The 57,121-nt window shown below is 54.8% G+C and carries 52 protein-coding genes and 2 pseudogenes (1 of these 54 cut by a window edge); 29 read left to right on the plus strand and 25 right to left on the minus strand.

The features are described from left to right. On the plus strand, positions 1-184 hold a 184-nt coding region (locus tag Q3970_RS01775; RefSeq protein WP_303098898.1), incomplete at its 5' end, for a hypothetical protein. An 18-nt stretch (positions 185-202) separates the two neighbouring features. Here the strand turns inward: Q3970_RS01775 and lpdA are convergent. The 10 genes from lpdA to sdhC all read right to left on the minus strand — a co-directional run bounded on the left by lpdA (position 203) and on the right by sdhC (position 11,253). After that, complete coding sequence (lpdA, locus tag Q3970_RS01780; protein ID WP_303098899.1) at positions 203-1,633, minus strand: dihydrolipoyl dehydrogenase; 1,431 nt, start codon at positions 1,631-1,633, stop codon at positions 203-205. A gap of 153 nt (positions 1,634-1,786) precedes the next feature. Continuing rightward, positions 1,787-2,056, minus strand: a complete 270-nt coding sequence (locus tag Q3970_RS01785) for a hypothetical protein (protein ID WP_303098900.1) — start codon at positions 2,054-2,056, stop codon at positions 1,787-1,789. 81 nt (positions 2,057-2,137) lie between these two features. Beyond that, positions 2,138-3,328 (minus strand): 2-oxoglutarate dehydrogenase complex dihydrolipoyllysine-residue succinyltransferase, encoded by a 1,191-nt coding sequence (odhB, locus tag Q3970_RS01790; RefSeq protein WP_303098901.1) that lies wholly within the window; start codon positions 3,326-3,328, stop codon positions 2,138-2,140. 66 nt (positions 3,329-3,394) lie between these two features. Further along, positions 3,395-6,229, minus strand: coding sequence for a 2-oxoglutarate dehydrogenase E1 component (locus tag Q3970_RS01795; RefSeq protein WP_303098902.1), 2,835 nt, complete (start codon positions 6,227-6,229; stop codon positions 3,395-3,397). A gap of 191 nt (positions 6,230-6,420) precedes the next feature. Then, positions 6,421-7,704, minus strand: a complete 1,284-nt coding sequence (gltA, locus tag Q3970_RS01800; RefSeq protein ID WP_303098903.1) for a citrate synthase — start codon at positions 7,702-7,704, stop codon at positions 6,421-6,423. 92 nt (positions 7,705-7,796) lie between these two features. Next, positions 7,797-8,045 (minus strand): succinate dehydrogenase assembly factor 2, encoded by a 249-nt coding sequence (locus tag Q3970_RS01805; RefSeq protein ID WP_303098904.1) that lies wholly within the window; start codon positions 8,043-8,045, stop codon positions 7,797-7,799. Position 8,046: 1 nt separating this feature from the next. Continuing rightward, the gene (locus Q3970_RS01810) at positions 8,047-8,751 is read right to left on the minus strand and encodes a succinate dehydrogenase iron-sulfur subunit (RefSeq protein WP_085364737.1); all 705 of its coding nucleotides are present in this window, start codon (positions 8,749-8,751) and stop codon (positions 8,047-8,049) included. A 23-nt stretch (positions 8,752-8,774) separates the two neighbouring features. Continuing rightward, positions 8,775-10,538 (minus strand): succinate dehydrogenase flavoprotein subunit, encoded by a 1,764-nt coding sequence (sdhA, locus tag Q3970_RS01815; RefSeq protein ID WP_303098905.1) that lies wholly within the window; start codon positions 10,536-10,538, stop codon positions 8,775-8,777. Then, entirely contained in the window at positions 10,535-10,882 is a 348-nt protein-coding gene (sdhD, locus tag Q3970_RS01820; protein WP_303098906.1) for a succinate dehydrogenase, hydrophobic membrane anchor protein, read from the minus strand. Before sdhD ends, sdhA begins: the two co-directional genes overlap by 4 nt. Beyond that, positions 10,876-11,253 (minus strand): succinate dehydrogenase, cytochrome b556 subunit, encoded by a 378-nt coding sequence (gene sdhC / locus Q3970_RS01825; RefSeq protein WP_303099011.1) that lies wholly within the window; start codon positions 11,251-11,253, stop codon positions 10,876-10,878. Before sdhC ends, sdhD begins: the two co-directional genes overlap by 7 nt. A 557-nt stretch (positions 11,254-11,810) precedes the next feature. Here sdhC and Q3970_RS01830 point away from each other — a divergent pair. Beyond that, positions 11,811-12,791 (plus strand): malate dehydrogenase, encoded by a 981-nt coding sequence (locus Q3970_RS01830; protein ID WP_303098907.1) that lies wholly within the window; start codon positions 11,811-11,813, stop codon positions 12,789-12,791. A 254-nt stretch (positions 12,792-13,045) separates the two neighbouring features. Here the strand turns inward: Q3970_RS01830 and Q3970_RS01835 are convergent, their stop codons facing one another. Beyond that, complete coding sequence (locus Q3970_RS01835) at positions 13,046-13,714, minus strand: cytochrome b/b6 domain-containing protein (protein ID WP_303098908.1); 669 nt, start codon at positions 13,712-13,714, stop codon at positions 13,046-13,048. A gap of 111 nt (positions 13,715-13,825) precedes the next feature. Between Q3970_RS01835 and Q3970_RS01840 the strand changes: the two genes are divergently transcribed. The 3 genes from Q3970_RS01840 (at position 13,826) to Q3970_RS01850 (ending at position 16,483) form a co-directional block, all read left to right on the plus strand. Continuing rightward, positions 13,826-14,731: an NAD(P)H-hydrate dehydratase gene (locus tag Q3970_RS01840; RefSeq protein ID WP_303098909.1), complete on the plus strand. Its 906-nt coding sequence runs from the start codon at positions 13,826-13,828 to the stop codon at positions 14,729-14,731. Positions 14,732-14,901: 170 nt separating this feature from the next. Next, a complete protein-coding gene (locus Q3970_RS01845) occupies positions 14,902-15,783 on the plus strand; it encodes a cupin-like domain-containing protein (protein WP_303098910.1) in 882 nt (293 codons plus the stop codon). A 169-nt stretch (positions 15,784-15,952) separates the two neighbouring features. Continuing rightward, the gene (locus Q3970_RS01850; RefSeq protein ID WP_303098911.1) at positions 15,953-16,483 is read left to right on the plus strand and encodes a C40 family peptidase; all 531 of its coding nucleotides are present in this window, start codon (positions 15,953-15,955) and stop codon (positions 16,481-16,483) included. Positions 16,484-16,561: 78 nt separating this feature from the next. On the opposite strand, the gene Q3970_RS01855 is transcribed toward Q3970_RS01850, so the two are convergent. Together Q3970_RS01855 and gtfA are read right to left on the minus strand one after the other, a co-directional pair. Beyond that, on the minus strand, positions 16,562-17,608 hold the full coding sequence (locus tag Q3970_RS01855; protein ID WP_303098912.1) for a sulfate ABC transporter substrate-binding protein: 1,047 nt from the start codon (positions 17,606-17,608) through the stop codon (positions 16,562-16,564). Positions 17,609-17,810: 202 nt separating this feature from the next. Then, the gene (gtfA, locus tag Q3970_RS01860) at positions 17,811-19,259 is read right to left on the minus strand and encodes a sucrose phosphorylase (protein ID WP_303098913.1); all 1,449 of its coding nucleotides are present in this window, start codon (positions 19,257-19,259) and stop codon (positions 17,811-17,813) included. Between the two features lie 407 nt (positions 19,260-19,666). On the opposite strand from gtfA, the gene Q3970_RS01865 reads away from it, so the two are divergent. From Q3970_RS01865 to Q3970_RS01885, 5 genes are all read left to right on the plus strand, one after another. Further along, on the plus strand, positions 19,667-21,046 hold the full coding sequence (locus Q3970_RS01865; protein ID WP_303098914.1) for an MATE family efflux transporter: 1,380 nt from the start codon (positions 19,667-19,669) through the stop codon (positions 21,044-21,046). After that, positions 21,046-22,104 (plus strand): UDP-N-acetylmuramate dehydrogenase, encoded by a 1,059-nt coding sequence (murB, locus tag Q3970_RS01870; RefSeq protein WP_303098915.1) that lies wholly within the window; start codon positions 21,046-21,048, stop codon positions 22,102-22,104. The genes Q3970_RS01865 and murB overlap by 1 nt, the downstream gene beginning before the upstream one ends. A gap of 90 nt (positions 22,105-22,194) precedes the next feature. Further along, complete coding sequence (locus Q3970_RS01875) at positions 22,195-22,875, plus strand: TetR/AcrR family transcriptional regulator (RefSeq protein ID WP_303098916.1); 681 nt, start codon at positions 22,195-22,197, stop codon at positions 22,873-22,875. Between the two features lie 280 nt (positions 22,876-23,155). After that, complete coding sequence (locus Q3970_RS01880) at positions 23,156-23,632, plus strand: pyridoxamine 5'-phosphate oxidase family protein (protein ID WP_303098917.1); 477 nt, start codon at positions 23,156-23,158, stop codon at positions 23,630-23,632. 168 nt (positions 23,633-23,800) lie between these two features. Beyond that, the gene (locus Q3970_RS01885; RefSeq protein WP_303098918.1) at positions 23,801-24,619 is read left to right on the plus strand and encodes a porin family protein; all 819 of its coding nucleotides are present in this window, start codon (positions 23,801-23,803) and stop codon (positions 24,617-24,619) included. An 80-nt stretch (positions 24,620-24,699) separates the two neighbouring features. Here Q3970_RS01885 and rnhA read toward each other — a convergent pair whose 3' ends face one another. Further along, positions 24,700-25,158, minus strand: a complete 459-nt coding sequence (rnhA, locus tag Q3970_RS01890; RefSeq protein WP_303098919.1) for a ribonuclease HI — start codon at positions 25,156-25,158, stop codon at positions 24,700-24,702. Between the two features lie 44 nt (positions 25,159-25,202). Between rnhA and Q3970_RS01895 the strand changes: the two are divergent. From Q3970_RS01895 to hemW, 4 genes and pseudogenes are all read left to right on the plus strand, one after another. Then, a pseudogene (locus Q3970_RS01895) lies at positions 25,203-25,348 on the plus strand (signal peptidase); the annotation flags it as partial. 67 nt (positions 25,349-25,415) lie between these two features. Further along, positions 25,416-25,655 (plus strand): NGO_0222 family membrane protein, encoded by a 240-nt coding sequence (locus Q3970_RS01900; RefSeq protein ID WP_303098920.1) that lies wholly within the window; start codon positions 25,416-25,418, stop codon positions 25,653-25,655. Next, the gene (gene rdgB / locus Q3970_RS01905; RefSeq protein WP_303098921.1) at positions 25,648-26,253 is read left to right on the plus strand and encodes an RdgB/HAM1 family non-canonical purine NTP pyrophosphatase; all 606 of its coding nucleotides are present in this window, start codon (positions 25,648-25,650) and stop codon (positions 26,251-26,253) included. The genes Q3970_RS01900 and rdgB overlap by 8 nt, the downstream gene beginning before the upstream one ends. Before the next feature lie 177 nt (positions 26,254-26,430). Next, positions 26,431-27,606, plus strand: a complete 1,176-nt coding sequence (gene hemW, locus Q3970_RS01910) for a radical SAM family heme chaperone HemW (RefSeq protein WP_303098922.1) — start codon at positions 26,431-26,433, stop codon at positions 27,604-27,606. Between the two features lie 174 nt (positions 27,607-27,780). Here the strand turns inward: hemW and Q3970_RS01915 are convergent, their stop codons facing one another. Continuing rightward, entirely contained in the window at positions 27,781-28,995 is a 1,215-nt protein-coding gene (locus Q3970_RS01915; protein ID WP_303098923.1) for a pyridoxal phosphate-dependent aminotransferase, read from the minus strand. A gap of 262 nt (positions 28,996-29,257) precedes the next feature. On the opposite strand from Q3970_RS01915, the gene hemB reads away from it, so the two are divergent. From hemB to Q3970_RS01930, 3 genes are all read left to right on the plus strand, one after another. Next, positions 29,258-30,262: a porphobilinogen synthase gene (gene hemB / locus Q3970_RS01920; protein WP_303098924.1), complete on the plus strand. Its 1,005-nt coding sequence runs from the start codon at positions 29,258-29,260 to the stop codon at positions 30,260-30,262. 276 nt (positions 30,263-30,538) lie between these two features. Continuing rightward, positions 30,539-31,273, plus strand: a complete 735-nt coding sequence (locus Q3970_RS01925; protein ID WP_303098925.1) for a glutathione peroxidase — start codon at positions 30,539-30,541, stop codon at positions 31,271-31,273. A 287-nt stretch (positions 31,274-31,560) separates the two neighbouring features. Further along, positions 31,561-33,015, plus strand: a complete 1,455-nt coding sequence (locus tag Q3970_RS01930; protein WP_303098926.1) for a dihydrolipoyl dehydrogenase — start codon at positions 31,561-31,563, stop codon at positions 33,013-33,015. Between the two features lie 238 nt (positions 33,016-33,253). Here Q3970_RS01930 and Q3970_RS01935 read toward each other — a convergent pair whose 3' ends face one another. Continuing rightward, positions 33,254-33,826 (minus strand): hypothetical protein, encoded by a 573-nt coding sequence (locus tag Q3970_RS01935; protein ID WP_303098927.1) that lies wholly within the window; start codon positions 33,824-33,826, stop codon positions 33,254-33,256. A gap of 317 nt (positions 33,827-34,143) precedes the next feature. Between Q3970_RS01935 and Q3970_RS01940 the strand changes: the two genes are divergently transcribed. From Q3970_RS01940 to Q3970_RS01975, 8 genes are all read left to right on the plus strand, one after another. After that, on the plus strand, positions 34,144-34,509 hold the full coding sequence (locus Q3970_RS01940; protein ID WP_303098928.1) for a hypothetical protein: 366 nt from the start codon (positions 34,144-34,146) through the stop codon (positions 34,507-34,509). Positions 34,510-34,635: 126 nt separating this feature from the next. Further along, positions 34,636-35,727 (plus strand): tRNA (uridine(54)-C5)-methyltransferase TrmA, encoded by a 1,092-nt coding sequence (gene trmA / locus Q3970_RS01945; RefSeq protein ID WP_303098929.1) that lies wholly within the window; start codon positions 34,636-34,638, stop codon positions 35,725-35,727. 64 nt (positions 35,728-35,791) lie between these two features. Further along, positions 35,792-36,538: a DNA repair protein RecO gene (recO, locus tag Q3970_RS01950; protein WP_303098930.1), complete on the plus strand. Its 747-nt coding sequence runs from the start codon at positions 35,792-35,794 to the stop codon at positions 36,536-36,538. A 65-nt stretch (positions 36,539-36,603) separates the two neighbouring features. Next, positions 36,604-37,335, plus strand: a complete 732-nt coding sequence (gene pdxJ, locus Q3970_RS01955; protein WP_303098931.1) for a pyridoxine 5'-phosphate synthase — start codon at positions 36,604-36,606, stop codon at positions 37,333-37,335. Positions 37,336-37,365: 30 nt separating this feature from the next. Then, positions 37,366-37,743 carry a holo-ACP synthase gene (gene acpS / locus Q3970_RS01960; RefSeq protein ID WP_303098932.1) on the plus strand — a complete coding sequence of 126 codons (378 nt, stop codon included), beginning with the start codon at positions 37,366-37,368 and terminating at the stop codon, positions 37,741-37,743. Positions 37,744-37,866: 123 nt separating this feature from the next. Next, complete coding sequence (gene ligA / locus Q3970_RS01965; protein ID WP_303098933.1) at positions 37,867-40,305, plus strand: NAD-dependent DNA ligase LigA; 2,439 nt, start codon at positions 37,867-37,869, stop codon at positions 40,303-40,305. 144 nt (positions 40,306-40,449) lie between these two features. Then, complete coding sequence (galU, locus tag Q3970_RS01970; RefSeq protein ID WP_303099012.1) at positions 40,450-41,322, plus strand: UTP--glucose-1-phosphate uridylyltransferase GalU; 873 nt, start codon at positions 40,450-40,452, stop codon at positions 41,320-41,322. Positions 41,323-41,451: 129 nt separating this feature from the next. Then, positions 41,452-43,434: a DNA topoisomerase IV subunit B gene (locus Q3970_RS01975; protein WP_303098934.1), complete on the plus strand. Its 1,983-nt coding sequence runs from the start codon at positions 41,452-41,454 to the stop codon at positions 43,432-43,434. Between the two features lie 100 nt (positions 43,435-43,534). Here the strand turns inward: Q3970_RS01975 and Q3970_RS01980 are convergent, their stop codons facing one another. Continuing rightward, positions 43,535-45,196 carry an electron transfer flavoprotein-ubiquinone oxidoreductase gene (locus Q3970_RS01980; protein ID WP_303098935.1) on the minus strand — a complete coding sequence of 554 codons (1,662 nt, stop codon included), beginning with the start codon at positions 45,194-45,196 and terminating at the stop codon, positions 43,535-43,537. A gap of 159 nt (positions 45,197-45,355) precedes the next feature. Further along, positions 45,356-46,159 carry a molybdopterin-binding protein gene (locus Q3970_RS01985; protein ID WP_303098936.1) on the minus strand — a complete coding sequence of 268 codons (804 nt, stop codon included), beginning with the start codon at positions 46,157-46,159 and terminating at the stop codon, positions 45,356-45,358. A gap of 148 nt (positions 46,160-46,307) precedes the next feature. Between Q3970_RS01985 and argG the strand changes: the two genes are divergently transcribed. Further along, a complete protein-coding gene (argG, locus tag Q3970_RS01990; RefSeq protein ID WP_303098937.1) occupies positions 46,308-47,657 on the plus strand; it encodes an argininosuccinate synthase in 1,350 nt (449 codons plus the stop codon). A 109-nt stretch (positions 47,658-47,766) separates the two neighbouring features. Here the strand turns inward: argG and Q3970_RS01995 are convergent, their stop codons facing one another. The 3 genes from Q3970_RS01995 to adk all read right to left on the minus strand — a co-directional run bounded on the left by Q3970_RS01995 (position 47,767) and on the right by adk (position 50,983). Continuing rightward, positions 47,767-49,413, minus strand: a complete 1,647-nt coding sequence (locus Q3970_RS01995) for a glycosyltransferase (RefSeq protein ID WP_303098938.1) — start codon at positions 49,411-49,413, stop codon at positions 47,767-47,769. Positions 49,414-49,446: 33 nt separating this feature from the next. Further along, entirely contained in the window at positions 49,447-50,187 is a 741-nt protein-coding gene (rnc, locus tag Q3970_RS02000; RefSeq protein WP_303098939.1) for a ribonuclease III, read from the minus strand. A gap of 148 nt (positions 50,188-50,335) precedes the next feature. Further along, on the minus strand, positions 50,336-50,983 hold the full coding sequence (gene adk / locus Q3970_RS02005; RefSeq protein ID WP_303098940.1) for an adenylate kinase: 648 nt from the start codon (positions 50,981-50,983) through the stop codon (positions 50,336-50,338). Between the two features lie 173 nt (positions 50,984-51,156). Here adk and recA point away from each other — a divergent pair, with 173 nt between their 5' ends. Then, a complete protein-coding gene (recA, locus tag Q3970_RS02010) occupies positions 51,157-52,221 on the plus strand; it encodes a recombinase RecA (RefSeq protein ID WP_303098941.1) in 1,065 nt (354 codons plus the stop codon). A 78-nt stretch (positions 52,222-52,299) separates the two neighbouring features. Here the strand turns inward: recA and Q3970_RS02015 are convergent. After that, positions 52,300-52,476 (minus strand): annotated as a pseudogene (locus Q3970_RS02015) (lipoprotein signal peptidase). 33 nt (positions 52,477-52,509) lie between these two features. Between Q3970_RS02015 and trpE the strand changes: the two are divergent. Further along, entirely contained in the window at positions 52,510-53,985 is a 1,476-nt protein-coding gene (gene trpE / locus Q3970_RS02020; RefSeq protein WP_303098942.1) for an anthranilate synthase component I, read from the plus strand. An 81-nt stretch (positions 53,986-54,066) separates the two neighbouring features. On the opposite strand, the gene Q3970_RS02025 is transcribed toward trpE, so the two are convergent. Then, the gene (locus tag Q3970_RS02025) at positions 54,067-54,876 is read right to left on the minus strand and encodes an RNA methyltransferase (RefSeq protein WP_303098943.1); all 810 of its coding nucleotides are present in this window, start codon (positions 54,874-54,876) and stop codon (positions 54,067-54,069) included. A gap of 172 nt (positions 54,877-55,048) precedes the next feature. Here Q3970_RS02025 and Q3970_RS02030 point away from each other — a divergent pair, with 172 nt between their 5' ends. Next, positions 55,049-55,837: an inositol monophosphatase family protein gene (locus tag Q3970_RS02030; protein WP_303098944.1), complete on the plus strand. Its 789-nt coding sequence runs from the start codon at positions 55,049-55,051 to the stop codon at positions 55,835-55,837. A gap of 503 nt (positions 55,838-56,340) precedes the next feature. On the opposite strand, the gene Q3970_RS02035 is transcribed toward Q3970_RS02030, so the two are convergent. Together Q3970_RS02035 and Q3970_RS02040 are read right to left on the minus strand one after the other, a co-directional pair. Further along, positions 56,341-56,811, minus strand: coding sequence for a copper chaperone PCu(A)C (locus Q3970_RS02035; RefSeq protein WP_303098945.1), 471 nt, complete (start codon positions 56,809-56,811; stop codon positions 56,341-56,343). Between the two features lie 107 nt (positions 56,812-56,918). Beyond that, positions 56,919-57,121: the 3' portion of a diacylglycerol kinase gene (locus tag Q3970_RS02040; RefSeq protein WP_303098946.1), read on the minus strand. The gene runs 202 nt beyond the window's last position; the window shows 203 of its 405 coding nt (coding positions 203-405); its start codon lies beyond the right edge, outside the window; the stop codon is at positions 56,919-56,921.

Genomic DNA, 57,121 nt, shown 5'->3' on the forward strand with positions numbered 1-57,121 from the left:
GGGGAATTTAGAGGAGTTTTGGGATTTTTGCAAAGGTCTCAGGCCGTCTGAAAAAACGGTTTCAATAAAATCAAAAACCAGCCTTTCAGACGGCATGCTTATTCAACTAAACGCCGTTGCATTGAATACCGAGCGAAACGGGAACAGTCCCTTTATTTTTGTAATGGCCGGCCACATAACCTAAAAACAGCCGACCGTTACATCAACCGTGTAAAGCTCGCTTATCCACTGCCAAAGAAGCTTCATGCAACACCTCCGACAAAGTCGGATGGGCATGAACGATGCGGGCAATGTCTTCGCTGCTGGCTTTAAACTCCAGGCCGGTTACCCCCTCGGCAACCAACTCACTGACCATCGGGCCGATCATGTGCACACCGAGAATGCGGTCGGTTTTGGCATCAGCCAACACTTTCACCGTGCCTTTGGCCTTGCCCAAACCTAAAGCACGGCCGTTGGCGGCAAAACCCGAAGTGCCTTTTTTATAGTCCACTCCCTCTGCTTTCAACTGCTCTTCGGTTTTACCGACCCACGCGATTTCAGGGTCGGTGTAGATAACGAACGGAATGGTGTTGAAATCCAAATGCGGCCTCTGACCGGCAATGCGCTCAGCCACGGCCACACCTTCGTCGCTGGCTTTGTGTGCCAGCATCGGGCCGCGCACCACGTCGCCGATTGCCCAAACATTGGGCAGGTTGGTGCGGCATTCATCGTCCACTTTAATGAAGCCGCGCTCGTCTTTTTCCAACCCTACCGCCTCGGCATTCAAGCCCTCGGTGTTCGGAATACGGCCGATAGAAACAATCAGTTTGTCGAACGTTTCTTCTTTGGCCTGACCGCCGGTTTCGTAAGCAACGGTTACGCCTTTTTTGCTGTTTTTGATTTCATTCAACTTCACGCCCAGCTCGATAACCAAGCCCTGCTCTTTAGTGAAAATTTTAAATGCTTCTTTAGCGATTTGCTGGTCGGCTGCAGCCAAGAACGTGGGCATGGCTTCAAGAATCGTTACTTCGGAGCCTACGCGCTTCCAAACAGAACCCATTTCCAAACCGATTACGCCGGAACCGATTACACCCAGTTTTTTTGGCACTTCGGTCAGGTTCAACGCACCTTCGTTATCCAGTACATTAACGTTGTCGATATCAATCAAGGGTAAAGAGCGCGGCACGGAACCGGTGGCGATAATCACGTTTTTGGCTTCCACCACGTTTTTTTCGCCCTTGTTATCGACCTCAACCTGCCATAAATCGCCGTTACGGCCCTTCAACGAACCTTTACCAAACAAACTTTCCACTTTGTTTTTTTGAAACAGAAACTTAATGCCGCCGGTAAGTTTGGTAACAATGGCATCTTTGCGCTCAATCATTTTGGCTGCATCAAATTTTACATTGCCGACGGTGATGCCGTGTTCGGCAAAATCATGTTGTGCGGCATGGTAATGCTCCGAAGACTGCAACAGGGCTTTGGAGGGGATGCAGCCCACATTCAGGCAGGTGCCGCCCAAAGCCGGCGCATCGCCTGCCTTGTTTACGCCCGCATCGATACAGGCGGTTTTAAAACCAAGTTGGGCGGCTCGGATTGCGGCGATATAACCTCCGGGACCTGCGCCGATAACGACTACGTCAAACTGGGACATAATTGAATCCTTTTCTCTTTCTCTGTGTTGCTCCGCCTGAAAATATAAGAACTTTTCAGACGGCCTGATTATTGAAGAAATTTCTGAAAACCAAAAACAATAGTGCAAATCAGTTAAAAAACCGGATGCTTCTCAAAAATTGCGGAATGTTTTTTAAATCTCTTTCTTCAAACTGCACGAATAAGGTCTGAAATCCTTGGCGAGCTGCTTATTCCATTTGGTATGCACGCGGATAACGGATCTCGGATGTATTTTGCACAAAGTATCACGTGCCAGCGGCACACCTGCTTTATTGCTGCCCAATTGCACACGCTTGCTGAGCAAACGCCCTTGGCCGTCATAGGCCGATACTAAGTATTCTTCCTGATGTATTACCGCACAGGCGCTCAAAACCAATGCGGATAAAAGAAACAGATATTTCATCTTTCTTCATCTTAAATATTCAGCTGTAACGGTTTTCAGACGGCCTTCGCATTCGCCCGTCTGAAAACCGCGGATTTTAGATTACAGATCAAGCAACAAGCGTGCAGGATCTTCCAGCAAATCTTTGATGGTTACCAGAGTCAGCACGGCTTCACGGCCGTCGATGATGCGGTGGTCGTAAGAAAGCGCCAAATACATCATCGGACGCACCACTACTTGGCCGTTTTCTACCACGGCACGCTCTTTGGTAGCATGCATACCCAAAATGGCAGACTGCGGCGGATTGATGATGGGTGTGGACATCATCGAACCGAATGTACCGCCGTTGGTGATGCTGAACGTGCCGCCGGTTAAGTCTTCCAGCGCGATTTTGCCGTCTTTGGCTTTTGCAGCGTAATCGACAATGGCTTTTTCAATGTCGGCGATGCTCATTTGATCCGCATCACGCAAAATCGGCACAACCAAGCCGCGCGGGCTGCCGATGGCAATACCGATGTCGAAATACCCGTGGTAAACGATATCGTTGCCGTCTACGGAAGCATTGACGATTGGAAATTTTTTCAGTGCGGCCACTGCGGCTTTTACGAAAAACGACATAAAGCCCAACTTAACGCCGTGCTCTTTCTCAAATTTTTCTTTATATTTGTTGCGCAAATCCATTACCGGCTTCATATTAACTTCATTGAAAGTGGTAAGAATCGCGTTTTCCTGCTGGGAAGCCAGCAAACGCTCGGCCACGCGGGTACGCAGGCGGCTCATCGGCACGCGCTGTTCAGGACGCACACCGGCAGGCACCGGAGCGGCAGGTGCTGCCGCTGTGGTTTTGGGGGCAGTGGCATTCTGCACATCTTCTTTCAACACCCGGCCATTGCGCCCTGAACCTTGTATGCTGTCGATATCTACACCTTTTTCGGCAGCCAGTTTGGCAGCCGCAGGCATCGCTACACCGACTTGCATATTGGAAGCAGGAGCCTGTACGGCGGCGGGGGCAGCTTGCTCTGCTGCCGGCACAGAAGCATCGGCTTCGGCTTTGGCTTCGGTATCGATTTTGGCCAGCAGCTGCTCGGCCACAACGGTTTCGCCGTCTTGGGCAACAATTTCAACCAAAATACCCGCTTCCGGCGACGGTACTTCCAATACAACCTTATCGGTTTCGACATCAATCAGGATTTCGTCGCGTTTAACGTATTCCCCCACTTTTTTGTGCCAAGACATCAAGGTGCCTTCAGATACGCTTTCAGACAAAACGGGTACTTTTACTTCAACAATCATTTCATTCTCCGGTGGTGTGAAGCCGTCTGAATAATACAAATCGGTTTCAGACGGCCTTTAAATGGTTTAGCTTAAAGTCATTGCATCTTCAACCAGCTGTTTCAACTGGGCAACGTGTTTGCTCATATAACCGACTGCCGGTGATGCGCTGGCCGGGCGGCCTGCATAACCCAGTTTCTGCTGTTCGCCCAAGATTTTTTCGATACGGTGGCGTAATTGGTGGAAAGCACCTTGGTTACGCGGCTCTTCCTGAGCCCACACCACATCTTTGACGTTGGGGTATTTTGCCAGCTCTGCCTGAACCTCTTCATACGGAAACGGATACAGTTGCTCCACACGCACAATGGCAACATCACTTTCCAGCCCGCGCTCCGCACGGCCTGCCGCCAAATCGTAATAAACCTGGCCGGCACACAAAATAATGCGTTTCACGCTGCTGTTATCGGCGCGCTCAACCGTATCGCCGATAACCGGGCGGAAGGTCGAACCTTCGGTGAAGTTTTCCAGCGGGCTCATCGAATCTTTGAAACGCAACAAGCGTTTAGACAAGAAGATTACCAAAGGCTTGCGGTATGAACGTAGGGCTTGGCGGCGCAAAATATGGAACATCTGCGATGCTTCAGACGGCATCACAATCTGCATATTCTGCTCGGAACACAGTTGCAGCCAGCGTTCCAAACGTGCCGAAGAGTGCTCGGGGCCTTGGCCGTCATAACCGTGCGGCAAAATGGTGGTTAATCCGCACAAACGGCCCCATTTGGTTTCGCCTGAAGAAATAAACTGGTCGATAACCACTTGCGCGCCGTTGGCAAAGTCGCCGAACTGCGCTTCCCAAATGGTGAGTTTGTCGGGTGCAGAACAGGCATAACCGTATTCATAGGCCATTACGGCTTCTTCGTTTAGAATCGAATCAATTACCAAGAAACCTGCTTGGTTGTCACTCATATTACGCAAGGGAATGTAAGCTCCGTCGTCGCTCTTTTCCCGATTTTGATCGTGCAGTACTGCATGGCGGTGCGAGAATGTACCGCGTCCCGAATCTTCGCCGGAAATACGCACACCCGTACCGTTGGTTACCAGCGCCGCGTATGCAAGCGTTTCCGACATACCCCAGTCTATCGGCTGCTTTCCTGCCGCCATGGATTTACGTGCTTCTAATACGCGTTTTGCGGTGTTGTGCAAAGCAAAGCCTTCGGGAATTTCTGTAAATTTGTCTGTCAAGCGTTGGATATCCGCCTCTGACAAACCGCTCTCCACTTGCTCGCGCCAATCTTGGCCTTGGTATTTTGACCAATCTACACGGTGCTTGCTTTCATAGTCGGTGAGGCGTGTTTGCTCGACATGCTCGCCTTTGTCCAAAGCATCGCGATAGGCTTGGATAAAGCCTTCGGCCTCGTCCGCCTTAATCACGCCTTCAGCCAGCAGTTTGTCGGCATACAGTGCACGGGTGCCGGGATGCTTGGCAACCTTTTTATACATCATCGGCTGGGTCAGCGTGGGATCGTCGCCCTCGTTATGGCCGAGTTTGCGGTAACAAACCAAATCGATAACGACGTCTTTATTGAATTGCTTACGGTAATCCAAAGCTGCCTGAACTACAAAGCATACAGCCTCCGGATCGTCGCCGTTCACATGGAATACGGGAGCTTCCACCATTTTGGCGATATCGGTGCAATACACGGTAGAACGTACATCCCGGGTATCGGATGTAGTGAACCCGATTTGGTTGTTGATAACCAGATGAATGGTACCGCCGGTAGTATAGCCTCGCGTTTTGGAAAGGTTGAACGTTGCCTGGTTGACACCCAAACCGATAAAGGCGGAGTCACCGTGAATCAATACCGGCAATACTTGGTTTCGGCCATCTTCGCCGCGGCGGCGCTGTTTGGCCCGTGTAGACCCCTCTACTACCGGATTAACGATTTCGAGATGCGAAGGATTAAATGCCAGTGTAACGTGCACTGCACCGTAAGGTGTTGCAATATCCGAATTGAAACCCATATGGTATTTTACGTCACCACTGGGGAGCGTTGCTGCTGCACGGCCTTCAAACTCCGCAAACAAATCTCCGGGCTTTTTACCCAACGTATTCACCAATACATTCAGGCGGCCCCTGTGTGCCATACCGATAATCACTTCTTCAATACCGTCTTTTCCGGCATTCCGAATCAGATAGTTCAAACCCGCAATCGAGCTTTCCCCACCTTCTACCGAGAAACGTTTCTGACCGACATACTTGGTATGAAGATAACGCTCCAAAGTTTCTGCCGCAGTTAGTTGTTTGAGGATGTAACGTTTTTCATCGGCATTAAATTTAGGGGCAGATAAAGAACCTTCAAAATAATTGCGGATCCAACGTCGCTCTTCGGTATTGGCGATATACATATATTCAATACCGATATGGCCGCAATAAGTTTGTTTCAGTTTGCTGACAATATCAGACAAAGTCATTTTATCGCTGCCGGCAAAATCCCCCTCTCCCACGCTGAACTGTACCGCCATATCGGCAGCATCCAAACCATGGAACTCAGGCTTCAAGGCATCAATGTTTCTGGGAGGCATACGCCGGAGGGGATCAAGTTGAGCCGCGCCTACACCCTGAATGCGGTAAGCAGACATCATTCGTAGAACGCCGACTTGCTTTTTCAGCATGTTTTCATCCAGACCGCCCGAAATAGCTGCAGTTGCTCTGTTTTTGGCCAAATCGGCAAACGATTCCTGAATCGGACGGTGCGGAACGTCGCGCTCTGCCGCGCCCGGTTGTGCGGCAAGGTCTGTAAAATATTGTTTCCATTTATCATCCACAGAATTCGGATCATTCAGGAAATTCTCATACAGCTCTTCGATGTAAGGTGCATTCGAACCAAATAAATATGAAAAATTGAGCTTGTTTTCCATCATGGATTGCCCTTTGCCTATATAAATAAAGAGTAGAATTTCTTATTTTCAAAATAGCCGGTGGCCGTCTGAAAATATGCTTATTCTACTCTTTGCATTTTAAGTTTGCTAATGTTTTCTACGTTGATTTTCAAGTAATTTAATTACGGAGCATACCTCGAAAATCTAAACGGAATTTACGGTATATGCCGTTATCAACGCTTATCGACAGGCACGAAGTCACGACGCTCCGCTCCTGTGTACAGTTGACGCGGACGGCCGATTTTCTGATTCGGATCACTGATCATTTCATGCCAGTGCGATATCCAACCGACCGTGCGTGCCAATGCGAAAATAACGGTAAACATGGAAACCGGAATACCTAATGCAGACAATACGATACCTGAATAAAAGTCTACATTCGGATACAGTTTCCGCTCAACAAAATAAGGATCGTTCAGCGCGATTTGTTCCAATTCCATAGCCAGCTTGAATTGCGGATCATCTTCCAAACCAAGCTCTTTCAACACTTCATAACACGTTTCACGCATAATGCTCGCACGGGGATCCATGTTGCGGTAAACGCGGTGTCCGAAACCCATCAAGCGGTATTTGCGTTCTTTCACACCTTCCATAAAAGCCGCAACATTAGATACATCACCGATTTCATCAAGCATTTTCAGCACAGCTTCGTTCGCACCGCCGTGTGCAGGCCCCCACAAGCTGGCAATACCGGCAGCGATACATGCAAACGGATTGGCACCTGAAGAACCGGCCAAGCGTACGGTAGAAGTAGATGCGTTTTGCTCGTGATCTGCGTGCAAAATAAAAATACGGTCAAGCGCACGAACTAATACCGGATTCGGCGTATAGCTCTCACACGGAGTAGCAAACATCATGTGCATAAAGTTTGCCGTGTAAGAAAGATCGTTGCGCGGATAATTGAACGGCAGCCCGTTTGAATAACGGTAACACATGGCTGCGATGGTCGGAATTTTTGAAATCAGGCGGTAAATGGCAATTTTGCGGTGCTCGGGATCTGAAATTTCCAAGCTGTCTTGATAAAATGCTGATAAAGCACCTACCACACCTACCATCATCGCCATCGGGTGGGCATCACGACGGAAACCGCGGAAAAACCATGTCAGCTGTTCATGCACCATAGTATGATGCATAACAGTATCTTCAAACTTAGCTTTCTGTTCTGCTGTCGGCAGTTCTCCGTAAATCAGCAGATAACAGGTTTCCAGATAATCGCTGCTTTCAGCCAACTGTTCGATCGGATAACCGCGGTAATAGAGCTGGCCTTTATCACCATCAATAAATGTGATTTTCGATTCGCAACTGGCTGTAGATACAAAACCGGGATCAAACGTAAACATGCCAGTACCTTTGGTAAAGGTACGGATATCGACCACATCAGGGCCCAAAGTACCTTCCAGCACAGGCAACTCCAGTGTATCTCTACCTTCAGCCTGCAATTTTACTGTTTTAGACATCTCTTGCTCCTTGTGTTTTTCTGTTGGAATCAGACTCGGCGCATTGAATTTACGCAACCCGGTCCTGCTATTTTCAGACGGCCCGATAACGCTCAGGCTCCCCTGATTTTTTCCAGAAGAGGAAGAAAACGGACATCGGCTGTTTCTTCTTTTTGGTTAACCAGAGCCAAAAACTCTTGGTCGGGTAATTCCAAAATATCCACAAATACCGCCAATTCCTCATCATTAAGGCTCTGGAACTCTTTATCCATGAACCGCCCTAGCACAATATCAAGCTCAAGCAGCCCACGACGGGTTTGATAACGGATTCTGCGTTTTGCAGCTTCGTCGAAAACAGGCATATCAAACTGCTCGCTTCAACATGATTTCTTTAATCTTACCGATAGCCCTAGTCGGGTTCAAGTGTTTCGGACAAACATCAACACAGTTCATGATTGTATGGCAACGGAACAAGCGGTAAGGATCGTTCAAATTATCCAAACGTTCGTTGGTAATCGTATCGCGGCTGTCCGCAATGAAGCGGTAGGCATTCAGCAAGCCTGACGGCCCTACAAATTTATCAGGGTTCCACCAGAAAGACGGACATGCCGTCGAACAGCAAGCACACAAAATACACTCATATAAACCATCCAGTTCTTTACGCTCTTCCTGAGTTTGCAGGCGTTCGCGATCAGGAGCCGGAGTATCATTGACTACATACGGCTTAATAGAATGGTATTGTTTGAAAAACTGTGTCATATCAACGATTAAATCGCGGATTACCGGCAAGCCTGGCAACGGACGGAGCTTTATCGGCTGTTTCAAACTACGGATATCTGTTAAACAGGCCAAACCGTTCTTACCGTTGATATTCATGCCGTCTGAACCGCAAATACCTTCGCGGCAAGAACGGCGGAACGACAAACTGTCATCCATTGCTTTCAGCTTCACGAGAGCATCCAGCAGTTTTACATCGGTAGGTTCGATTTCAAGCTCGTAATCTTTCATATACGGCTTGGCATCTACATCAGGATTGTAACGGTACACCTGAAAACGTACTTTTTCCATGTGCTGTGTTCCTTATATTCTTTTTAGTAAACGCGCTTGGCCGGTTCGATATAGTCAACGGTTAATGGTTTGGTGTGAACCGGTTTGTAGGCCAAGCTGTTGTCTGCCGTGTAAAACAGAGAGTGTTTCATCCAGTTCTCGTCATCACGCTCTGGGTGGTCGTCCGAAGCGTGGGCGCCGCGCGACTCCTTGCGGGCTTCGGCAGCAACCAAAGTGGCTTTGGCCACTTCGATAAGATTATCCAGTTCCAAAGCTTCGATACGCGCCGTATTCCAAACCTGGCTCTTGTCTTTGATTTCGGTGTTTTTTACGCGTTCGGCAATTTTCAAAACTTTTTCAACGCCTTCTTTCAAGATGGCATCAGTTCTGAATACACCGGCGTGCAGTTGGACAGTACGTTGCAACTCGTTGCGCAAAGCATCCACATTTTCACCGCCGGTTTGATTGTTCAGACGATCCAAACGCTGCTTGGTCAATTGCCCCGCATCGGCAGGCAATTCTTTCCAGCCGTTTTGCTGATTGATATATTCAATCATACTGTCGCCGGCAGACTTGCCGAATACCACCAAATCCAGTAACGAGTTGGTGCCCAAGCGGTTGGCACCGTGAACCGATGCACAGGCACACTCCCCTGCTGCATACAGGCCGTTTACTACTGTTTCAAGATTACCGTTTTTAGGTACGACTACTTCACCCAAATAGTTAGTGGGAATACCGCCCATCATGTAGTGTGTCGTCGGCACGACGGGAATCGGATCCTTGATGGGATCGATGCCGGCAAACTGAATAGAAATCTCACGGATACCCGGCAATTTCTCCATGATTTTCTCTGCACCGATATGGTCGATTTTCAATAGTACGTGGTCTTTATTTTTTCCGCAGCCGCGGCCTTCATAAATTTCCATAGCCATCGCACGCGAAACCACATCGCGTGAAGCCAGGTCTTTTACAGTCGGCGCATAACGTTCCATAAAGCGCTCGCCGTCTGCATTCAGCAGAATGCCGCCCTCACCGCGCACGCCCTCGGTAATCAGCACGCCCGCTCCGGCTACGCCTGTGGGGTGAAATTGCCAAAATTCCATATCTTCCAACGGAATACCTGCGCGCGCGCAAATACCCAAACCGTCGCCGGTATTCATAAAGGCATTTGTTGAAGAAGCATAGATGCGCCCGGCCCCGCCGGTGGCAAACAACACGGCTTTCGCATGGAAAATATAAACGTCGCCGCTTTCCATTTCCATCGCGGTTACACCAACCACATCGCCGTTATCGTCGCGAATCAAATCCAGCGCGGTCCATTCCACAAAGAATTGGGTATTGGCACGCACGTTTTGCTGATAGAGCGTATGCAGCATAGCATGGCCTGTACGGTCTGCCACGGCGCAGGCACGCTCTACCGCGCGCTTACCGTGTTCGGCGGTATGGCCGCCGAAAGGACGCTGATAGATTTTGCCGCTTTCCACACGGTCAAACGGCATACCCATATGTTCCAATTCGATAACGGCTTCGGGAGCACGGCGGCACATAAATTCAATGGCATCTTGATCGCCCAGCCAATCGGAGCCTTTTACGGTGTCGTACATATGCCAGTCCCAGCGGTCTTCCTGCACATTACCCAAAGAAGCCGAGATACCGCCTTGCGCAGCAACCGTATGCGAACGTGTGGGAAACACTTTAGACAAAACGGCGGTATTCAAGCCAGATTTGGACAATTGCAGTGCAGCGCGCAAACCGGCGCCCCCTCCACCGACAATAACAGCATCAAATTTGCGAACAGGAAAACTCATACGATACCCCAAATTACTTTAACCGAATAAACCAAGCAACCAACCAGCCACACGATGGTCGCAACCTGCAAAAACAGACGCAGGCCGAAAGACTTAATATAGTCCATCCACAAATCGCGGATACCTACCCAAGCATGCAGAAACAATGCAACAAAAGTAACTTGGGTAAACACCTTCACCCATGTTTGTGCAAAAAATGCCTGCCACGACTCATAATCACCGGGCAATGCCGACAAGAAGATAATGAATGCAACGGTATAAATCAGCATAATAACAGCCGTAGCACGCTGCATTGCCCAATCGCGCAAGCCGTAATGGGCACCGGCCAGTTTGCGGTCTACCATAACCATGCTCCTATTACCACAGTTAATACCAAAGCTGCCGCGAAAACTGCTTTTGCAGTCGCACGGGCGGTTTGAAGTTCCAAACCTTTATGCGCATCCAAAAGCAAAAAGCGGATACCGGCCAAAGAGTGGTGCAGATATGCCCACAACAAGCCGATCAGAATCAGTTTGACCAAAGGGTTCGACACCACGGAGCGGTAGGTTTCAAATGCGGCCTCGCGGCTCAAAGTACCGGCCAAAAAATACAACAGCAAAGGCAGGCTCACAAAAAGAATGACCCCGCTGATGCGGTGCAGAATGGAAACAATCCCGGGTATCGGCAACCTGATATTGGGGATTTCTAGGAATACAGGGCGCTGCTTCGTCTGCATTTCAATATCCTCTTTCACAGAACTCTCAAAAACTCAAAACCCAGCAGCCCTCAGCTTTTTGCTGAAACCGGCTACATGAAACTACGATACAGCGTAATTTACATGGTTTACCCCCTGTTGGCTAGCCCCGCAAGATAGTTTTTTAATAAAATTTAACAGCCTGTTTTAAGAAATATCTGTTTTAAAGGGACTTAAACAGAGAAAATTTCATTCCTTTCTGTTTTTACCCGTATCCAATCTTTTGTAATGGCTGATAATCAGGCATTAAAATGGCAATTGTGCCGCCTGTCGGCAAAATAGTTTCATACGATTACAAAATCCTGTTGCCCCCTTAGATAATTTTGGTATGATACCGCCTGAACCGGATAACGGAATACATGTGCCCTTAAAGAACCGAGCAACTGCCTGTATCTCAGCCGTAAATGATTTTTCCGTATATCCGCCAACTGCGTTTTGGTGTTCAATTATTTCAGGCTGACCACTAAATGAAGGCCGTCTGAAAACCGGCTGCCAAACGCCGTTTTCACCACCCACAGATCACCTAGGAGAATTTTGGTATGAAATCACCCGTTCGTGTTGCAGTAACCGGCGCCGCCGGCCAAATCGGTTATGCTTTACTGTTCCGCATCGCCAGCGGCGAAATGCTGGGTAAAGACCAGCCCGTTATTCTGCAGCTGCTGGATTTGCCACAGGCTCAAAATGCCGTAAAGGGCGTTATGATGGAGCTTCAGGACTGTGCGTTTCCGCTCTTGGCCGGTATGTTCACTACCGATGACCCCGAGGTTGCATTTAAAGATGCCCAAGTTGCCATTCTGGTTGGTTCGCGCCCCCGCAGCAAAGGTATGGAACGTGCCGATTTGCTGTTGGCCAATGCCGAAATCTTTACCAAGCAAGGCGCTGCTTTGAATAAAGTGGCCGACCGCAACGTCAAAGTATTGGTTGTGGGCAATCCGGCCAATACCAATGCCTATATCGCTATGAAATCGGCTCCCGATCTTCCTGCCAAAAATTTTACCGCCATGCTGCGCCTCGACCACAACCGCGCCTTGAGCCAAATCGCAGAAAAAACCGGCAAACCGGTTTCGGCCATTGAAAAATTGTGCGTATGGGGCAATCATTCGCCCACCATGTATGCCGATTACCGTTTCGCCACCATCAACGGCGACAGCGTTAAGGATATGATTAACGACCAAGCTTGGAATGCCGATGTATTTCTGCCTACCGTAGGCAAGCGCGGCGCGGCCATTATTGAAGCACGCGGCCTCTCTTCCGCCGCCTCCGCCGCCAATGCCGCTATCGACCACATCCGCGACTGGGTATTGGGCACCAACGGCAAGTGGGTAACCATGGGTATTCCGTCTGACGGCTCTTACGGTATTCCCGAAGGCACCATGTTCGGCTTCCCCGTAACTTGCGAAAACGGCGAATACAAATTGGTTGAAGGTTTGGAAATCGACGATTTCAGCCGCGAACGCATCAACATCACCCTGAAAGAATTGGAAGAAGAAAAGGCCGGCGTTGCCCATCTGCTGTCTTAATCCTTTCCGGTTCAGTTTCTTCTTTCTATCCGACGACAAGCCGCCTGAACTTTTACGGGCGGCTTTTTTACAAAACACAATATGTTAAAACTTTACTCAATGTGCAAACTGAAAACCGGGTCAGAGCCTTGTAAAATAAACAGTGAATCAGCACATAATAGATCCCGCTCAAATTTTCCTGAAAATACCGGGCCGTCTGAAAAACAACTTTTCAGACGGCCCTTTGATAGTGTCCGGCTCTTAATCGGACTTCATCACCCCGCTGGACCGGCAAACAGAACACACGCCACAACGGCGGCGGCAACGGCCAAAGCCGCCGCCAGTTTGCCGCCGCCGGCAAACGACAGCACAGGCAGTTTGCCCTCGATTGATTTGTAACCGGTGATCATGGGTTTAATCAGATCATGCTTTTTCAGAAATTTATAAATGAAAATCGTGGCAACGTGTATGCCGATTAACACCAGCAGCGCATTGAAAAAGGTAACGTGCACGGTGCGGAACGTGCCGCCCAAATCATCGCCTGCCAAACCGTTCAGATAACCGCTGTTGGTGAAGGTGTTTTCATCGTTGGCAAACAGGCCCGTCGTTACCTGAAACAGCAGCGCCGACAGCAGCGCCAACACCATCAATGCGCCCAACGGGTTGTGGCCGGGCTGTTCGTTTTCGCTGATTTCACCTTTGAGATAGCGCACAATCTGCCCCGGCCCGCGCACGAAGTTGGCGAAGCGCGAGGTGTCGCTGCCCCACAAACCCCAGCAGATGCGGAACACAATCAGCCCCAATATCAGCAGCCCCACGCGCAAATGCCATATCAAAAGGTTGCCGCCCGTTTCGGCGCTATACCACATAAAGGTAACTGCCGACACCAACGTCCAATGAAAAAGCCGCGTGGGCAAATCCCAAACTTTCAGTTTCTGCTTCATAATCCGCTTTCGTTCTTATATCATGGTTCGTGCCGTTTTCAGACGGCTCCGCGCTTCGCACAGGCCGTCTGAAAACTTTTTGCGATTGTAATAGATTTACGCACAGGAATCATGATGTTTTCCAGCCCTTACCAAAGTAAACACTTCGCCGCCCAGTTGGAAACAGCCGCCCTCTTCCCGCAGCTTTTCGTGCCGCGCACGGCCGAGAGCCATAAAGGCACGCACGGCACGCTGGCGGTTATCGGCGGCGCGGCGGGCATGAGCGGCGCCGTGATTCTGGCCGCCGTGGCCGCCATTTATAACGGCTGCGGCAAAGTGTGGGCGGGTTTCAACCAAAGCGCCCTGCCGCTGCCCGTTATTCCCGAGCGCCCCGAAATCATGCTTGCCACTGCGCCCGAGCTGCAAAAACGCGGCGACATCAGCGCCTGGGTGATCGGCTGCGGTTTGGATGTGTGTGCAAACGCCCTTGCCGTGCTGCACACCCGGCTACAGCTTGCCGACGGCAGCCCGCTGCTGCTTGATGCCGACGCCCTCACCCTGCTGGCCCGCCACCCCGAAGTAGCCGCCCGGGCAGGCAAACGCGGCAATCTGATTCTCACGCCCCACCCCGCCGAAGCCGCCCGCCTGCTCGGCACCGCCACCGCCGAAGTGCAGGCAGACCGCGAACACGCCGCCGCCCGCATCAGCCGCCTGTTTAACGCTTACACCGTGCTCAAAGGCCGCCACACGTTGGTGTGCGCCCCAAACGGCAGCCTGCTTCACACCAACCGCAGCGGCAACCCCGGCTTGGCGGCTGCCGGCAGCGGCGATGTGTTGAGCGGCATCATCGGCAGCCTGCTGGCGCAAGGCATTGTGCCTGAACAAGCCGTTTGCGGGGGCGTGTGGCTGCATGGTGCCGCCGCCGATGTGTTGAAAGATTCCGAAACCGGCGAAACCGGCATGCTTTCCGGCGAACTCGCCCCCGCCGCCCGCTGGCTGCGCAACCGCATCACCGGAGCCTTACACCCCAACGGCTGAAGCCGCATGATGCTCAGGCCGTCTGAAAATATTTTTCAGACGGCCTCACAACCTTTAATCTTGATTTTTAGGCAAAAGCAACGGTTTTTTACCGTGCCGGCAGTTTGCGCTGCCGCAAAATTTTAATAAAATCGCGGTTTTGATATTTTCAGGCAACCGAAAACAACAACATGGGCTTCAAACTCACCCCTATCGACGTGGCCGACAACATCAGCCGCGAAGAATTCCGAGAAAAATACCTCAAACCGCGCCGCCCGCTTGTGATCAGAAACATGAGCAAAAGCTGGCCGGCTTATGAAAAATGGTCGCTCGACTACATGAAAGAAGCCGTCGGCGACATCACCGTGCCGCTTTACGACAGCAGCAAAGCCGACCCCGCCGCACCGATTAACGCCGCCAGTGCCGAAATGAAGTTCGGCGACTATATCGACTTAATCAAACGCGAGCCTACCGACCTGCGCATTTTCCTGTTCGACCCCATCAAACACGCCCCCTCCCTGCTCAACGATTATGTGTCCCCTAAAGACCTGATGGGCGGCTTTCTCGACAAATACCCAACCATGTTTTTCGGCGGCATAGGTTCCGAAACCTTTCTGCACTACGATATCGACATGGCGCATATCTTCCACACCCATTTCGGCCGCAAACACATTATTTTGTTCGACTACAAATGGAAAGAGCGGCTCTACCAAATCCCGTTCGCCACCTACGCGCTCGAAGACTACAGCGTAGAAGCCCCAGACACCGCCCGCTTCCCCGCACTCGAAGGTGTGGAAGGCATAGAATGCTACCTCGAATACGGCGACACCTTATTCATGCCCACCGGCTGGTGGCACTGGATGAAATACCTCGACGGCTCATTTTCCCTCTCCCTGCGCGCATGGGACGAAAGCTGGGCGGTCAAAGCCCGCAGCGTGTGGAACCTCACCGTGCAGCGCAAATTCGACAACTTCATGAAAGCGCGCTACCGCCAACGCTATATGGGCTGGAAAGAGCAACTCGCCGTCAAACGCGCCGACAAAGCCCTAACAAAAGGACTGCCGCGCCGCTGACAACATCGCAGCAGGCGCAATGCAATATCAGGCCGTCTGAAAACCCCGCCGGCAACTTTTCAGACGGCCTGCCGTTTATTAATTACTTATTGCACAGAAAAACATTTCCACACAAACCCAAACGCGCCGGCAGACACTAAATCAAGTTACCACAGGCTAAGGAGCCTCCATGCCCGATATCCGCCCCATCCTGCGCGCCGCCGCACTCGCCGCCGCCGCTTTCGCCCTCGCCTCGTGCGGCAGTACCTCTTCGCCGCGCAGCAAACCCAAAACCCACGCCGCCAAAAGCGTGCAGCCCGTGCGCATCAAACACATCAGCCAACAGGAAGGCGGCCGCGAGCTGATTCTGCAAAGCATGGATTTGGTCGGCACCCCCTACCGCTGGGGCGGTACCACCGAAAACGGCTTCGATTGCAGCGGTATGATCCAATACCTCTACAAAAACGCCCTCAACGTCAACATCCCCCGTACCTCGCGCCAAATGGCCGAAGCCAGCAGAAAAATCAGCCCGAAAAAGCTCAAAAGCGGCGACTTGGTGTTTTTCAACACCTCCGGCCGCGGCATCTCCCATGTGGGACTGTATATCGGCAACGGCGAATTCATCCACGCCCCGCGCTCGGGCAGTACCGTTCGCACCGAGCGGCTCGACAAACCTTATTACGCCCAACGCTTTGTAAAAGCCGGCACGTTTTTCGATTAAGCACGGCAGTAAAAAGCAGGCCGTCTGAAACGTTTCAGACGGCCTGCTTTATTTTCTAGGTTACGGTAAAAAATTCTGTTATTTCTTTACTGACAACTGGTCAACCACGCCGCCGTCGGCAAAGTATTTCTTCATAATTTCCTCCCACGGGCCGAATACATCGTTGGGTTTGAAGGTTTCGACGGCGGGAAAATCGGCCTTATACTTTTCAAGAACCGCCGCATTGCGCGGGCGCAGGTAGAATTTGGCGGCCAATTCCTGCGCCGGTTCGCTCCACAAATAGTTCAGGTATTCGGCAGCCGCCGCTTCGGTGCCTTTTTTCTCCGCCACGCTGTCCGCCACGGCCACGGGGCTTTCCGACAGAATGGTGTAGCTCGGATACACGATTTCAAACTGGCCGGGCGCCAGCACGCGGCTCACGTGGTTGGCTTCGTTTTCAAAGGTAATCAGCACATCGCCGATGTTGCGCTGGGTGAACGTGGTGGTGGCCGCTCGGCCGCCGTTTTCAAACACGGGGGCGTTTTTCAGCAGCTTGGCGGTAAACTCTTTGGCTTTGGCTTCGTCGCCGTTATTGGCTTTGAGCGCGTAACCGAACGCGCCAAGAAAGGCATAGCGGCCGTTGCCGCTGGTTTTCGGGTTGGCAATCACGATTTGCAGGTTGTCTTTGGCCAAATCCGCCCAATCGCGAACCTGTTTGGGGTTGCCTTTGCGCACGAGGAATACGGTGGTGCTGGTGAACGGCACGGCATTATCGGGCAGGCGGCTGCGCCAGTCGGCCTTCACCAGCCCTTTTTTCTCCAACAGCTCGATGTCGGATGTTTGGTTCATGGTAACCACATCGGCCTGTAAGCCGTTGGCTACTGCCAGCGCCTGTTTGCTCGAGCCGCCGTGCGACTGCTGCACGCTGATTTCGGCGCCCGGGTGTTTGGCTTGATATTCTTTGATAAACAGAGGGTTGTATTCTTTATAAAAATCGCGTGCCACATCGTAAGACACGTTCAGAAGCTTGATGCCGTTGCCGGGGGCGGGTGCGGCAGATTTATCTTCGACCTTCGGCGAACAAGCCGACAGGGCCAGGGCGGTGCCGAACAGGGCGGCGAAAGAAAACAGGCGGGTTGCGGTCATAACGGTTCCTTAGCGGGAATATTAACGGTGCTACTTTATACAGGCCGTCTGAAAAAAGGAAAGAATGCTTGGTTTTATGTTTGTTGTATTTGGTTATATAGCCGAGACCTCGGCAAAACTACCTTAAGGCCGTCTGAAAGCCCGAACGCCGCAATTTCTGCGGAGCTTGGGTTTTCAGACGGCCTTAAGGCTGCCGTATTGCTTACAGCGTGATTTCTTTACTCTCGCCGTTCACGGTTTCGGTGATGGTGAAGGTTTTACCGCCGGTGTCGGCAACCAGCTTAGCCGATACGCCTGCGGCGGCATTGTTCCACACGATTTCCAGCTCTTTTTCGCCCAACGCTTTCACAGAGAACTCGCCGTCGAAGGCTTTGGAAGTGTTACGGAATTTCAGCAGGTTGAAAAGCTGCTGCACCACGGGGCGTTTCACGGTTTCGTCGATTTCGGCCAAGGAATAGTAGTGGCGGTTGATGTTGCGGCCTTCTTTGGTTTTTTCCAAAAGCTCGATGTCGTTTTCGCCGGCGAGCAGGCCCACATAATAGATTTGCGGGATACCGGGGGCAAAGCATTGCAGCACGCGTGCCAGCATATAGGCTTGGTCGTTGTTGCCCAAAGCCGAATAGTAGGTGCAGTTGATTTGGTAGATGTCCAAATTATTGTATTCGGCGCTGGAATATTTTTTCTTCACGTTGGCGCCTTGTGCGTAGAGGGCTTCGCGGGTGGCTTCGCACTCTTCGTCGGTCATCAGGTCTTTCACGTCCACCACGCCGATGCCGTCGTGGGTGTCGAGGGTAGTGAACTGTTTGCGCGGGCAGATTTCCATCCAATGCACGAGGCGGTCGACGCGGCCGCTGAACAGGGTGTGCAGCACCAGCATGGGCAATGCGAAATCGTAAACGTAATAATCGTGATCGGCGATTTTGAGCTGGATGGTGTAGTGCTCGTGGATTTCGGGCAGCACGGTAACGTTGTGCGCGTCGAGCACGTCGGTGCATTCTTTCAGGGTTTCCCAGATTTCCGGCTCCACGAAGAAGCAGTTGGTGCCGATTTTTTTGTTGGCATAGGCGAATGCGTCGAGGCGGATAATCGCCGCACCCTGTTTGCTCAGAAATTCAAGGTTGTCTTTGATGAATTTTTTGGTAACGGGGTGGGTAACGTCCAAATCGACCTGCTGCTCGTCGAAGGTGCACCACACTTTTTCGCTGGTGCCGTCGGCAAACTCGGCCATACGGTAAGGCGCGCGGGGTTTGCGTTTGTAAATCAGGTCCACCTGCTCTTCGGTAGGCTCGCCATTAGGCCAGAATTCTTTATAGCGGATAAACAGATTGCGCCATTCGGAACCGTCTTTCTTCTGTTGGAAGTCTTGGAAATAAGGCGATTGGGCAGAAATATGGTTCACCATAAAATCGAACATCAGGTAGTAGTCTTCCGCCAGTGCGTTCACGTCTTCCCAGCCGCCGAATGCAGGGTCTACTTTGGTGTAGTCCATCGGTGCGAAACCGCGGTCGCCGGAAGACGGGAAAAACGGCAGGATATGCACGCCGCCGATCACGCCCTTCATGTGTTTTTCCAACACGTTTTTCAAATCTTTCAGATTGTTACCCAGGCTGTCGGCATAGGTAATCAACATGGCTTCGTTTTTCACTTGCATGATTTTCTTCCTGTAGTCAAATATCGTTGGGTTGCGCTGTTTCCGCATCACGCCCTTTCGGCATGACACCGATGTCAGTTTTGCGGAACATCATATCAAACTCCCGCCATAAATCAATTAATTTATTGTAATGAAAGTGTTATCCTGCAAGACTAATTGACATAAAACAAATTCAAGCTACATCTGCACAGCGCATCATAGGTTTGCATGTAATTTCATTCCCGATACGGCACAGGCCGTCTGAAATAATATTTCAGACGGCCTGACGCTTGCAAATCCGCCCGAACGGGGCTTTTTTTGTTACACTACGCGCCGCATTTTCAAACGGCCGCTCCGGTTTGGCAAAGGCCGTCTGAAAACGCGATGATTCTTAAGATTCCCGGCTCCACCTGCACACAACCGTATCCATGCTTCTTGATTTAAACCGCTATTCTTTCCCCGTTTTCAACAAAGAAATCAAAAAACTCTCCCTGCTGGCCCTACCCATGCTGCTGGCTCAGGTGGCTCAGGTGGGCATCGGTTTCGTCGACACGGTGATGGCCGGTGGTGCGGGCAAAGATGATTTGGCGGCGGTGGCGCTGGGCAGCAGCGCGTTTGCCACCGTGTATATCACCTTTTTGGGGGTGATGACGGCGCTCAACCCGATGATCGCCCATCTGTTCGGCGCAGGCAAAACCGCAGAAGTGGGCGAAACGGGGCGGCAGGGCCTCTGGTTCGGCATCATGCTGGGGCTTATCGGTATGCTGCTGCTGTGGGCGGCGGTGCCGCTGTTCCAGTATTTTCTAAACCTGAGCGGCAAGGTGGAGCGGATGATGGGGCATTATCTGCTGTTTGCAGGTTTGGCCATGCCCGCCGCGATGGTGCACCGCGCCCTGCACGCTTATGCTTCCAGCCTCAACCGCCCGCGTGCGATTATGGTGGTGAGTTTTTTGGCGTTTCTGCTGAATATTCCGCTCAATTATATGTTTGTGTTCGGTAAATTCGGTATGCCGGCACTGGGCGGCGCGGGCTGCGGTTTGGCCACGGCAGCCGTGTTTTGGTTCAACGCGGCGGTGTTGTGGCTTTATGTGGCCAAACAGCCTTATTTCCGCCGCTTCGGTTTAACCGCCCGCTTCAGCCGCCCCGATGCCGGCGCTTTCGGCAGAATTTGGAAGCTGGGCGCGCCCATCGGTTTGTCGTTTTTTCTCGAGGCAAGCCTGTTTTCGTTTATCGTGTTTCTGATCGCCCCGTTGGGCGAAGACTATATCGCCGCGCAACAGGTGGTGATCAGCCTCACCGGCGTGATTTATATGATTCCGCAAAGCGTTGGCGCAGCGGGCACGGTGCGGGTGGGTTATTCGCTCGGCCGCGGCGAATATGCGCGGGCGCGTTATATTTCGGGCGTATCGCTGGTGTTGGGTTTAGTGTTGGCCGTGCTGACCGCCTTGCTGCTGGTGCTGCTGCGCCGCCCGCTGGCGGGTATGTATACCGATGACGCCGCCGTGTTGGGCATTGCTGCCGCCGTGCTGCTGTTTGCGGCGGTGTTCCAGCTTGCCGACAGTACCCAATGCGTGGCTTCTTATGCGCTGCGCGGCTATAAAATGACCAAAGTGCCCATGCTGATACACGCGCTGGCGTTTTGGGGTTTCGGCCTGCTGCCCGGCTATGCGCTTGCCTACGGCTTGGATATGGGCATTTATGGTTTCTGGACGGCACTGGTGCTGTCGCTTTCGGTGGCGGCGGTGCTGCTGGTTTGGTATTTGGAATGGTGCAGCCGCAGGGAAGCGGCACGTAAAAGGATGTTGTGATGCAAGTAATGCACGATGTGGACTTAACCCCGCTCAACACGTTCGGCCTCAAAGCCCGCGCGCGTGATTTTGCGGTGCTGGAACATGAAAACGACCTGCACGAAATTGTGAAACTGCCCGCATTCGAGCGAAAAAGCGTGCTGTGGCTGGGCGGCGGCAGCAATATTCTGCTGATGCGTGATTATCAAGGTTTGGTAGTTCATGTAAAAAATAAGGGAATCCGCGAACTTTTCCGTTCAGACGGCATCGTTTATATAGAAGCGCAGGCGGGCGAAGTGTGGCACGACTTTGTGCTGCACACGCTTGAGGAAGGCTTGAGCGGGCTGGAAAACCTGAGCCTGATTCCCGGCAGTGTAGGTGCATCGCCCGTGCAGAACATCGGCGCCTACGGCGTGGAAGTGAAAGACGTGATACACAGCGTGCGCTGCTTCGATTTAGACACCCGCACGTTTGTTACGCTCAATAATGCCGACTGCCGTTTTTCCTACCGTGAAAGCCTGTTCAAACAGGCTGGCAAAGGGCGGTATGTGATTACCGCCGTGGTGTTCGCCCTAAGCGGAACCTTCCGCCCCAACATACGCTACGGCGACCTGGCCGCAGTGGTGGAACAAGCCTGCGCGGGGCGTAAAATCACGGCGAAAGACGTATCCGACGCCGTGTGTTTTATCCGCTCGGGCAAACTGCCCGACCCCGCAACGCTCGGCAACGTTGGCAGCTTTTTCAAAAACCCCGTGGTAGATGCACAAACGGCGCAGAAAATGCTGGCGCAGTACCCCGCCATGCCGCACTATCCGCAGGCCGACGGTTCGGTCAAACTGGCCGCAGGCTGGCTGATCGACCGCTGCAACCTCAAAGGATTCCAAATCGGCGGCGCGGCCGTTCACGAAAAACAGGCGCTGGTGTTGGTAAACAAACAACAGGCAGAGGCGCAAGATGTTTACGCATTGGCACAGCACGTCTGCCGCACCGTGCAGCAAACCTTCGGCGTGGCTTTGCACACAGAACCCACCTGGCTGCCGGCAGATTTTCATGAACAAACCCCGCCACAGGCCGTCTGAAAAACAAGAAGTTTTAGAGTATAAATACTTTTTATTGATATAATCACTGCCGATAGAATTAATAAAACCGCCGTAATAAGGAGTTTTCTCATGGCGAAAGACAGCAAACAAAACACATATCAGCGCATTATCGAATCCGCGCTCGTCCTCTTCAACGAAGAAGGCGAGCGCAACATCAGCACCAACCACATCGCCGCCCACCTGAGCATCAGCCCCGGCAACCTCTACTACCACTTCCGCAACAAAGACGAAATCATCGTGCAGCTTTTCAAACGCTACAGCGACGATTTGCTCGGCTACCTGCAAAACGCCGAGCTGCCCGCAGGCGTTTGCGAAGCCGTGGGATATATGTCGGGCATTTACGACGTGATGTGGCGCTACCGCTTCCTCTTCAGCGACGTCAACACCCTGCTCGCCCGCAGCGCCGAGCTTTTGGGCGAACACAACAACTTCACCCAGGCCAAAGTGTCGCCGCTCTTGGTAAACCTGCTCACCCGCCTCAACGGCCTCAACATCATCAAGGCTGACGAAACCGCCATGAACGATCTGGCGGTGAATATGTGGATAGTAACCAAATACTGGTTCGACTTCGACGGCTCCATCCGCGGCCGCGCCAAACTGAGCGAAGATTCCAAAGTGCGCGGCATCGGCCGCACCCTCAGCCTGCTGCGCCCCTACCTGCTGGAACAATATGTGGCTGAGTTCGACCAAACCATCAAAAACCTCACCCCCGAATCGGAATGCGTGCAGCAAAACGCGCCGGCACATTAAATAACAAGGCCGTTTGAGAAAGATTCTTAACTTATCCAAGCATTGGGACAGTTTAGTTTTTTTCCAGACGGCCCCTGCTTTTTCGGCGGACAACAGCTATTTTACCCATTTAGCTTTTTATTCAATTTTTTTTGGTATATTTTTAAAATTAATTTAATTTTAAAACAAATAGTTATTAAATTATTTTTTAATAGTAACAATTATCATTTGCAAAATTTTATATTTTGCGTATAATGCATTCCAACGGTTAGGCAAACAACAGCAGCGAAAGGAGAACGAAATGCCCGAAAGCATTTTTAAACAGGTTTCTCTGGATATTCTGAGGCTGCACCAAAAAGCCGTACGCACACTTTTGGCCACCGGTTGTAGCGGCAGCCCCGAAATCCACGATGCGGTGTTTGTTACTCTGAACGGCAGATATTATGTCTGGCTTTCCGAAAGCCCGCAAAACGAACCGGAAACCGGCATCCTGCTGATTGAAGCCGAAGATGCCCCCACCCGTCTGAGCTGGGTTGCCGGAGCCCGCAAGCTTAAGAAACAAGACAGTTTGTACCGTCGTGCCGCAGCCGCCCTGCAGCGCCGTATCAGCCCCACACGGGCAAAATCCTGCCAAACAGGATGCCCCTGCCTGTTGGAGCTTACCCCGCAGCAAGGCCGTCTGACAGTCGGCGACAATAGAGATTTTACGCTTTCGCCTTCCGATTTGATGAAGGCTCTATATCCGGCAAAACAGACAATAAAAGCATTTGCCCCGTAACAGTTTTGGTAGTGGTTTGTGTTCCTTTTACGCCCCCTCGCGGGGCGGTTTTTTTTGCCCGGGCGGTGCAGAAATTTTTTAACGGATATCAGCCCTAAACGCTTGCTATGTAGTAGAATAAAACATTATATTCCGATTTCATATCAAACTTTCATGGAAAACATCACAATGAAGAAAAAAGTTGCTGTTGCTTTGGCTGCTGTTTTGTCGGCAGGTTCGGTTTCTGCCTCACAAGCCAAACGCCCTGTCGAATTTACCGTCGGCAGCGGGTATTACCGCGAAACCTACCGCGAATACACAAACGGTACCGACCGGCTGATGCAGGAGCGCGGCAACCTTTGGTCGCTTGAAGGCGGCATCAAATATCCGTTTAACGACCGTCATGCGGCCAAAATCGAAGGCCGCTATTCTCACGGCAAATCCGACTACACCGGCCAATATATGGAAGATTCGTATTATGGCGAAGCGGTGGTGAAAAGTATTCCCCGCCGCGCTTACGATATCAGGGCTTCTTATGAACACACGCACCCCTTAAACGAGAAACTGGATTTGGTACTCGAAACCGGCTTGGGGCACCGCATCCTGAAAGACTTGGGCAGCCGCGCAAACCAATATAACTACGATAGAAAAAACCAAATCCTCTACGCCCGTGCAGGCGCAGGTTTGAATATCAAACTGCCCGGCTCTTTCGAAATCAGCCCCAAAGCAGCCTATAACCATATGCTTCACGGCCGCCAATACAGCTACCACAGCAGCTACCCCGGCAAGTTCAAGCAAAGCGGCGGCAGGGGCATAGAAGTGGAAGTACCGGTGTCCAAACGCTTCTCCAATGATTCCAAACTCAGCTTCGGCCCGTTCTACCGCGGCTGGAAAGTGCCGGATTCCGAGCGCATTTATTCGGTTGACAGCGACGGCCGGCTGTGGAGTGTGCGCGAACCCAAAAATTACACTCACGAAGCCGGCATGAAACTGCAATACAGCTTCTAAGCCGCTTGCAAACCGGGGCTTTCAGACGGCCTGTATAAATAAGCCGTCTGAAAACCCCGGTTTTTTTTGCCCACGCCGTATCAAGCGCCGTTGCCGGCACCCTTTGCAAACTGCGCCGCACCGCGGTTGGCCAGCCCGTCGGCGCGCTCGTTTTCCGCATGGCCCGCATGGCCTTTCACCCATGCCCATGTAACGTCGTGCAGATGAACCAAACGGTCGAGTTCGCGCCACAAATCTTCGTTTTTCACCGGCTGCTTGGCGGCGGTTTTCCAGCCGTTTTTCTTCCAACCGTGTATCCAGCTTTCCATACCGTTTTTCACATATTGCGAATCGGTGCAGATTTCCACGCTGCTGCGGCGTTTCAAAGCCTTCAATCCTTCGATAACGGCCGTCAGCTCCATGCGGTTGTTGGTGGTTTCGGCCTCGCCGCCGAACAGCTCTTTTTCGTGCGTGCCGTAACGCAGCAGCACACCCCAGCCGCCCGCGCCAGGGTTGCCTTTGCAGGCGCCGTCGGTGTAGAGGTAAACGGTTTTGTCCATGGCTTTTTCCGGTTGAAAATAGAGCGCATCATAACACAGGCCGTCTGAAGAGACCTTTGCAAAACCCTCATCTGCGGCGCATTTCTGCGTTGTGTGCTGCTCGCTCGCCTGCCTATCGTGTGATATGTCTGCGCTCGCTGCGCTGCTACGCCTTGAACTGCATCCACATCTGGGGGTTTTGCAAAGGTCTCCTGAAACATTTTTTCAGACGGCCTGTGTTATGATGCGCATCTTTAGAAACCAATCTGCCGATTCTGATGAACGCCCGCAAAACCTACCTGCTCGGTATCGCCTTTTTTACCGTTTTATTTATGGCCTTGGTGCTGCTGGGAAGCTGGCTGCTTTCGGTTGAAAGCAAACAGTTTGCCGTTGCCGCCTTCCTGTTCGCCTTCTCAGCCGTGTTCGGGCAGATTGCCTGCCTGGCGCTCTACGCCCGCCAAACCGCGCGCGAAAAAGCCGCTTCGGCAGCCAAACCGCAGGAAAACCGCCATGTTTGACCAAATCGTTTTAGCTAGCGGCAACGCGGGCAAGCTGAAAGAATTTTCGCGCTGGTTTGCCCAACGCCGCATCGAAGTGCTGCCGCAGTCCCGCTTCAACGTGCCCGAGTGCCCCGAACCGCACCTTACCTTTATCGAAAACGCCATCGCCAAAGCCCGCCACGCCAGCAAACACAGCGGCAAACCCGCACTGGCCGACGACAGCGGCATCTGCGCCCAAGCCTTAGGCGGCGCGCCCGGCATTTATTCGGCGCGCTTCGCAGGCGAAAACCCGAAGTCCGACGCCGCCAACAACGCCAAACTTTCCGCCGAACTGGCCGGCAAGGCCGACAAAAGCTGTTACTACGTTTGCGTGCTGGCGCTGGTGCGCCACGAAAACGACCCGCAGCCGCTGATTGCCGAAGGCATCTGGCGCGGCGTGTGGCAAGACACGCCCGCCGGCAGCAACGGTTTCGGCTACGACCCGCATTTTTTCCTGCCCGAGTTAGGCCGCACCGCCGCCGAGCTGGACCCCGAAACCAAAAACCGCATCAGCCACCGCGGTTTGGCCCTGGCCGGGCTGGAAAAGAAAATCGATTTGCTGTACCCGCAGCCTTAAAGGCCGCGGCCTTGCAAAACAACTTCCGAGCATATGAATAACGCCTGCAAAACTCAAGCGGTTGCAAAGTATTCTGCCAAGCCTTCAGGCCGTCTGAAAACGCAGTTGCCGTGAGGAAACAAGTTTCTGCGAAGCTAAAACACCGTTTGACAACCTCCCGCAAATTTTCCCAACCCCATGACCGCCATCACCTTTCCCCGCCCCGGCCATCTTGCCGCCCTGCCGCCCTTGTCGCTCTATATCCATATCCCGTGGTGCGTGCGCAAATGCCCTTATTGCGACTTCAATTCCCACCAAGCCAAAAACGGCCTGCCCGAAGACGCTTATATCGACGCGCTGCTCACCGATTTGCAAAGCGAACTGCCCAACGTTTGGGGGCGTGCGGTGGAAACCGTGTTTATCGGCGGCGGCACGCCCAGCCTGTTTCAGGCGGCCTCGATAAACCGCCTGCTTAACGGCGTGCGTTCGCTGGTAAAGCTGCAACCGCAGGCCGAAATCACGCTCGAAGCCAACCCCGGCACGTTTGAAAAAGAGAAGTTTCAAGGGTTTAAAGACGCAGGTATCACACGCCTTTCCATCGGCGTGCAGAGTTTCGACAATGCCGCGCTGCAAAGTTTGGGGCGCATCCACAACCACCGCGAAGCCTTAGCAGCCATTGAAACCGCACTGAACCTATTCGAACGGGTAAATATCGACCTGATGTACGCCCTACCGAACCAAACCGTTCAGACGGCCTTGCACGACATACAAACCGCTATCGCTTCGGGCGCAAACCACATCAGCGCCTACCACCTCACGATGGAGCCGAACACGCCGTTCGGCCACACCCCGCCGCCCGGCCTGCCGCAAGACGAAGCCGCACTCGACATCGAAGAAACCGTGCACGGCGCGCTGGCAGAGGCAGGCTTCGCACACTACGAAACCTCGGCCTTTGCCCGCCCCGGCCATACCTGCCGCCACAACCTCAATTATTGGCAGTTCGGCGACTACATCGGCATCGGTGCCGGCGCTCACGGCAAAATTTCCTACCCCGATCACATCGAACGCACCGTGCGCCGCCGCCACCCCAACGATTATCTGGCCGCCATGCACGGCAGAGTTTCAGACGGCATCGGACGCCAAACCGTTGCAGCGGAAGATTTGCCGTTTGAGTTTATGATGAACGCCCTACGCTTAACCGACGGTGTGCCCGCCGCATGGTTGCAAGAACGCACCGGCGTGTCCGCCGCCAAAATCGCCGCCCGACTCCGTGCCGCCCGAACCAAAGGCTTGCTGGACAACGACCCGCTTTATTTCAGGCCGTCTGAAACCGGGCGGCGGTTTCTCAACGATTTGCTGCAATGCTTTTTGTGAAGAAGTGGTTTTGCATCGGGAAAATAACCGATACCCGGATTAAGCCCGAGTATGGCGGAAAATCAACATTTCTGCTTAAACAGAAGTTTAAAAATCCTCCGCTTCAAAGCAAACAAAAGGGTTGGTAACTCCAACCCTTTTGTTTTGCCCGCCGCTGATAAACTGCAATGGCCGCTACTGGCGGTAGTGTTGCAAAAAGCGCGCCAGTTTACCCATGGCTTCTTCGATTTGGTGGGCATAAGGCAGCGTTACCACTCGGAAATGATCGGGGCGTATCCAGTTGAAACCCGTGCCCTGCACCAGCAGTACCTTCTCCTGCAACAGCAAATCGTAGATGAATTTGGCATCGTCTTTAATGCCGTACATTTCCGTGTCGATTTTCGGGAACAGATACATTGCGCCTTTCGGCTTCACGCAGCTGATGCCGGGGATTTGAACGAGCATTTCGTAGGCTTTGTTGCGCTGCTCCAGCAGGCGGCCGCCGGGCAGGATAAATTCGTTGATGCTCTGATAACCGCCCAATGCGGTTTGGATGGCGTGCTGCATGGGCGTGTTGGCGCACAAACGCATCGAGGCGAGCATATCCAAACCTTCGATATAGCCTTTGGCGTGGTGTTTGGGGCCGTTGAGCACCATCCAGCCCATACGGAAACCGGCCACGCGGTAGGCTTTGGAAAGGCCGTTGAAGGTGATGGTGAGCAAATCGGGGGCGAGTGCGGCGATGTGGTGGTGTTGCGCGCCGTCGTAAAGGATTTTGTCGTAAATCTCGTCGGCGAAAATAATCAGCCCGTGGCGGCGCGCCAAGTCGGCAATCTGCAACAGGATTTCTTTGCTGTATACCGCGCCCGTGGGGTTGTTGGGGTTAATCACCACGATGGCCTTGGTGTTGGGTGTGATTTTCGATTCGATATCGGCCAGGTCGGGAAACCATTCGTTTTCTTCGTCGCACAGATAATGGCGCACGGTGCCGCCGGCCAGCGTGGCCGCCGCCGTCCACAAGGGGTAGTCGGGGGCGGGAATCAGGATTTCGTCGCCGTCGTTAAGCAGCGCCTGCATCGACATGGTAATCAGCTCGGATACGCCGTTGCCGATATACACGTCGTTTACGGTGATGCTGCGCAAATCTTTGGTTTGGTAATAATGCACGATGGCTTTGCGGGCGGAATACAGCCCTTTGGAATCGCAATAGCCCTGCGAAGTGGGCAGGTTGCGGATAACGTCGACCAAAATTTCATCGGGCGCTTCAAAGCCGAAAGGCGCGGGGTTGCCGATATTGAGTTTTAAGATTTTATGGCCTTCTTCTTCAAGGCGCAGGGCTTCTTTGTGTACGGGGCCGCGGATGTCGTAGCATACTTGGTCGAGTTTGGAGGATTTGGGAAAACGGTCCATGGTGTTGCAACTTAATCTTGTGAAATGAAAGGCTGTAAATGTACCGCTTTTACGGGGCGCTGCAAAGATGCCCGCAGTAAATTTTTAAGCCTTGCAAAACCCGCCCGGCCGTCTGAAACACGGCTTTACGGAAAGGCGGAAAACCGGCTGCCGGATTAGTGTAAGTTTGCAAAAGCCGCAGCCTGCCGCACCCCTTTCTCTTTTTAGAAGCAAATAGAGCGTATAATCGGCACCGTCCGACCATTTCAAGGTTCTTAACATTATGAATTTCCCCCACCGTTTTGTTCCCTCTTCCCGTTTGCGCCGTATGCGCAAAGATGATTTTTCCCGCCGCCTGATGCGCGAGCACTCGTTAACCGCCGATGATTTGATTTATCCGGTTTTTGTATTGGAAGGCCGCAACCAAGAAGAGCCGGTTGCTTCTATGCCGGGCGTGAAACGCCGGAGTTTGGACAAACTGCTGTATACGGCGGAAGAAGCCGTTACGCTCGGTATCCCGATGCTGGCTCTGTTCCCCGTGGTAACGCGGAATAAAACAGAAACGGCAGAAGAGGCTTACAACCCCGACGGGCTGGTGCCGACGGCGGTTCGCAAGCTGCGTGAAAGCTTTCCCGAACTGGGCATCATGACCGATGTGGCGCTCGACCCCTACACCGTTCACGGGCAGGACGGCTTAACCGATGAAACAGGTTATGTGTTGAACGACGAAACCATTGACGTACTGATCAAACAGGCTCTTTGCCACGCCGAAGCCGGCGCGCAGGTGGTGGCGCCCTCCGATATGATGGACGGCCGTATCGGCGCCATCCGCGAAGCGCTGGAAGAGCACGGCCATATCCACACCCGCATCATGGCTTATTCGGCCAAATATGCTTCGGCGTTTTACGGGCCGTTCCGCGATGCGGTGGGCAGCTCGGCCAATTTGGGCAAAGCCGGCAAATACACTTACCAGATGGATCCCGCCAATTCCGACGAAGCTTTGCAGGAAGTGGCGCTGGATATTCAGGAAGGTGCGGACATGGTGATGGTAAAGCCCGGCCTGCCGTATTTGGACATTATCCGCCGTGTAAAAGACGAATTCGGCGTGCCGACCTATGCCTATCAGGTGTCGGGCGAATACGCCATGTTGCAGGCCGCCGTCCAAAACGGCTGGCTTGACGGCAATAAGGTGGTTTTGGAAAGCCTGCTGGCATTCAAACGCGCCGGAGCCGACGGCATTCTGACTTATTACGCTTTAGAAGCCGCCAAACAGCTTCAGGCCGTCTGAAAACCCCGCAGCCGCGCCGTACGGCAGATACCGACCGTAAATTCCGGTAAAGCCGGCTGGCTTTTTCTGCAACAATCCCAACCTGTAAAACCTGCCGCCGACCCGGCGGGCAACATTTTGTTTATCAAATTTATCCGGATTTTATTTTAATAGTTTTTAATAATTAAGATTATTTGAACTATAAATTATCCAAATCAATGTAAAAGGCGTACAATCCGCCTTCATCATTTTTTGATGTACTTTTCTATCAACCTCATCATTGTTTAGGAGCTCCAAATGGCATTAGCAGACCGTACCGGCCAACAAGTCCCCAGCGTCGTATTCCACACCCGCTCAGGCGATGCCTGGAAAGACGTTTCCACCGACGATTTGTTCAAAGGCAAAAAAGTAGTGGTATTCTCACTGCCCGGCGCCTTTACCCCCACCTGTTCTTCCACCCACCTGCCCCGCTACAACGAGCTGGCCAAAGAATTCAAAGCCCGCGGTATCGACAGCATTTTGTGCGTATCGGTAAACGACACCTTCGTGATGAACGCATGGCTTGCCGACCAAGAAGCCGAAAACATCATCGTCGTGCCCGACGGCAACGGCGAATTCACTAAAGGCATGGGTATGCTGGTAAGCAAAGAAGGCTTGGGCTTCGGCGACCGCTCTTGGCGTTACTCCATGCTGGTTAACGACGGCAAAATCGAAAAAATGTTTATCGAGCCGGAAAAAGAAGGCGACCCCTTTGAAGTTTCCGATGCCGACACCATGCTGAAATTCATCGACCCCTCTTGGAAAGAGCAAGAGTCCGTTTCCATCTTTACCAAACCCGGCTGCCAATACTGCGCCAAAGCCAAACAGCTTCTGCAAGACAAAGGCCTGGACTACGAAGAAATCGTATTAGGTAAAGACGCCACCACCGTGTCCGTTCGCGCCATCACCGGCAAAACTACCGCACCGCAAGTGTTTATCGGCGGCAAATACATCGGCGGCAGCGAAGAATTGGAAGCCTACTTGGCAAAATAACCCGCAACCCGCCGGTTGCCGTGGTTTGAACGCCACCCCGAAACGTGCCGTTATCCACCAGTAACGGCACGTTTTTCAAATCCGGCAAAACAAAATGAAACGATACGGCATTATTTTTATTTTGTTTCACCGCATTCAGACGGCCTCAATATGGTTACAGGCCGTCTGAAAAAACGCAGCAGATTTACGCAAACCGGCATTGCGGGCTGCAGTTCCGGTTTTCTTAAATTTCTTGCTTTACGCTATTTTAAAGGCCGTCTGAAACGGCACCTCGAAAGGACAACACAATGAAACAACTCCAAGCAGACGTAGTAGTTATCGGCGGCGGTACCGCCGGCATGGGCGCCTTCCGCAACGCCCGCCTCCACACCGACAATGTCTACCTGATTGAAGGCAACGTATTCGGCACCACCTGTGCCCGTGTCGGCTGCATGCCTTCCAAACTGATGATTGCCGCCGCCGAAGCGCGCCACCATGCCCTGCACACCGACCCGTTCGGCATTCATTTAGACAAAAACAGCATCACTGTTAACGGCGAAGAAGTAATGAAGCGCGTGAAATCCGAGCGCGACCGCTTTGTCGGCTTCGTGGTCAGCGACGTAGAAGAATGGCCGGCCGATAAGCGCATCATGGGCAAGGCCAGATTTATCGACGAGCACACCGTCCAAATCGACGATCACACCCAAATCAAAGCCGGGCGCATCGTGATTGCCACCGGCTCCCGCCCTGTCATCATGCCGCAATGGGAAGCGCTGGGCGACAAACTGATTATCAACGACGACGTATTCTCATGGGACACCCTTCCCGAGAGCGTGGCCGTTTTCGGCCCCGGCGTAATCGGTTTGGAGCTCGGCCAGGCCCTGCACCGCTTGGGCGTAAAAGTGGAAATCTTCGGCGTAGGCGGCATGCTGGGCGGCATTTCCGACCCCGTGGTGCTGGCCGAAGCCAAAGCCGTGTTCGGCGAAGAACTAACGCTGCACCTGGATACCGATCCGTCCAAAACCGAAGTCAGACTTAACGCCGGAGGCAAAGTAGAGGTGCACTGGACGGAAAACGGCCGAAGCGGCGTTTACACCGCCGACTACCTGCTGGCCGCCGTCGGCCGCCGTCCGAATACGGATAACCTGGGTTTGGAAAACCTCTCCATCGAGCTGGACAACCGCGGCGTGCCCAAAGCCAACCCCCTGACCATGCAGACCAGCATTCCCCACATCTTTATCGCAGGCGACGCATCCAACCAGCTGCCGCTGCTGCACGAAGCCAGCGACCAAGGCAAAATCGCCGGCGACAACGCGGGCCGCTACCCCCATATCGAAAACGGCCTGCGCCGCAGCACCATCGGCGTGGTGTTCACCAGCCCGCAAATCGCCAGCATCGGCCTGAAATACGCCCAAGTTCAGGATCGCTATAAAAACCCCGAGTGTGTGGTGATCGGTGAAGTGTCGTTCCGCAACCAAGGCCGCAGCCGCGTGATGCTGGTCAATCAAGGCCATATGCGCGTATATGCCGAACAGGGTACCGGCCTGTTTGTCGGCGCCGAAATCGTCGGCCCCGCCGCCGAACACCTGGCACACCTATTGGCTTGGGCACACCAGCAAAAGATGACCGTGCCGCAAATGCTCGATATGCCCTTCTACCACCCCGTTATCGAAGAAGGCCTGCGCACCGCCCTGCGTGATGTGAACAGCAAACTGAAGCTGGGCGAAGTGCATACCGAATGTGCCGAATGCCCGGGCGAATAAGTGAGGGGAAGGCCGATACCGCAAATTCGGCCAACTTCATCAAAAATTTCTTTTCGGTCAAAACCCCGCCGTTCACGGCGGTAGAGTTTGACTTTGATTTGACAGGGGCGTAATGCCGAATCAGGGCAACATGAAGAGCGACGCCTTATGTGCACCCTGCATGTTGAAACATAATGTTATAAAACAAGGCCGTCTGAAAAAATGACTTTCAGACGGCCTTGTTTTATTTCACTGGCGCTTATTTTTTAGCCGGTGCTTTTTTTGCAGGCGCTTTGGCGGGTGCGGCCGCTTTGTTCAGTTTGGCGGTGCCCGCTTTGTCGAGCACGCAGCCGCGGGTTACGATTTGCGACACTTGCTGCTGGCGGCCGTTTACGGTTTCCACCGCCATCTGGGTCAGCATATTGCCGTTTACTTTATCCACATTGGCGGCAGTGGCTTTGTTTGCCGACCATGTGATACCGCCGCCGGCAAAGATGTTTTGATCATCATTTCCCACCACGCGGAAGAGGCCGGGGGAAACTTTGTCTTGGTATTTGACCTGTGCGGCCACTACTTCGCCGTTTTTGAAACCATACATCACGTTCAGCGGGTTTTGGCCTTTGTCGCCGCATTTGTAGGCCACTTCTTTTTTGCCGTCGATAGAATCAACCTGAACGGTTTGCGGCTCTTGGATTTGCGCCGCCGGCTGCTGTTGTGCGGCAGCGGCGGGGGCAGGTTGGGCTTTGGGCTTGTCTTTGCCGAACATACCGCAGGCACTCAGGGCGGTTACCACGGCCAGAGCCGGAACGATGGTTTTCAAGTTTGACTTCATAAAGTTACTCCGTTAGTCGTTTTATTCACATGCGCCGCTACGGCACAGACGGGGGATTTGGCAACGATAACAGATAAAAAGTTCCGTGTCTTTATTACATTGTGGCCGAAAAACGGGCGGCCGTACAGAAAATGAACCATCTTCAAAGCCTTATACCGTTGATTTGGCTTTTGTTTATGCCGTATGAAAAAACAATTCAAAACAAGTAAAGATTTGCCCTGCATTACCCGGGCGGCAGAAAACAATACTGCCCCATTGCTTTATAATAGGCGCCGGCCCGCCTCCCGCACGCAACCCGACCGAGAAAGAAAACCGCCATGAACAACGATGTTATCGAACACAACAACCCCGCGCCGGATAACAGCCTGCGCACTTACACCATCATCATCTACGCCCTTTACGCCCTCTCGCTGCTCAACGGTATCACCGCGCCGGCAGGCGTGATTATGGCTTATGTGAAACGCGGCGAGGCGGCGGGCACGGTTTATCACAGCCATGTGCAATATCTGATTAAAACTTTCTGGTATACCCTGCTGGCCATGTTAATCGGCTGGCTCACACTGGTTGTCTTCATAGGCTTCGTGGTTATCCTCATAGCCAGCGCGTGGTTTGTCTACCGCGTGGTGGCCGGATTTGTGAAACTGCTGGACAACCGCCCCGTCTCGCCCGACGGCTGGCTGTAAACGAATGTTTGGTTTGTTTTCAGACGGCCTGTTAAGAGAAAGGCCGTCTGAAAACAAGCTGCCCGCATAGCGAAAAAAACGTATTTACGCTATATAATCGCCCTCTTTCCCACGATTGCCCCAACCATGACCGACTCTGCCTACCAGCAACAGCTAAACGGAAAAATCCGCCACATCGGACAACTGTTCGCGCCGCTGTCCGTGCCCGCTTTGGAAGTGTTCGACTCCCCCGAACGGCACTACCGTATGCGCGCCGAGTTCAGGGTTTGGCACGAAGGCGAAACCATGTTTTACGCCATGTTCGAACAGGGGCGCAAAGCCGGCGGGGCAACCATGCAGCGCTGCGACAGCTTTGCCCCCGCCTGCGAAGCCGTCAACCTCCTGATGCCGCGCCTGCTCGCAGCGGCCGGCCGTATGAGTGTGCTGAAAAACCGCTGGTATCAGGTGGAGTTTCTCGCCACCCTGAGCGGCGAAATGCTGGTTACGATGATCTACCACAAAAAACTCGACGACACCTGGCGCGCCGCTGCCGAAGAGATGCAAAACGAGCTGGGCATCGCCGTTATCGGCCGCAGCAAAGGGCAGAAAATCGTGCTGAAGCAGGATTTCGTTACCGAAAAACTGAACGTGGGCGGCAACCCGTTCGTTTACCGCCAATACGAAGGCAGTTTCACCCAACCCAACGCCGCCGTTTGTGAAAAAATGCTCGCTTGGGCGTGCAACGTGGCACAGCACATCGGCGGCGACATGCTGGAACTCTATTGCGGCAACGGCAACTTCACCCTGCCGCTCGCACGCAGTTTCGATAAAGTGCTGGCCACCGAAGTATCGAAAACCTCGGTGCAGGCCGCATTATGGAATATAGAAGCGAACGGCAGCGGCAACGTGAAAATCGCCCGTTTGTCGGCCGAAGAATTTACCGAAGCCTACACCGGCGTGCGCGCGTTCCGCCGCCTGCAAGAACAAGGCATCGTATTGGCCGACTACCGCTTTTCCACCATTTTCGTCGATCCGCCGCGCGCCGGCATCGACAGCGAAACCCTGAAACTGGTGCGGCAGTTCGACCATGTGATTTATATTTCGTGCAACCCCGAAACCCTGCGCGCCAACCTCGACACGCTGGCGCAGACCCACCGCATACGCCGCATGGCGCTGTTCGACCAGTTTCCGTTTACCCCCCATATCGAAAGCGGGGTATGGCTGGAAAAGCGCAGGTAAAGCGCCTAAGGCCGCCTGAAACCGTTTCAGACGGCCTGCCGCAACCGGATAAACCGTTATTAATATGCCCGCCCAAACCCACCGCATCAACCACGAACCCGCCTTCCTGCTCACCGCCAAACCCTGGCGCGAAAGCAGCCTGTGGCTGGAAATGTTCAGCCGCCGCTACGGGCGCGTGGCCCTGCTCGCCCGCAGCGCCCGCACGCGCCAGAGCGAGTTGCGCGGCGTGCTGGTGCCGTTTGTGCCGGTGAGCGCATCGTGGTACGGTTCGCAGGAGCTGAAAACCCTGCACCGCGCCGAATGGCTGGGCGGTTGGCGGCAGCCGCAGGGGCGGCCGCTGTTCAGCGGGCTGTATGCCAACGAATTGGTATACAGACTCACCGCCCGCGAAGACCCTCACCCCGCCCTATACGACGCGCTCCACACCCTGATGCGCGCGGTGGCCGAAGAACCGAACCACGTTGCCTCCCTGCGCCGCTTCGAGTGGGCGTTGTTAACCGAACTGGGCTTCGCCCCCGACCTGCAACACGACGAACACGGCCAACCCGTTGCCGCCGGGCAAACCTACTGGCTGCGCCCCGAACACGCCCCGCTGCCGCTGGCACAGGCGGGCGGTTTGCCGCAGCACGAAGCACAAGGCGTTGCGGTGGACGGCAGCACCTTAATCCAACTGCGAAACGGCATTTTCGACAACGGCGAAAGTTTGCAGCAAACCCTCAAACTCACCCGTATGCTGCTGGATTTCCGCCTGCCCGAAGGCATCAAATCGCGGCAGGTTTTGCAGCAGATGCAGGCGTTTCAGACGGCCTGAATTTTTTGCCCAACCCGCACAGGCCGTCTGAAAACACAACCAGACCTTCAAAAAGGAACCGAACCATGTTACTAGGCGTAAACATCGACCACGTCGCCACCCTGCGCAACGCCCGCGGCACCCCCTACCCCAGCCCGCTCGAAGCCGCGCTGATTGCCGAAACCCACGGCGCCGACCTGATCACCCTGCACCTGCGCGAAGACCGCCGCCACATCAAAGACGCCGACGTATCCGCCATCAAAAACGCTATCCGCACCCGCATGAACCTCGAAATGGCGCTCACCGAAGAAATGCTCGAAAACGCCCTTAAAGTGATGCCCGAAGACGTGTGCATCGTGCCCGAAAAGCGCGAAGAAATCACCACCGAAGGCGGCCTCGACGTTTTGGCGCAGCAAGACAAAATCGCCGCCTTCACCAAAACGCTCACCGAAGCCGGCATCCGCGTTTCCCTGTTTATCGACGCCGACGAAGCGCAAATCCAAGCCGCCCGCGACGTGGGCGCACCCGTTATCGAACTGCACACCGGCGCCTATGCCGATGCCGAAACGCCGCATGCGCGCGCGACGCAATTGCAGCGCATCGAAGAAGGCGCGAACTTCGGTAGCGATTTGGGGCTGGTTGTCAATGCAGGCCACGGCCTCACCATCCACAACGTAACCCCGATTGCCAAAATTCTCGCCATCCATGAGCTGAACATCGGCCATTCGCTGATTGCCCAAGCCGTGTTCCTCGGCCTGCCCGAAGCGATACGGCAGATGAAAGAAGTGATGTTCAGGGCGCGCTCGCTGCCTTATTGAGGCCGTCTGAAAACCCGCAAAGGAAACCCCATGATCTACGGAATCGGCACCGACATCGTTGCGCAGGAGCGCATCGAAAAACTGCATAAAAAATACGGCCAAGCCTTCGCCCGGCGCCTGCTCAGCCGCATCGAACTGCTCGAATACCCGCAGTCGGGCAGGCCGGTAAACTTTCTCGCCAAACGCTTCGCCGCCAAAGAAGCCTTCGCCAAAGCCGTCGGCACCGGCCTGCGCTCGCCCGTTAGCCTGCGCAACATCGGCGTGGGGCACGACGGATTGGGCAAACCGGAATTTATCTGCGAACCTGATTTGCAGCAGTGGCTGCAAGAAAAAGGCATCAAACACGTGCATTTGAGCATGAGCGACGAGGGCGGCCGGGTGCTGGCGTTTGCCGTGGCCGAAAAATAAGCGCGCCCGTCCGAAACGGCAAGCCCTCTTTTTTCTATACAATATGCTTTGTGTTCAGACGGCCTGATGCGTGAACAAGGCCGTCTGAAAAACCTTTTATCTTTTTTCAGACGGCCTGATGTTATGAACGACCCCGCCCTCCGCATCCGCGAACTTACCGCCCTGCTCAACCGCTACGCCTACGAATACTACACCCTCGACGCGCCCAGCGTGCCCGATGCCGAATACGACACGCTCTTTCGCGAACTCGAAGCGCTCGAAGCCGCCCATCCGCAGTTGAAACTGCCCGACAGCCCCACCCTGCGCGTGGGCGGCCAACCGTTGGCGGGTTTCGAGAGCGTGCGCCACGAAGTGCCGATGCTGTCGCTTTCCAACGCCTTTTCGCCGCAAAACGGAAACGGTGCGTTCGACCACGCCGAAATGTATGCCTTCGACGAGCGCGTGCGCGGCGGCTTGGGCGGCAGAAAGCCGGAATATGTAATCGAACCGAAGTTCGACGGCTTGGCCGTCAGCCTGCTCTACCGCAGCGGCGTGCTGGAGCGCGCCGCCACGCGCGGCGACGGTTCGGTGGGCGAAGACGTTACCCTCAACGTGAAAACCATCGCCAACGTGCCGCTCAGGCTGCACGGCGGGCAAGTGCCCGAATTAATCGAAGTGCGCGGCGAAGTGCTGATGCTCAAAGCCGATTTTGCCGCGCTGAACGAGCAGCAGGCCGCCGCCGGCCAAAAACTGTTTGCCAACCCGCGCAATGCCGCCGCCGGCAGCCTGCGCCAACTCGATTCGCGCATCACCGCCCGCCGCCGCCTGCATTTTTTCGCCTACGGCATCGCCCGCAACGAAGGCGGCTTGGCGTCCGCCACGCATTTTGAAGAACTGGAATATCTGAAAGAACTGGGCTTCAGCCTGCCCGACGGCCAGTACGGCGTGTTCCCCGACATCGCCGGCGTGTTGGCGTTTTACGAAGAAATGAGCAAAAAACGCCCCGGCCTGCCCTACGAAATCGACGGCATGGTGGTGAAAGTGAACAGCCTGGCCGAACAACAGGAGCTGGGCTTTATTTCGCGCGCGCCGCGCTGGGCCGTCGCGCACAAATTCCCCGCCGAAGAAGCCCTTACCGTGGTGGAAGCCATTGACGTGCAGGTGGGGCGCACCGGCGCGGTAACGCCCGTTGCCCGCCTGCAACCGGTGTTTGTGGGCGGCGTAACCGTTACCAACGCCACCCTGCACAACGAAGGCGAAACGCAGCGCAAAGACGTGCGCGTGGGCGACACCGTGGTGGTACGCCGTGCGGGCGACGTGATTCCCGAAGTGGTGCGCGTGATTTTCGAGCGCCGCCCGATGCGCGAAGCCGCCGCCGCTTCAGACGGCCTGCAAGGCGATATGTTCGACAGGCCGTCTGAAAGCCGCAGCGAACCCGTTCACCCGCAATACCGCCTGCCCGAACACTGCCCGATTTGCGGCAGCGGCATCGAGCGCGAAGAAGGCGGAGCGGTGGCCCGGTGCAGCGGCGGCATGCTGTGCCGCGCCCAGCGCGCGCAGGGGCTGATCCACTTCGCCTCGCGCAAAGCGATGGACATCGAAGGCTTGGGGCAGCGGCAAATCGAGCAATTGGTGGCGCAGGATTTGGTGAAACATTTCGCCGATTTATACCGCCTCGACATTCCCGCCTTGCAGCAGATGAAAGAAAACGCCGACAAAAGCGAAACGCAACCGGAAGGCGGCGGCGAACCGCTTTCAGACGGCCAAAAAAACGGCAAAAAACAGTCGCCCGTTAAGTGGGCGCAAAACATTCTGACCGGCATCAAAGCGAGCAAACAGCCCGACTTGGCGCGTTTTCTGTTTGCACTGGGCATACGCCATGTGGGCGAGCGCACCGCCAAATCGCTGGCTCAGGCATTCGGCACGCTCGAAAAAGTGCGCCGTGCCCCCGAGCCGCTGCTGGCCTGCCTGCCCGACATCGGCACCGTGGTGGCGCATTCCGTTTCCCGGTTTTTCTCCGATTCCGAACAGCAGGCCATGATAGACGAACTGCTGGCCGCCGGCGTGTCGCCGAAAAACCGGCCCGTTACCCTGCCGCTTTCGCAATATGCCGAACCGCAAAAATGGCTCGCCCGCCTGCCCGGCTACAAAACCAGCGAAACAAAAGCCGCCGCGTTATGGGAATTGGCCGGCAAAAGCATGGCCGGCCTGATTGGCGACAACGCACTCAACGCCGAATGGCAGCAATGGCGCAGCCAGCCCGCCAATCTCGCCCTCTTGCACGATATAGAAGCGTTTTTGAACGGCATGCCGTCTGAAAACGAAACGCAGCCCGAGGGCGGCAACAGCGCCGTTGCAGGCAAAACCTTCGTGCTCACCGGCACCCTGCCCACGCTCAAGCGCGACGAAGCACAGGCCCTTATCGAAGCCGCAGGCGGCAAAGTGTCGGGCAGCGTGTCGAAAAAAACCGACTATGTGGTAGCCGGCGAAGCGGCGGGCAGCAAACTCGAAAAAGCGCAGGCCTTAGGCGTGGCGGTGCTGGATGAAGCGCAACTGAAAACCCTGCTGAATATCGGCAGATAACCAGACCTACCCATCTCTGCCGCAAACCCGTAAAATCCGTAATTTTGAACCGTGCACCATAATTTTTCAGACGGCCGCCGTATTTAAGCAGACTTAATCCGTGCCCGTATGGTCATACATTCAATTATTTGAGGAGCCAACATGATCAAACCGATTAAAAAAGCCGTATTCCCCGTTGCCGGCATGGGCACCCGCTTTCTGCCCGCCACCAAAGCCAGCCCCAAAGAAATGCTGCCGATTGTCGATAAGCCCCTGATCCAATACGCGGTAGAAGAAGCCGTGGCTGCAGGCTGCACCGAAATGGTGTTCGTTACCGGCCGCAACAAGCGCAGCATAGAAGACCACTTCGACAAAGCCTACGAACTCGAAACCGAGCTGGAACAGCGCAATAAAGACAAACTGCTCGAACACGTTAAAGACATCCTGCCGCCCGAAATCACCTGCCTGTATATCCGCCAGGCCGAAGCGCTGGGCTTGGGCCACGCCGTGCTGTGCGCCCGCGCCGCCGTGGGCGACAACCCTTTCGCCGTGATTCTGGCCGACGACTTAATCGACGCCCCGCAAGGCGCGCTCAAACAGATGGTCGATATCTACAACCAAACCGGCAACAGCGTGCTGGGCGTGGAAACGGTGGATCCTTCCCAAACCGGCTCCTACGGCATCGTGGAAGTGGAAAACCTCAAAAACTACAAACGCATCACCAATATCGTTGAAAAACCCAAACCCGAAGAAGCGCCTTCCAATCTGGCCGTGGTAGGCCGCTACATCCTCACCCCGCGCATTTTCAGCCTCTTAACCAACCTGCCGCGCGGCGCCGGCGGTGAAATCCAGCTCACCGACGGCATCGCCCGCCTGCTCGACCACGAATTCGTGCTGGCACACGCCTTCGAAGGCACGCGCTACGACTGCGGCAGCAAGCTGGGTTATCTCGAAGCCACCGTTGCCTACGGCTTGAAACACCCCGAAACAGGCGCGGCATTCCGCGAACTGTTGCAGCAATACACCGGCAAAAACTAAACGGACGCTTTGCCGGCAATGCCTTAAAAACTGCTTTCAGACGGCCTGTGATAAAGAAACAGGCCGTCTGAAACCGTTCCGGCTATCTATGCTAAAATCCCGCCCGACTGATCCAACCCCACACCCGCCATGACCACACCCCAATACAGCGAATCGAGCATCACCGTACTCAAAGGCCTGGAGCCGGTAAAAGAACGCCCGGGCATGTACACCCGCACCGAAAGCCCCACCCACATCTGCCAGGAAGTTATCGACAACGCCGCCGACGAAGCACTCGGCGGTTTTGCCACGCGGATCGACGTGGAAATCCACGCCGACGGCTCTCTGTCGGTGCGCGACAACGGCCGCGGCATTCCCACCGGCCTGCACCCCGCCGAAAACGTACCGGTGGTGGAGTTGGTGTTTACGCGTTTGCACGCGGGCGGCAAGTTCAACAAAAAAGACGGCGGCAGCGCCTATGCCTTTTCAGGCGGCCTGCACGGTGTGGGCGTGTCGGTAACCAACGCGCTTTCCACCCGTTTGGAAGTAACCGTCAAACGCGAAGGAAAAATCCGGCGTATCGTGTTTGCCGGCGGCGATGTAGTCGAACCCTTGATCGAAACCGGCAAATGCGCGGTAAAAGATTCCGGCACCGAAGTACGCGTGTGGCCGGACGGCAAATACTTTGAAAGCCCGAACTACAGCATCGCCGAACTGGAGCGGCTGCTGCGCGCCAAGGCCGTGCTGCTGCCCGGCGTTACCGTGTCGCTCACCCGCCCCGTTAAAGGTGAACCTGAGCCGCAAACGCAAACCTGGCACTACCCCGACGGCCTCAAAGGCTATCTCGCCGACCTCATCGGCGAAGCGCAGGAAGCCGTGCCGGTGTTTGCCGGCGAAAACTATATTTCAACCGGCCACGAAGGTGATTTTGCTGCCGGCGAAGGCGCGGCTTTCGCGCTCACCTGGCTGGAAGACGGCGTGTGCAACAGCGAGAGCTACGTCAACCTGATTCCCACCCCGCTGGGCGGCACCCACGAAGCGGGTTTGAAACAGGCCGTGTTCGGCGCGGTGAACAATTTCATCAACCACCACAACCTGTTGCCGCGCGGCGTGAAAGTGCAAAGCGACGACGTATTCGGCCGCGTGGCCTTCGTATTGTCCGCCCGCGTGCTCGACCCGCAGTTCCAAGGCCAAACCAAAGACAAACTCACCAACCGCGACGCGCTCAAGCTCGTGGCCGCGGTGTCGGGCGACCCGCTCGAATTGTGGCTCAACCAAAACGTAGAAGCCGGTAAAAAAATCGCCGAGCTCGCCATCCGGCAGGCGCAGGCGCGGATGCGCTCAGTGAAGAAAATCGAAAAGAAAAAAGGCAGCGGCGTGGCGGTGCTGCCCGGCAAACTCACCGACTGCGAAAGCGAAGACATCCGCGAAAACGAGCTGTTTCTGGTGGAAGGCGATTCGGCCGGCGGTTCGGCCAAACTCGCGCGCGACAAAGCCACCCAAGCCATCCTGCCCCTGCGCGGCAAAGTGCTCAACAGCTTTGAAGTCCACCCCGACCAACTGTTCGGCAACGCCGAAATCCACGATATTTCCGTCGCCATCGGCGTCGACCCCCACGGCGCGGGCGACAACCCCGATTTAAGCGGCCTGCGCTACGGCAAAATCGCCATTTTGTCGGACGCCGACGTGGACGGCTCGCATATCCAAGTGCTGCTGCTCACGCTGTTTTACCGCCACTTTCCCAAGCTGGTTTCTGACGGCCATATTTATGTCGCCCAACCGCCGCTGTTCCGCGTCGATGTCAACGCGCAGGGCAAAACCAAACCCGCCCGCAAATTCTACGCGCTCGACCAAGCCGAACTGGACGGCATTTTAGAACGCCTGCAAAAAGAAGGCCTGTCTGAAAACAAATATGCCATCAGCCGTTTCAAAGGCTTGGGCGAAATGAACCCCGACCAGCTCAAAGACACCACCATGCACCCCGACACCCGCCGCCTGCTGCAGGTGCAGATTCCCGACGGCGCGATCGAAGAAACCCACGGCATTTTCGTGAAGCTGATGGGCAAAGGCGAAGCCGCTGCCCGCCGCGCGTGGATGGAGGCCGAAGGCGATACGGCGCAGGTGGATATTTAACCCGACGGCCGAATCCGGCCGGCCGGAAAAAAAACAGAGGCCGTCTGAAAACTTTTCAGACGGCCTTGATGCTTTCTGCCGCTTGGCCAAATCCTGCAAACTACATCGCGCCGTAATTCGGGCCGCTGCCGCCTTCGGGGCAGACCCACACGATATTTTGCGTGGGGTCTTTGATGTCGCAGGTTTTGCAGTGCACGCAGTTTTGCGCATTGATCTGCAACTGCGGTTCGCCGTTTTCTTCCACGATTTCATACACGCCGGCGGGGCAGTAGCGCGTTTCGGGGGCGGCGTATTCTTTCAGGTTTACATCAAGCATGGTTTGCGGGTTTTTCAGCTTCAGGTGCGAAGGTTGGTTTTCTTCGTGGCTGAGGTTGGCGAGAAACACGCTGCTCATGCGGTCGAACGTGAGTTTGCCGTCGGGTTTGGGATAGTCGATGGGGCGGGCGGCGGCGGCTTTTTTCAAAGCGCCGTGGTCGGTGCCGTGGTGTTTGATGGTCCACGGCGTTTTGCCTTTAAACACATATTGTTCCAGCCCGGTGTAGGCCATGGCGGGGAACAGCCCCCATTTGAAGGCGGGGCGGATGTTGCGGGCGGCGTGCAATTCGCGGTATGCCCAGCTTTGTTTGAACAAATCTTCGTAGGCATAGGCGGTTTTGCCGCCGGTTGATGCCTCTGCCTCCCCGGGGCTTTCCAAAACGGGAAAAACCGCTTCGGCCGCCAGCATGGCCGATTTCATGGCGGTGTGTATGCCTTTGATGCGCGGCACGTTCAAGAAGCCTGCGGCGTCGCCCACCAGCACGCCGCCGCGGAAGGCAAGTTTGGGCAGGCTTTGCAGGCCGCCTTCGGTGAGCGCGCGCGCGCCGTAGGCGATGCGGCGGCCGCCTTCGAAGGTTTTGCGGATTTCAGGGTGGGTTTTGAAACGCTGAAACTCTTCAAACGGCGAAAGATAGGGGTTTTGGTAGTCCAAACCCACCACAAAGCCTACCGCCACTTGGTTGTTGTCGAGATGGTAGATAAACGAGCCGCCGTAGGTTTTGGTGTCGAGCGGCCAGCCGGTGCTGTGCACCACCAGGCCGGGTTGGCATTGGCCGGCGGGCACTTCCCAGATTTCTTTGATGCCGATGCCGTAGGTTTGCGGCTGGCTGTCGCGTTCGAGCGCGTATTTCTCAATCACCTGCCGGCTGAGCGAGCCGCGGCAGCCTTCGGCGAACACGGTTTGCTGCGCCCAAAGCTCCATACCGGGTTGGAATGTTTCGGTGGCTTCGCCGTCTTTGCCCACGCCCATATTGCCGGTGGCGATGCCTTTCACCGAGCCGTCGGGGTGGTAGAGCACTTCGGCGGCGGCAAAGCCGGGGTAGATTTCCACGCCGAGACTTTCGGCCTGCTCGGCCAGCCAGCGGCACAATGCGCCGAGGCTGATAATGTAGTTGCCGTGGTTGTTGAAATTTGGGGTAACCGGCAGTTTGCAGGCTTTGTTTTGGGTGAGGAACAGCACTTGGTCGGCGGTTACGCTGCGGGTAACCGGCGCGCCTTGCGTTTTCCACTCGGGCAAGAGTTCGTTGAGCACGGCGGGGTCGAAAACCGCGCCCGATAAAATGTGCGCCCCCACTTCCGAACCTTTTTCCACCACGCACACGCTGGTTTCGCGCCCCGCCTGCTGCGCAAGCTGTTTGAGCCTGATGGCGGCCGACAAGCCCGCGGGGCCTGCGCCGACAACAACGACGTCATACTGCATACTGTCGCGTTCGATGGTTTCGGTCATGGTTGTGGTTCCTGTTGGTTGCGGCGCCTAAGCGGTTTGGTTTTTTAGCCCCTCCCGTTTTCAGACGGCCTGTTATTGGTTTTGAAATATCGGATTATACAGCATAGTGTGAAGCGGCAGCCAAAACGGCGGCAAGGTTTCGAACAGTTCGAATACCGCTTATTCCGGTGCTTCTTCCTCCACCCGCGCCCCTGCCTGCGCCAGTTTTTCCAGCATATCCGCCCAAGCCGCATCCATATGGGCGCAGGCTTCGCCTACGGCCTTGATGCCGAATTCGATATGCGGCGGCACCTTCTCCCCTCTGCCGTTTACCCAACCGACGCTGGGCAGGCTGAACGTGCGTATGCCCGCATATTCCGCTTCGATATGCCGCATTACCGGCACAACGTGCGACTCGGGGATGCCGAACACCCATACCGAGCGCTGCCCGCTGCGGGTTTGGTGGAAACGGCCGGCATAATAGGTTTCCAGCACCCATTCGCCCATCGGTTGCGCCATCACGGGAAAGCCGGGCATGAAATAGTGTTCGCGTATCGAAAAACCGGCGATGTCGTTATAGCTGTTGGGTATCAGATCGGAGCCGGCCGGGAAATCGGCCATCAGCAGCCGCTGGCGGTGGGCGGCCGAATCAAGCGCATCGCCGCGTTTGAGCGACACGCCGTCTATCAGCGCCGCTGCTTCGGGGTGGCGCACCAGCGGCACGTCCAACGCATCGGCGGCGGCTTGGCGGGTGTGATCGTCCAAAGTGGCGCCGATGCCGCCGGTAACGAAAGTCGGCAGGCCGTCTGAAAAACTGCGGCGCAACTGTTTGGCCAAGAGCGGCCTGTCGTCAGGCAGATACTGCACCTGCCCCAAACGCAGGCCGCGCGATTCGAGCAGGTTTTTAAAAAAGGCAAAATGTTGGTCGGCGCGGCTGCCGTGCAGAATTTCATCGCCGATAATAATTAAATTGAAATCAATCATGGCATACTCTTTCCGCCGGTATGGCATTAACAATATTCATACAGGCCGCCCGAACCCGCCCCAGGCTGGACGAACAGGCCGATTCATACAATAATAGCCCGTTTTCAGGCCGTCTGAAACGGCATTTCCACATTCGATAGGATTTTCCATGAGCCAGCATAACCATACCATTTTGCAAAGCCTGCCCGCAGGCCAGAAAGTCGGCATTGCCTTTTCAGGCGGCCTCGACACCTCCGCCGCCCTGTTGTGGATGAAACTCAAAGGCGCACTGCCCTATGCCTACACTGCCGATTTGGGCCAGCCCGATGAAAGCGACTACAACGCCATTCCGAAAAAAGCCAAAGAATACGGCGCGGCAGAAGCCCGCTTAATCGACTGCCGCAGCCAGCTTGCCCATGAAGGCATCGCCGCCATCCAGTGCGGTGCGTTCCATGTTTCAACAGGCGGCATAGCCTATTTCAACACCACGCCGCTGGGCCGTGCGGTAACCGGCACCATGCTGGTTTCGGCCATGAAAGAAGACGACGTGAATATCTGGGGCGACGGCTCCACCTACAAAGGCAACGACATCGAACGCTTCTACCGCTACGGCCTGCTCACCAACCCCGCGCTGAAAATCTACAAACCCTGGCTCGACCAGCAGTTTATCGACGAGCTGGGCGGCCGTCAGGAAATGAGCGAATTTCTGATTGCCAATGGCTTCGACTACAAAATGTCGGTGGAAAAAGCCTATTCCACCGATTCGAATATGCTCGGCGCAACGCACGAAGCCAAAGATTTGGAGTTCTTGGATTCCAGCATCAAAATCGTCAAACCGATTATGGGTGTGGCGTTTTGGGATGAAAACGTGGAAGTGAAGCCCGAAGAAGTGCGCGTGCGCTTTGAAGAAGGCGTGCCCGTGGCCATCAACGGTCAGGAATACGGCGACCCGGTGGCGCTGTTTTTGGAAGCCAACCGCATCGGCGGCCGTCACGGCCTGGGCATGAGCGACCAAATCGAAAACCGCATCATCGAAGCCAAATCGCGCGGCATTTATGAAGCCCCCGGCATGGCCTTGTTCCACATTGCTTATGAACGTTTGGTAACCGGTATCCACAACGAAGACACTATTGAGCAATACCGCATCAACGGCCTGCGCCTCGGCCGCCTGCTGTATCAAGGCCGCTGGTTCGACAGCCAAGCACTGATGCTGCGCGAAACCGCCCAACGCTGGGTGGCCAAAGCCGTTACCGGCGAAGTAACTTTAGAACTGCGCCGCGGTAACGACTATTCGATTCTCAACACCGAATCGCCCAACCTCACCTACGCCCCCGAACGCCTGAGCATGGAAAAAGTGGAAAACGCCGCCTTCACCCCGCTCGACCGCATCGGCCAGCTCACCATGCGCAACCTCGACATCACCGACACCCGTGCCAAACTCGGCCTCTACTCGCAAACCGGCCTGTTGTCGCTGGGCGAAGGCTCGGTGCTGCCGCAACTGGGCAGCCGCGAAAAATAAGGTCTGCCCGATTAACGGGCGGCAGGCCGTCTGAATGCAATACTGCGCAGTTTCTGCGGAGCATTGTATTCAGACGGCCTTTATCTTTGTTTTTTCAAAACAAAATATTTCAGAACGCCCGGCAGTTACCTTTCCCTCCTGCCGTCTGAAAACCCTCTGTATTTTCCGGCGCATCCCCACCCTGCTCTGCGGCGGTTTCCAAAAATTCGTCAACCCCGCGCCCGCAGCGGGTTTTCTTTTCGTTTAACGTGGCTTTCAGCAAGGCATCGTTTTGCGGCAGCGCGGCGCGTTCGGCTTCGTTGTGCCACAGGTGGTAGGCCACGCCGGCGAATTTGAGGTTGTGCCGCTTCATGCCGCTGTGGTAGCAGCGGGCGACGAATTCGCTGTCTTCCCGCCCCCAGCCGACGAAATCGTTGTTGAAACCGTTCACGGCCAGCGCATCGTCGCGGAAAAAACCCATATTGCAGCTTTTGATGCCTTTGTGTTTGCGGTTACCGCGCTTAGCAATCAGTTTCGACAGTTTGGCCAGCCGCAGCGCGGAGAGGCGTTTTTTGATGCCGCCGCTGTAAAACGACAAATCGGGCAGCGGCAGTTGGCGGTCGGCCAGGATTTCTTCGGTGCGCTCCCTGCCGATCAATACCTGCCCGCCCTGAATCAAACGGCCTTTACGGGCAACGGCGATATGGTCGGCGATAAACGAAGGGTCGAGCATCATATCGCCGTCGATGATAATCAGATAATCGGAAGAAGCGGCGGCAATAGCCCTGTTTCGCGATTGTGCGGCGCGGAAGCCTTCGTCTTTCTGCCAGGTATGTTTTACAGGCACGGGGCTGACTTGAGCAAATTTGCCCACAACTTCGGTGGTACGGCGGTCGGAACCGTCGTCGGCGACGATGATTTCCTGCGGCAGGCGGGTTTGCGCAAGGGCGGACTTCAACACCAGCGCCAGCGCGTCGGGGCGGTTGTAGGTGGTGATAATCAGCGACACGCCCATATTGCGGTTGTGTTCGTAGAGCTTAACGTATTTGTAATATGAGTTTTGCGCGTTAATGGTAGAAATAACCAGCCCGTCGGCACCGTAAGCAAAACCCTTGCGCAAAATATAACTTCTGAAAAACGCCCATCCGCCGTGCAATACGGCCTTGAACACGGAAGAAGTTTTGCGGTAGCGGTTTTCTTCGGCATAAAGCGTGCTGTATTGCTGCATCTTTTGAATCAGCCCCTCGGCATTCTGATACGAATAGTGCTTCAGGCAGCCTTTGAGCGGGCGCACATGGATTTGGGGCGGCAGTTCCAGCGATTCGTGTACGCGCCGGTTGTTGAAGCCGGCATAGTTGCGGTGGTAGAGACGCGGCAGTATGTCGGGATACCAGCCGCAGGCTTTGATAAAGCGGCCGTTATAATGGTTGAGGCGCGAGAGGGTGTAAACGGTGTTGGGGTCGTTGTGCTCCACCGCCGCGCGTATGCTGGCAACCAGCTCGGCATCGGGCACTTCGTCGCTGTCGATGCTGAAAATCCAAGGGTGTTTGGCCATGGAGGCGGCAAGGTTTTTCATGGGGCCGAAGCCGGTGAACCCGTGTTTGCACACGCGCACGTTGGCAAACCCTGCGGCGATTTCGAGTGTACGGTCGGTCGAGCCGTTGTCGAGCAGCAGCACTTCGTCGAAATCGGCCAGCGCGGCGAGCACCTCGGCCAGATAGCGTTCGGAATTCTTAACCAGCATGGCGGCGCTGGCGGGTATTTTTCGTGTTGGCATAATCAAACCGTTGCAGGCCGTCTGAAAACTTTTTCAGACGGCATTTGTTTTCGTGATACTTTCCCGCGCACGGGGCGGGTATTTTTCTGCCAGCCACGCCAGCGCCTGCTTGGCGGCTTCCTGCTCGGCCGCGCGGCGGCTGCCGGCTTTGGCGGTGGTGATAAAGCCCAGCTCGCCCAAATCGCAGGCGATGGTGAATTCGGCGTTGCAGCCTTCGCCGTGCTGCGCTTCGATGCGGTATTTGGGCAGTGCCAAACGGCGCGCCTGCAAGGTTTCCTGCAACAGGGTTTTGGCGTCTTTGCCCTGCCCTGCGGCATCGGCGCCGGCCACCCGCTGCGCAAACAGGCGGCGCACGGTTTCTTCGGCAGTGTTGAAGTCGGCATCGAAACTGATGGCGGCGAAAACGGCTTCCATGGCGTCGGCCAGAATCGAAGGCCGGTTGAAACCGCCGCTTTTGAGTTCGCCCGGCCCTAAAAACAGCGCGTCGCCCACATTCAGCGAAACGGCGATGGCGGCCAGCGTGTCTTGGTTGACCAAGTTGGCGCGCATACGCGAAAGGCGGCCTTCTGGCAGCTCGGTAAAGGTTTCGAACAGCATTTTGGCAACGGTATAGTTGAGTATGGCATCACCCACAAATTCAAAACGTTCGTTGTTGCGTGAGGAAAAACTGCGGTGGGTGAGCGCCTGCTCCAAAAGTTCGGGGCGTTTGAAGGTGTGGCCGAGCCGCTGCTGGATTTGTTGCAGCGCGCGCTGTTTGACGGGGTTGGGCTTCATGCGGGTTCTTTCGTTTTCAGTCAGCCCGAATGCTTTTCAACACTTAAAAAACGCAAATGCAGAAAAGGTTTAAGGCTGGTTAATCGTTAAAAGTTTAAAAGGCCGTCTGAAAACATTTTCAGACGGCCTGCTATTGTATAACAAATGTTTATTTGCCCAAAGCTGCCAGCACTTCCGCCTTCACGGTTTCAACGGCCTGCGTGCCGTCCACCTTGATGTATTTGGGCGCGTGCTCGCCGGTGAGTTTGCTGTAAAACCCGATTAACACGGCGGTTTGGTCGTGATACACCTCGAGGCGTTTTTTCACGGTTTCTTCTTTGTCGTCGTCGCGCTGGATCAAATCCTCGCCGGTTACGTCGTCTTTGCCCTCGGTTTTCGGCGGGTTGAACGTAACGTGGTAGGTGCGGCCCGAAGGCAGGTGCACACGGCGGCCGCTCATGCGGTTCACAATCACCGCATCGGGCACGTCGATTTCCACAACCGCGTCCAAATCCACGCCCGCCTCCACCATCGCTTCGGCCTGCGCCAGCGTGCGCGGGAAACCGTCGAACAGAAAACCGTTGTTGCAGTCGCTCTGCGCGATGCGCTCTTTCACCATGCCGATGATGATGTCGTCGCGCACCAGGCCGCCTTCGTCGATGATTTTTTTCGCTTCCAAACCCAAAGGCGTGCCGGCCTTAATCGCCGCGCGCAGCATATCGCCGGTGGAAATTTGCGGAATGCCGAAAGCGGCGGTGATAAATTGCGCCTGCGTGCCTTTGCCCGCACCCGGCGCGCCGAGCAGTAATACTTTCATGTGTGTTCCTTCAAACGAGTTGATAGAGGCAGAAATATTCCGGCGCTTATCTTAATATGGTTGGGCGGTTGTGAAAAGGCCGTCTGAAAAGCAGGTGAAAACTTTTTCGGGCAGGGGCGATTTGTGCGATAATCTGCCCGAAATTTCCAACCGACATTCCACACGAGAACATCATGGCAGACGAAAAAAACAAACCCGACGATAAAAGCAAAGCGCTTGCCGCCGCGCTGGCGCAAATCGAAAAAAACTTCGGCAAAGGCTCCATCATGAAGATGGACGGCAGCCATCAAGACGAAAATCTGGAAGTAATTTCCACCGGCTCGCTCGGCTTGGATTTGGCGCTGGGCGTGGGCGGCCTGCCGCGCGGCCGCGTGGTTGAAATTTTCGGCCCCGAATCTTCGGGCAAAACCACCCTGTGTTTGGAAGCCGTTGCCCAATGCCAGAAAAACGGCGGCATCTGCGCCTTTATCGATGCCGAACACGCCTTCGATCCTGTTTACGCCCGCAAACTCGGCGTGAAAGTGGAAGATCTTTATCTTTCCCAGCCCGACACCGGCGAGCAGGCGCTGGAAATCTGCGACACGCTGGTGCGCAGCGGCGGCCTGGATATGGTGGTGGTCGATTCCGTTGCCGCGCTGGTGCCCAAAGCCGAAATCGAAGGCGAAATGGGCGACAGCCACGTCGGCCTGCAGGCCCGCCTGATGAGCCAGGCGCTGCGCAAACTCACCGGCCACATCAAAAAAACCAACACCCTCGTAATATTCATCAACCAAATCCGCATGAAAATCGGCGTGATGTTCGGCAGCCCCGAAACCACCACCGGCGGCAACGCGCTGAAGTTCTACGCCTCCGTGCGCCTCGATATCCGCCGCACCGGCCAAATCAAAAAAGGCGACGACATTTTGGGCAACGAAACCAAAGTGAAAGTAATTAAAAACAAAGTCGCCCCGCCCTTCCGCCAAGCCGAGTTCGACATCCTCTACGGTGAAGGCATCAGCTGGGAAGGCGAGCTGGTGGATTTGGGCGTGAAATACGGCATCGTCGAAAAATCCGGCGCATGGTATGCCTATAACGGCGCCAAAATCGGCCAAGGCAAAGACAACGTGCGCGTGTGGCTGAAAGAAAACCCCGAAGTGGCCGACGAAATCGATGCCAAAATCCGCGCCAAAGCCGGCACCAACGTGCAGATTACCGAAGGCATACCCGACGAAACCGACGGCGAAGCGCCCGAAGAATAAACCGCCTCCGCCCCGTCCGACAGGCCGTCTGAAAGCGTTTTCAGACGGCCTTTCTCCACCCTGCAATCTTGAAAACTGCTATACTTCGCGCATTTCCCCAACCTGAGACCTTTGCAAAACCTCCAGATGTGGATGCAGTTCAAGGCGTAGCAGCGCAGCGAGCGCAGACATATCAAACACAAGGCTAAGCGAGCGAGCAGTACCCTAAAGGGCATAAACGCACAACGCAGAAATGCGCCGCAGATGGGGGTGCAAAGGTCTCAACCTGTTTTTCAGGCCGCCCAAAACATGATCAGCAAACAAGAATACCAAGCCCAAGCCGCCGCAGGCTACAACCGCATCCCGCTGGTGCAGGAGTTGTTGGCCGACCTCGACACCCCGCTGTCGCTCTACCTCAAACTGGCCAACCGGCCCTACACCTACCTGCTCGAATCAGTGGTGGGCGGCGAACGTTTCGGCCGCTATTCCTTTATCGGCCTGCCCTGCCGCACCTGGCTCAAAGCATCGGGCAAACACGTCGATGTATATTGCAACGGCGAAATCACCGAACAGTTCGACGGCAACCCGCTTACCTTCATCGAAGCCTTCCACCAACGTTTCAAAACACCCGAAATCCCCAACCTGCCCCGCTTCACCGGCGGCCTGGTCGGCTATTTCGGCTACGAAACCATCTACAACTTCGAACATTTCGCCCACCGCTTCCAAAACAGCGGCAAGCCCGACACCATCGGCACGCCCGATATTTTATTGATGCTCTCGCAAGAGCTGGCTGTGGTCGATAACCTTTCCGGAAAAATCTACTTAATCGTGTATGCAAACCCCGCCGAAGAGAACGGCTACGAAGCCGCGCGCGAACGGCTGGAAGACCTGCGCACCCGCCTGCGCCAAAGCTGCGCCATCCCGCTCTCGCTCGGCAGCAGAAAAACCGAACCGCAGCACGAAACCGGCGAAGCGCGCTATAAAGAATACGTGCGCAAAATCCGCCGGTATATTCTCGACGGCGACTGCATGCAGGTGGTGCCCAGCCAGCGCATGAAGCTGGAATTCACCGACCACCCGCTCTCGCTCTACCGCGCCCTGCGCACGCTCAACCCCTCACCCTATATGTTTTACTACGATTTCGGCGGTTTCCACATCGTCGGCTCGTCGCCCGAAATCCTCGTTCGCCGCGAACGCGACACCATCGTCGTACGCCCCATCGCCGGCACCCGCCTGCGCGGCAAAACCCCTGCCGAAGACCTTGCCAACGAGCAAGACCTGCTCGGCGACGCCAAAGAAACCGCCGAACATGTGATGTTGATTGATTTGGGTCGCAACGACGTCGGCCGCGTCAGCCGCACAGGCGAAGTGAAAGTAACCGACAAAATGGTGATCGAGCGCTATTCGCACGTGATGCACATCGTATCTAACGTGGAAGGCCGTCTGAAAAACGGCGTGAACAATATGGAAATCCTCGCAGCCACCTTCCCCGCCGGCACGCTTTCCGGCGCCCCCAAAGTGCGCGCGCTCGAAATCATCGAAGAGCTGGAGCCGGCCAAACGCTGCATCTACGGCGGAGCCGTCGGCTGTTGGAGCTTCAACAACGATATGGACTTGGCCATTGCCATCCGCACCGCCGTGATTAAAAACGGCACGCTCTATGTGCAAAGCGGCGGCGGTATCGTTGCCGATTCGGAAGAAGAAGCCGAATGGCAGGAAACCCAAAACAAAGCCCGCGCGGTATTGCGGGCGGCTCAGATGGTGCAGGAAGGTTTGGATAAGTAGGTGTGCAGAATGTGTCGGACTCGGTTCCGTTACAAGCCTAAAAATACCTTTATTTACGCGTTTTATCAAAAACCAACCTGTTCAATCTTTCAGATTCCTTTTCACCGTATTTAAAAACCCGCGCAAAATATCAATATCTTCGGTTTGCGTGCCCGCCCGCATAAACAGGCTCCGCATACGGCGCATCAGGCGGTCGCTGTTGCGGCGGTTGAAAAAGCCCACGCTTTCCATCACGCTTTGCATATGGGCAACCATACCGGCGATTTGTTCGTGGGTGGCGGGGCGGGTTTCCTGCGCCAGATGCGTCATCGGCACACCGGTTTGGCTGAACAGCTCGTAGCACACCACCTGCACGGCCTGCGCAAGGTTGAGCGAGAAATAGTCGGGGTTGCCGTTGATGGTCATCAGGCGGTTGCAGCTTTGCACTTCTTCGATGCTCAAACCGAAAGTTTCGTTGCCGAACACCAGCGCCGCCTGCTGCCCCTGCGCGGCGGCCTGCAACAGCTCGGGAACCAGCTCACGCGGGGTTTGCAGCGGCGCGGCCAGCTCGCGTTTGCGGCTGGTAAGCGCACAGCTCAGGGAGGTATCGGCCAACGCTTCACTCAAGGTAGAACAGATACAGGCGTTTTCGAGCACATCTGCCGCCCCCGAAGCCAGCACGAAGCTTTCTTCGGGCAGCCTGAACGACTGCGGATCTGCGGCGTCGAACACGGGCGGGTGTGCCGTTACCGGCGTGGCGATAAGCTGCGGGGCAACCAGCGTTAAACGGTGCAGACCCATGGTTTTCATGGCGCGGGCGGCAGAGCCGATATTGGCGGGATGGCTGGTGCGCGCGAGCACGATGCGGATATTGCCGAGATAATCCGGCAGCGCGGGTTTGGGATTGTTCATGTTTTATTTTCGTAACGGGGGTATAATACAGGCTTTGATTTCACTGTTCAGACGGCCTGAAGCCAAATTGGAAAGGCCGTCCGAAGCGTTCTTTAAAAAACATTGGAAACCGCAAAACGCCAAGTTGGTTTGCGTATTATTTTACCCGATTAGCCCGATTGGAAAAGCCATCATGAACCCGATTTTAAACACCGCCTTCAAAGCCGCGCGCAAAGCAGGCGATATGATGATACGCGCCTCACGAAATTTAGATGCCGTAAAAACCGACAGCAAAGCGTTTAACGATTTCGTTTCCGATGTCGACCGCACTTCCGAGGCCATTCTGACCGACGCCCTCAAAGAAGCCTATCCCCACCACAAAATCACCGCCGAAGAAGGCGGCACGCAAGGCAAAGCCGGTGCCGAATACGAGTGGATCATCGACCCGCTCGACGGCACCACCAACTATCTGCACGGCCATCCGCAATATGCAATTTCAATGGCGCTGCTGCACAAAGGCGTACTGCAGGAAGCCTTGGTTTACGCCCCCGAGCGCAACGATTTATACATGGCCTCGCGCGGCCAAGGCGCGCTGCTCAACGACCGCCGCATCCGCGTATCCAACCGCATAGAGTTAAACCGCTGCCTGATCGGCACCGGCTTTCCCGTAGTCGACCAAAGCATGATGGACACCTACCTCGCCATTCTGAAAGACATTCTCGCCAAAACCGCAGGCGGCCGCCGCGAAGGATCGGCCGCACTCGATTTATGCGCCGTGGCCTGCGGCCGTTTGGACGGCTTTTTCGAATTCAACCTCAAACCGTGGGACATCGCCGCCGGCGCCTTAATCGTGCAGGAAGCAGGCGGCATCGTTACTGATATGCAGGGCAACGAAGGCTGGCTGGAAAGCGGCGACACGGTGGCAGGCAACCCGAAAGTGCTCGCGCAGATGCTGCAAATCATCGCGCCGCACGTGAAATAAACGTTTGCAGCCTTCACCGTTTCCGCTAAAACCGGCACGGGCTTGATACAGTTTCCGTTTTGGTTTGAAGCGGCAAGGCAAATATCAACAGACCCTTACATTCGCCTAACAGTGCAGCTTTCCATCAACAGAAAAGGCCGGTATGCGGCAGCATACTGCTTTTCCTGACAAGAAAGATTGCAATACGGCTTACACAACCGACTTCAGAGCAACGGTACTGCATTTCCAAACACTACCGCAACCTGCCCTTACGACAAACCGCACAAACCATCGGCTGCCCCCCATCCCCGTCGGCCGCAAAAACGGCGGCAGCCTCTACCCCCGCCTGCGCACCGTCTCCAAACCCTAGGGTCTGTTGACATTCAACGCAACGGCGAATTTCAGAAAAGCGGGGGCCGTCTGAAAACGGAGTGAAATAAAACTGTTGTCCGAGCATTTCCCTACACATAAAAATCCCCGCCGGTTTATTGCGGGGATTTTTTCCCGGCTTCTGCCATCAGGCCTTAATGTGCCGAATGGCCGCCTTGATTATGCCCGTTTCCGCTGTCTTTGGGCGCCGTGTTGACATCAACGTTAATGGTTTGCGGTTTCGCCCTTTTGAATTTGAGGGTAACCGGAACTTTTTCACCCTGCTTCAACGGCCGTTTCAAACCCATAAACATGATATGGTAGCTGCCGGGCTTCAGCTCGGTGGTTTGGCCTGCTTTCAGCGGAATCCCGCCTTCCACTTCGCGCATGCGCATCACGCCGTTGTCGTTAACGTGGGTGTGCACTTCGATTTTGTCTGATACCGGGCTGCTTCCGCCGATCAGAAAATCGTCCCTGCGGGTATCGTTCTTGATATTCATAAACGCACCGCCCATATGCATACCTTCTACGGTAGCGCGCGCCCAAGGCTTCTCTACGGTTATGCCCGCCGCAAACGCAGTCTGGCAGATGCCTGCCATAACCAACGCACCTAACAGTTTTTTCATGGCTTTCTCCTTAATCACAGGTTGTGGAAAAATCACAGATTGCTGAAAGTACCGCATTTATACCCGAAAAAATTACTCATGTATTTTAATTTATATCAAAAAAAATGCTAGAAAAGATTCAACCCATATTCGCGCCAAAGCGCCATAAACCATAACACGGCCAGCAGAACCAAAGCCAGCATCTGCGCGGCGGAACCTGCATCTTTGGCGCGTTTGGCCAGCTCGTGCCGTGCGGTGGAGGTGTGATCGACGGCGGCTTCAACAGCAGTGTTAAAAAGCTCGACGATCAGCGTCAGAAACGATGCGGATA

The organism is Neisseria sp., from assembly GCF_030530745.1.
Classification (GTDB): Bacteria; Pseudomonadota; Gammaproteobacteria; order Burkholderiales; family Neisseriaceae; genus Neisseria.

Bases quoted from the DNA above. Each gene is read 5' to 3' on its own strand.
- lpdA (WP_303098899.1), bottom strand. From the start codon at position 1,633: ATGTCCCAGTTTGACGTAGTCGTTATCGGCGCAGGTCCCGGAGGTTAT.
- Q3970_RS01785 (WP_303098900.1), bottom strand. From the start codon at position 2,056: ATGAAATATCTGTTTCTTTTATCCGCATTGGTTTTGAGCGCCTGTGCG.
- odhB (WP_303098901.1), bottom strand. From the start codon at position 3,328: ATGATTGTTGAAGTAAAAGTACCCGTTTTGTCTGAAAGCGTATCTGAA.
- Q3970_RS01795 (WP_303098902.1), bottom strand. From the start codon at position 6,229: ATGATGGAAAACAAGCTCAATTTTTCATATTTATTTGGTTCGAATGCA.
- gltA (WP_303098903.1), bottom strand. From the start codon at position 7,704: ATGTCTAAAACAGTAAAATTGCAGGCTGAAGGTAGAGATACACTGGAG.
- Q3970_RS01805 (WP_303098904.1), bottom strand. From the start codon at position 8,045: ATGCCTGTTTTCGACGAAGCTGCAAAACGCAGAATCCGTTATCAAACC.
- Q3970_RS01810 (WP_085364737.1), bottom strand. From the start codon at position 8,751: ATGGAAAAAGTACGTTTTCAGGTGTACCGTTACAATCCTGATGTAGAT.
- sdhA (WP_303098905.1), bottom strand. From the start codon at position 10,538: ATGAGTTTTCCTGTTCGCAAATTTGATGCTGTTATTGTCGGTGGAGGG.
- sdhD (WP_303098906.1), bottom strand. From the start codon at position 10,882: ATGGTAGACCGCAAACTGGCCGGTGCCCATTACGGCTTGCGCGATTGG.
- sdhC (WP_303099011.1), bottom strand. From the start codon at position 11,253: ATGCAGACGAAGCAGCGCCCTGTATTCCTAGAAATCCCCAATATCAGG.
- Q3970_RS01830 (WP_303098907.1), top strand. From the start codon at position 11,811: ATGAAATCACCCGTTCGTGTTGCAGTAACCGGCGCCGCCGGCCAAATC.
- Q3970_RS01835 (WP_303098908.1), bottom strand. From the start codon at position 13,714: ATGAAGCAGAAACTGAAAGTTTGGGATTTGCCCACGCGGCTTTTTCAT.
- Q3970_RS01840 (WP_303098909.1), top strand. From the start codon at position 13,826: ATGATGTTTTCCAGCCCTTACCAAAGTAAACACTTCGCCGCCCAGTTG.
- Q3970_RS01845 (WP_303098910.1), top strand. From the start codon at position 14,902: ATGGGCTTCAAACTCACCCCTATCGACGTGGCCGACAACATCAGCCGC.
- Q3970_RS01850 (WP_303098911.1), top strand. From the start codon at position 15,953: ATGCCCGATATCCGCCCCATCCTGCGCGCCGCCGCACTCGCCGCCGCC.
- Q3970_RS01855 (WP_303098912.1), bottom strand. From the start codon at position 17,608: ATGACCGCAACCCGCCTGTTTTCTTTCGCCGCCCTGTTCGGCACCGCC.
- gtfA (WP_303098913.1), bottom strand. From the start codon at position 19,259: ATGCAAGTGAAAAACGAAGCCATGTTGATTACCTATGCCGACAGCCTG.
- Q3970_RS01865 (WP_303098914.1), top strand. From the start codon at position 19,667: ATGCTTCTTGATTTAAACCGCTATTCTTTCCCCGTTTTCAACAAAGAA.
- murB (WP_303098915.1), top strand. From the start codon at position 21,046: ATGCAAGTAATGCACGATGTGGACTTAACCCCGCTCAACACGTTCGGC.
- Q3970_RS01875 (WP_303098916.1), top strand. From the start codon at position 22,195: ATGGCGAAAGACAGCAAACAAAACACATATCAGCGCATTATCGAATCC.
- Q3970_RS01880 (WP_303098917.1), top strand. From the start codon at position 23,156: ATGCCCGAAAGCATTTTTAAACAGGTTTCTCTGGATATTCTGAGGCTG.
- Q3970_RS01885 (WP_303098918.1), top strand. From the start codon at position 23,801: ATGAAGAAAAAAGTTGCTGTTGCTTTGGCTGCTGTTTTGTCGGCAGGT.
- rnhA (WP_303098919.1), bottom strand. From the start codon at position 25,158: ATGGACAAAACCGTTTACCTCTACACCGACGGCGCCTGCAAAGGCAAC.
- Q3970_RS01900 (WP_303098920.1), top strand. From the start codon at position 25,416: ATGAACGCCCGCAAAACCTACCTGCTCGGTATCGCCTTTTTTACCGTT.
- rdgB (WP_303098921.1), top strand. From the start codon at position 25,648: ATGTTTGACCAAATCGTTTTAGCTAGCGGCAACGCGGGCAAGCTGAAA.
- hemW (WP_303098922.1), top strand. From the start codon at position 26,431: ATGACCGCCATCACCTTTCCCCGCCCCGGCCATCTTGCCGCCCTGCCG.
- Q3970_RS01915 (WP_303098923.1), bottom strand. From the start codon at position 28,995: ATGGACCGTTTTCCCAAATCCTCCAAACTCGACCAAGTATGCTACGAC.
- hemB (WP_303098924.1), top strand. From the start codon at position 29,258: ATGAATTTCCCCCACCGTTTTGTTCCCTCTTCCCGTTTGCGCCGTATG.
- Q3970_RS01925 (WP_303098925.1), top strand. From the start codon at position 30,539: ATGGCATTAGCAGACCGTACCGGCCAACAAGTCCCCAGCGTCGTATTC.
- Q3970_RS01930 (WP_303098926.1), top strand. From the start codon at position 31,561: ATGAAACAACTCCAAGCAGACGTAGTAGTTATCGGCGGCGGTACCGCC.
- Q3970_RS01935 (WP_303098927.1), bottom strand. From the start codon at position 33,826: ATGAAGTCAAACTTGAAAACCATCGTTCCGGCTCTGGCCGTGGTAACC.
- Q3970_RS01940 (WP_303098928.1), top strand. From the start codon at position 34,144: ATGAACAACGATGTTATCGAACACAACAACCCCGCGCCGGATAACAGC.
- trmA (WP_303098929.1), top strand. From the start codon at position 34,636: ATGACCGACTCTGCCTACCAGCAACAGCTAAACGGAAAAATCCGCCAC.
- recO (WP_303098930.1), top strand. From the start codon at position 35,792: ATGCCCGCCCAAACCCACCGCATCAACCACGAACCCGCCTTCCTGCTC.
- pdxJ (WP_303098931.1), top strand. From the start codon at position 36,604: ATGTTACTAGGCGTAAACATCGACCACGTCGCCACCCTGCGCAACGCC.
- acpS (WP_303098932.1), top strand. From the start codon at position 37,366: ATGATCTACGGAATCGGCACCGACATCGTTGCGCAGGAGCGCATCGAA.
- ligA (WP_303098933.1), top strand. From the start codon at position 37,867: ATGAACGACCCCGCCCTCCGCATCCGCGAACTTACCGCCCTGCTCAAC.
- Q3970_RS01975 (WP_303098934.1), top strand. From the start codon at position 41,452: ATGACCACACCCCAATACAGCGAATCGAGCATCACCGTACTCAAAGGC.
- Q3970_RS01980 (WP_303098935.1), bottom strand. From the start codon at position 45,196: ATGACCGAAACCATCGAACGCGACAGTATGCAGTATGACGTCGTTGTT.
- Q3970_RS01985 (WP_303098936.1), bottom strand. From the start codon at position 46,159: ATGATTGATTTCAATTTAATTATTATCGGCGATGAAATTCTGCACGGC.
- argG (WP_303098937.1), top strand. From the start codon at position 46,308: ATGAGCCAGCATAACCATACCATTTTGCAAAGCCTGCCCGCAGGCCAG.
- Q3970_RS01995 (WP_303098938.1), bottom strand. From the start codon at position 49,413: ATGCCAACACGAAAAATACCCGCCAGCGCCGCCATGCTGGTTAAGAAT.
- rnc (WP_303098939.1), bottom strand. From the start codon at position 50,187: ATGAAGCCCAACCCCGTCAAACAGCGCGCGCTGCAACAAATCCAGCAG.
- adk (WP_303098940.1), bottom strand. From the start codon at position 50,983: ATGAAAGTATTACTGCTCGGCGCGCCGGGTGCGGGCAAAGGCACGCAG.
- recA (WP_303098941.1), top strand. From the start codon at position 51,157: ATGGCAGACGAAAAAAACAAACCCGACGATAAAAGCAAAGCGCTTGCC.
- trpE (WP_303098942.1), top strand. From the start codon at position 52,510: ATGATCAGCAAACAAGAATACCAAGCCCAAGCCGCCGCAGGCTACAAC.
- Q3970_RS02025 (WP_303098943.1), bottom strand. From the start codon at position 54,876: ATGAACAATCCCAAACCCGCGCTGCCGGATTATCTCGGCAATATCCGC.
- Q3970_RS02030 (WP_303098944.1), top strand. From the start codon at position 55,049: ATGAACCCGATTTTAAACACCGCCTTCAAAGCCGCGCGCAAAGCAGGC.
- Q3970_RS02035 (WP_303098945.1), bottom strand. From the start codon at position 56,811: ATGAAAAAACTGTTAGGTGCGTTGGTTATGGCAGGCATCTGCCAGACT.